Origin of the sequence: Burkholderia sp. HAN2018 (assembly GCF_024704855.1) — a bacterium.
GTDB classification, from domain to species: domain Bacteria; phylum Pseudomonadota; class Gammaproteobacteria; order Burkholderiales; family Burkholderiaceae; genus Burkholderia; species Burkholderia cepacia.
Genome location: NZ_QOBB01000042.1, coordinates 1 through 42,201, shown reverse-complemented (window position 1 = coordinate 42,201; position 42,201 = coordinate 1). Strand labels below are relative to the sequence as shown.

The following is a 42,201-nucleotide window of genomic DNA, read 5'->3' as shown; positions in this document are numbered from 1 at the left end:
GCATGCGCCGCCGGGCGTGCAGGACGCTGCCGACGACGCATAGACGGCGGCCGGCGCGATGCCGCCCCGGCACGCGTGGCGGCGTCGCAGGGCGCCGCCACGCCGCTCACACCGTCAGCAAACCCTTCTTCTCGATGAACGCGATCACGTCCGCGACGCCTTCGAGCGCCTTCAGGTTCGTCATCACGTAGGGCCGCTCGCCGCGCATCTTCTTCGTGTCGGACGCCATCACGTCGAGGTTCGCGCCGACCAGCGGCGCGAGGTCCGTCTTGTTGATCACGAGCAGGTCGGACTTCGTGATGCCGGGGCCGCCCTTGCGTGGAATCTTCTCGCCGCCCGCGACGTCGATCACGTAGATCGTCAGGTCCGACAGCTCGGGGCTGAAGGTCGCCGCGAGATTGTCGCCGCCCGATTCGATGAACACGATGTCGGCGTCGGGAAAGCGCGACAGCATCCGGTCGACGGCCTCGAGGTTGATCGACGCATCCTCGCGGATCGCCGTGTGCGGGCAGCCGCCCGTCTCGACGCCCATGATGCGCTCCTCGGGCAGCGCGCCGGCAACCGTCAGCAGCCGCTGGTCTTCCTTCGTATAGATGTCGTTGGTGATCGCGACGAGGTCGTAGCGCTCGCGCATCGCCTTGCACAGCATTTCGAGCAGCGTGGTCTTGCCGGAGCCGACGGGGCCGCCGATGCCGACGCGCAGCGGCGGCAGTTTCTTCGTGCGGCGGGCGGGGGACGGAGCGGGTGCGTTCATGGCGTGTGTCGTGTTCAGGAGCGGAACAACCGCGAATACTGGGTTTCGTGCCGTGCGGACAGGATGCCGAGCTGCGGCGCGAACGTGTTGACGGCGTCGGGCGGCGTCGCGAGCGCGCGGCGTACGGCCGCGTCGATCGCACCGCGCAGCGCGACGATGATGCGTTGCCCGGCGAGCTGGCCGAGCGGCACGGCCTTCAGCGCGGCGGACGTCTGGTTCTCGACCCAGCCGAATGCGTACGCGGCGAGCACGGCGTCGGCGCTCGCGTCGTGCGCGGCGGCCGCGTAGGCGAATGCGGTCGGCAGCGCGATCGGCGACATCGCCGCGAGCGTTGCGCGGCGCGCGGCATCGCCCCATTCGAGCGACGCGCACAGTTGCGCGAGCGACCAGCCCATCTGTTCGGTTTCGCGGCGCAGTTCGGCCGATTCCCGGCTCGCGACGAACCACGCATTTTCGGCGACGAGCGCGTGCGTGTCGTGCGCGTGCCAGCGTGCGAGCTGGTGCGCGAGGAACGGCAGCTCGCCGTGCGCGAGCACGTCGGTCAGGCCGCTGGCGATCCAGTCGCGCGCGGAATCGGCGTCGTGGATCAGGTTCGCGTCGAGCGCGGCTTCGAGGCCCTGCGAATAGCTGTACGCGCCGATCGGCAGCGCCGGCGACGCGAGATGCAGCAGCGCGACGAGTTCAGTGGTGGTCATGGCCGTGGCCGTGCGTGCATCCGGGACCATGCTGATGATCGTGATCGTGCGAGTGCGAGTGCGAGTGGCCGTGATGCTCGCCGAACACCTGCTGCGCAAGCGCGTAATCCTCGGCGAACGTCGCATCGTGCCCGTGCTTGTGTCCGCCGCCGTACGCGCCGGCTTCCGGCTGGAACGGCGCTTGCGTTTCCTCGACCTGCGTGCCGAGCCGGCGCAGCATGTCAGCGAGCACCGGGTCGGCCTCGAGCTTCAGGTAGCCGTCGCCGATCTCGACCGGCGTATGACGGTTGCCGAGGTGATACGCGGCACGCATCAGCGTGAGCGGATCGGCCGCGCGCACGCGCAGCACGGTTTCGGCGGCCGCGGCGATGCGCACGAGCGCGCCGTCGTCGGCGACGAGCACGTCGCCGTCGCGCAGGATCGTGCCGCGCGGCAGCAGCACGGCGACGTCTTCGCCGGTGTCGAGCGTCGCCGCGAGGCGGCTCTTGCAGCGGGCGTCATAGGCGAGCGTGAGCGTCGGCGCGCGCGCGACGAGCGACGCGGCGAGTTTCACGTTCGGGGCAATACGTTTGTCGAGGGTGCGCATGAAACAGGAACCGGAAACCGGCAATCAGAACAGGAAATAACGCTGCGCCATCGGCAGCACCGTGGCCGGCTCGCAGGTGAGCAACTGGCCGTCGGCGATCACGTCGTAGGTTTCGGGATCGACGCTGATCGACGGGCGCCATGCGTTGTGGATCATGTCGGCCTTCGTCACGTTGCGGCAGTTGAGCACGGGCACGATCCGCTTCGCGAGGCCGTAGCGTTCCGCGATACCGGCATCGGCCGCCATCTGCGACACGAAGGTCAGCGACGTGCGTGCGAGCGCACCGCCGCGCGTCGCGAACATCTCGCGATAGTGGACCGGCTGCGGCGTCGGGATCGACGCGTTCGGGTCGCCCATCTGCGCCATGGCGATCATCCCGCCCTTCAGGATCATCGACGGCTTGATCCCGAAGAACGCCGGCTCCCACAGCACGAGGTCGGCCCACTTGCCGGGTTCGATCGAACCGACTTCGTGCGCGATGCCGTGCGTGAGCGCCGGGTTGATCGTGTACTTCGCGACGTAGCGCTTCGCGCGGAAGTTGTCGTTGCGTGTGCCGTCTTCCGGCAGCGCGCCGCGCTGCACCTTCATCTTGTGCGCGGTCTGCCAGGTGCGGATGATCACTTCGCCGACGCGGCCCATCGCCTGCGAGTCGGACGACAGCATCGACAGCGCGCCGAGATCGTGCAGGATGTCCTCGGCCGCGATCGTCTCGCGGCGGATCCGCGATTCGGCGAACGCGAGATCCTCGGCGATCGACGGATCGAGGTGATGGCACACCATCAGCATGTCGAGATGCTCGTCGAGCGTGTTGATCGTGTACGGGCGCGTCGGGTTGGTCGACGACGGCAGCACGTTCGCCTCGCCGCACACCTTCAGGATGTCGGGCGCATGGCCGCCGCCCGCGCCTTCGGTGTGGTACGTGTGGATCGTGCGGCCCTTGAACGCGGCGACCGTCGATTCGACGAAGCCGCCTTCGTTCAGCGTGTCGGTGTGGATCGCGACCTGCGTGTCGGTGTCGTCGGCGACCGACAGGCAGTTGTCGATCGCGGCGGGTGTCGTGCCCCAGTCCTCGTGCAGCTTCAGCCCGATCGCGCCGGCCGCGATCTGCTCGACGAGCGGCTGCGGCAGGCTCGCGTTGCCCTTGCCGAGGAAGCCGAGGTTGATCGGCCAGCCGTCGGCGGCCTGCAGCATCCGCTCCATGTGCCACGGGCCCGGCGTGCAGGTCGTCGCGTTGGTGCCGGTGGCCGGCCCCGTGCCGCCGCCGAGCATCGTCGTGACGCCCGACGCGAGCGCCTCGTCGATCTGCTGCGGGCTGATGAAGTGGATGTGCGTGTCGATGCCGCCGGCCGTCACGATCAGCCCTTCGCCGGCGATCACTTCGGTCGCGGCGCCGATCGCGATCGTCACGCCCGGCTGGATGTCCGGATTGCCGGCCTTGCCGATCGCGGCGATGCGGCCGTGCTTGATCGCGATGTCGGCCTTCACGATGCCCCAGTGATCGAGGATCACCGCGTTCGTGATGATCGTGTCGGGCACGTCGGCGGCCACGCGCTGCGACTGGCCCATGCCGTCGCGGATCACCTTCCCGCCGCCGAATTTCACTTCCTCGCCGTAGGTCGTGTAATCGCGTTCGACCTCGATCAGCAGTTCGGTATCGGCGAGCCGGACGCGGTCGCCCGTCGTCGGCCCGAACATTTCCGCGTACGCGCGGCGGCTCAAGCGTAATGTCATGTGCTGTTCCTGAAGAGCGGGGCGCGGCTTACAGCGGCCCCATCACCTTGCCCTGAAAACCGTAGACGGCACGATCGCCCGCGAGTGCGACCAGCTCGACGGTGCGCGTCTGGCCCGGCTCGAAGCGCACGGCGGTGCCGGCCGCGATGTTCAGGCGGAAGCCGCGCGCGGCCGCGCGATCGAACGACAGCGCGTCGTTGACTTCGAAGAAGTGGTAGTGCGAGCCGACCTGCACCGGGCGGTCGCCGGTGTTCGCGACGACGAGCGCGAGCGTCGCGCGGCCTGCGTTCAGTTCGTGTTCGCCGTCGTCGGTGAGGATTTCGCCGGGGATCATGCGGGGCCTCACGGAATCGGGTGATGGACGGTCACGAGCTTCGTGCCGTCGGGGAAGGTCGCCTCGACCTGGATGTCGGGAATCATCTCCGGCACGCCGTCCATCACGTCGTCGCGCGTGAGCAGCGTCGTGCCGTAATGCATCACCTCGGCGACCGTCCTGCCGTCGCGCGCGGCTTCCATCAGCGCGGCGGTGATGAAGGCGACTGCCTCCGGATAGTTGAGCTTCAGGCCGCGTGCGCGACGGCGCTCGGCCAGCAGCGCCGCCGTGAAGATCAGCAGCTTGTCCTTCTCTCGGGGAGTCAGTTTCATGAAGGCAAACGTTCAGTAAAACGTAATTTTTATCGGTGCGTGGGCAACGGGGCGAACGCGCGGGTCATCGTAGCACCGCGCCGTTTTGCGTGCGTCGTGTATCGGTTATGTAAGCAGCAAGGCGCGTGCCATGTGCATGGAACGCGGCGCGATGCGCGCTTCTGGTGCGCGATGCATGGGCAACGTGCGGCGCGGGCCGCGGCGCTGCATCGAAACGGTGCGTGGCGCGACCGTGCTCAGGTTTGCCAGAGGCGCAGCGGCCGTGCGTCGACGCCGTGCACGATCGGCCGCAGATGCAGCCAGCAGTCGGTGAAGTGGCGTTGCAGCGCTTCCATCGACGTCGACAGCGCGCGCACCAGCACGACGCCGGGCGTCACGCAGGTCGCGCTCGCGCGCAGCGTGGCATCGAACGGCATCCGCGCGGCGAGCGATTCGGCGAGCGCGGCGTCGCATGCGGCGCCGGCGGCCCACAACGTGCCGTATACCGGAAAGCCGGCGAGGCCCTGCAGCGCACCGCGCAGCGGATCGTGCGCGTCGAGCAGCGCGCGTTCGGTCCACAGCGGCCGACCGTCGGCATCGACGAGCGCCGCGCTCGACACGATGCGGCCGGCCGACCAGGTTTCGCCGGCTGCTTGCCGGCCGAGCTGCGTCGCGTCCCAGCCGATCGCGCTTGCGCCCGTGCCGAGCTTCACCGTGAAAGCGAGCGACGCATGCGCCGCGTCGAAGAACAGGTTGTTCTGCGGCAGCCAGTCGAGTTTCGCGTGGTCGCCGACCGTGATGCCGATGCGCTGCGTCGCGTCGAGGCCGTTCGACTTGTACCACTTGGTCGCGCCGGGCGTCGTCAGCACCGCGTGCGTGCCGCTGCCGAGCGCGATGTCGATGTCGAGCCGGTCGCCGCCGGCGACGCCGCCCGGCGGGTGGACGATCACCGCATGGCAGATCGCGTCGCCTTCCGGATACAGCGGCCGCTGCACGCGCAACGGGCCGTCGTGCAGCCGGTGGGCGAGCGTCGTGCGTGTGCCGTGCCGCTCGAAGCCGAGTTCGAGGCGGCCGCGCCAGGACTTGGCGACGGCGGGGCGGGACAGCGGGGCGTGGGAATCGGGGGCAGACATCGGCGGGAAGCAGGGGACGGGCGCTGGGATCGAGGATGCTACCGCAACACTATACGCCTGGGTGTTCCGGTTGCCGAACGCGGTGAAGCGGAGAGGCGATGACGCCGGCGATCGCATGACGTGCATCGATCGCCGGCACCGCGCAGCGGCGCAATCGTGCGCCGCGTGCGTCGCTACACGGCGATCAGCTCGCGCACGCCGTTCGCTTCCATGTCCCGCGCGTCGCCGCCCGCGACGATCTCGCCGCGGCTCATCACCCAGTAGCGGTCGGCGATCGACTGGGCGAAGTCGTAATACTGCTCGACGAGCAGCACGGTCATCTTCGCTTCGTCGACGAGCTGGCGCAGCGTGCGGCCGATATCCTGGATGATCGACGGCTGGATGCCTTCGGTCGGCTCGTCGAGGATCAGCAGCTGCGGCTCGCTCATCAGCGCGCGGCCGATCGCGAGCTGCTGCTGCTGGCCGCCCGACAGGTCGCCGCCGCGTCGCGTGCGCATGTCCTTCAGCACCGGGAACAGGTCGTAGATGCGGTCGGGCACCTTCGACGGTGCTTTCCGGCTCGCCGCGCCGACGAGCAGGTTCTCCTCGACGGTGAGCCGCGGAAAGATGTCGCGGCCCTGCGGCACGTACGCGAGCCCGGCCGCGACGCGCGCATACGGCGGCATCGCACTGAGCGCGGTGCCGCGCCACGAAACGCTGCCGCTTTTCGCGGCGACGACGCCCATCAGGCAGCGCAGCAGCGTGCTCTTGCCGACGCCGTTGCGGCCGAGCAGCACGGTGAGCTTGCCGTCGTCGGCGGCGAGGCTCACGTTGCGCAGGATATGGCTGCCGCCGTAGTACTGGTTCAGTGCTTCGATCTTCAGCATTGCATCAACGTCCGAGATAAGACTCGATCACCGCGTCGTCGCGCTTGACCTGGTCGAGGGTGCCTTGCGCGAGGACCGCGCCTTCGGCCATCACCGTCACGCGGCCCGTGTCGCCGGCGAGCGCCGCGACGAATTCCATGTCGTGCTCGACGACCATCATCGAGCAGGTGCCGCGCAGCGTGTTCAGCAGCTCGGCGAGCTCCATCGTCTCGTGGTCGGTCATCCCGGCCGCCGGTTCGTCGAGCAGCAACAGCGCAGGGCGCTGCATCAGCAGCATGCCGATCTCGAGCCGCTGCTTCTGCCCGTGCGACAGCTCGCCCGCCGCGCGATACGCGTCGCTTTCGAGGCCGATCAGCGCGAGCGTCTCCTCGATCTTCGCCTGCGCGGTGCGGTCGAGCCGCGCGCGCAGCGACGTGAGCCAGCCCTTGTCGGTCTGCATCGCGAGTTCGAGGTTTTCCCACACCGGATGCTGCTCGAACACGGTCGGCTTCTGGAACTTGCGGCCGATGCCCGCGCGCGCGATCTCCGGCTCGTTCATTCGCGCGAGGTCGATGGTCTGGCCGAGAAACACCTTGCCCGCATCGGGGCGCGTCTTGCCGGTGATCACGTCCATCATCGTCGTCTTGCCCGCACCGTTCGGGCCGATCACGCAGCGCAGCTCGCCCGCGTCGATCGCGAGCGACAGCTTCTTCAGCGCGCGGAAGCCGTCGAAGCTCACCTCGATGTCCTCGAGGTAGAGGATCGTGCCGTGCGACGTGTCGATGCCCGGCGGCACCACGCGCCCCATCGATGCGGTGCCGCTGACGGCGAGCAGCTCGTCCTCAGGCGGCGGCGTGAACTGGTAGAGGGCCGTTCCGTTCATGCGCGTTTCCCCTTCGCGAGCACGGTTTCGACGAGGCCCATGATCCCGCGCGGCAGCAGCAGCGGCACGAGCACGAAGATCAGGCCGAGGAAGAACAGCCAGTATTCGGCGAAGTAGGCGGTAAACAGGCTCTTCGCGCCGTTCACCGCGAACGCGCCGACGATCGGCCCGATCAACGTGCCGCGGCCGCCCACCGCGACCCAGATCGCCATCTCGATCGAGTTGCCGGGCGACATCTCGCCGGGATTGATGATGCCGACCTGCGGCACGTACAGCGCACCCGCGATGCCGCACAGCACGGCCGACACGGTCCACACGAACAGCTTGTACGCGAGCGGGCTGTAGCCGAGGAACATCAGCCGCGTCTCGCCGTCGCGCACCGCGGTGACCACGCGCCCGAGCTTGCTGGTGACGATCGCGCGCGCGGCGATGAACGCGAGCACGAGCGTCGCGAACGTCAGCAGCAACAGCACCGTGCGCGTACCGGGCGACGTGATCGCGAAGCCCGCGATGCGCTTGAAGTCGGTGAAGCCGTTGTTGCCGCCGAAGCCCGTCTCGTTGCGAAAGAACAGCAGCATCGCGGCGAACGTCAGCGCCTGCGTGATGATCGACAGGTACACGCCTTTCACGCGCGAGCGGAACGTGAAGAAGCCGAACACCCAGGCGAGCACGGCCGGCACGAGCACGACGAGCGCGAGCGCCCAGGCCAGATGCTGCGTGCCGCTCCAGTACCAGGGCAACTGATGCCAGTCGAGGAACACCATGAAGTCGGGCAGGTCGCTGCCGTACTTGCCGTCGCGGCCGATCTCGCGCATCAGGTACATGCCGATCGCATAACCGCCGAGCGCGAAGAAGAGGCCGTGGCCGAGGCTCAGGATGCCGCAGTAGCCCCACACGAGATCGAGCGCGAGCGCGGCGATCGCGTAGCACATCAGCTTGCCGGCGAGCGTCATCGCATACGCGGACAGATGGAACGCGCTCGACTCGGGCGCGACCAGCGCGGCGAGCGGCACGCCGATGCCGATCGCGATGCACAGCGCGATCAGCGCGAGCCACGCGCGGCGCGACAGCAGCGCGGGGCGGGGCGGCAGGCCGAGCGCGAAACCGTTCTCCGCACGCGCGGCGGCAGCGGGCTTCGGCGCGTCGGCGAGCGGCTTCGACAACGAATCGGTGATTGAAGTCATGTCACGCCTCCGCGCTGCGGCCCTTCGGGGCGAACATGCCCTGCGGACGCTTCTGGATGAACAGCACGATCATCACGAGCACCGCGATCTTCGCGAGCACGGCGCCCCAGAACGGCTCGATCGCCTTGCTGACGAGGCCGAGCCCGAAACCGCCGAGCACGGTGCCGGCGATCTGCCCGACGCCGCCGAGCACGACGGCCATGAACGAATCGATGATGTAGTTCTGGCCGAGATCCGGGCCGACATTGCCGATCTGCGACAGCGCGCAGCCGCCGAGGCCCGCGATGCCGGCGCCGAACGCGAATGCGTACGCATCGACGCGTGCGGTCTTCACGCCGACGCACGCAGCCATCCGGCGGTTCTGCGTGACCGCGCGCACGAACAGGCCAAGGCGCGTCTTCGTCAGCACGGCCCACGCGACGAACACCACGGCGAGCGCGAACGCGAGGATCACGAGGCGGTTGTACGGCAGGATCAGGTTCTGCATCACCGTCACGCCGCCGCTCATCCACGACGGGTTCACGACCTGCACGTTCTGCGCGCCGAACAGCATCCGCGTCGCCTGGATCAGGATCAGGCTCACGCCGAAGGTGGCGAGCAGGGTCTCGAGCGGGCGGCCGTACAGGTGCCGCAGCACGAGCCGTTCGAGCACGATGCCGACCAACGCGGCCGTCACGAACGACACCGGCACGGCGACGAGCGGATACCAGTCGAACGCGCCGGGTGCGTAGCGCTGGATCAGCGTCTGCACGACATAGGTTGCGTACGCACCGATCATCAGGAATTCGCCGTGCGCCATGTTGATCACGCCGATCAGCCCGTACGTGATCGCGAGGCCGAGCGCGGCGAGCAGCAGCACGCTGCCGAGCGACAGCCCCGCGAACAGCGTGCCCGCGATCTCGCCGCGGCGCTGCAGCGAGTGCAATGCGTCGAGCCCTTGCTGGGCGGCGTCGCGCACACGCGCGTCGGGCTCCGCGTAGCTGCCGTCGGCATTCTTCGCGACGAGCGGGCGCAACTGCTCGATCATGTCGAGATCGCGGCGCGCGGCCACGACCTGCACGGCTTCGAGGCGCTTCGCCGGATCGGCGTCGTGCAGCGCGGCGATCGCCCACAATGCATCGAGGCGGCGCTTCAGCGTGGGATCCGTTTCCTTTGCGCGCGCTCGGTCGATCATCGGCTTGAGTGCCGGGTCGGGCGACTTCAGCAGCGCATCGATCGCGTCGCGGCGCGCGGCAACGTCGGGCGACGCGAGCGCGAGCCCCGACAGCGCGCCCGCGATTTTCGTGCGCAGCAGGTTGTTCAGCATCACGGGCTGCGCGTCGCCGGCCGGCGTCGCGGCCTGCGAGAGCGCGTCGTGTGCGGTGTCGCCGGACTGGATCAGCAGGCGGCCGTCGCCGGTCGCGAGCGCGTCGCCGTTCGACAGCGCGTTGAGCAACGCGACGGCGCGCGGATCGGGATCGGCGGCGAGCCGTTCGACCGCGGCCGTCTTCGCGTCGAAGTCGTCGCCGGCGAGCGCGGCGGTATCGGCAGCCGTCAGCGCGAACGCGGCGCGCGGCAGTCCGCCCGCGAGGGCGGCGCACGCGACGATCGCGACGGCGGCTCGGCGAAAGCGTGTAGGCATCGGGAAATCCTGTCGGACGTGGAAGGCGGATGCAGGCGGCGATGCGCGGGCGCTTGTGGTGCGTCGGCAAGCGCGCCCGGTACGGCGGCGCCTGCAAGCGGGCGGAGCATCGCGCCGGTGCGCGACGCCCCGCGTCGCGTCAGGCGAGCGCCGTGCGCTGCCGGCGCAGGAACGCCGGGATCGACGTGACGATGTCCGGCTTGCCCTGGTTACCCGCGATGTACGGGCTCCACGGTTGCGCGCGCACGGCCGTCTTCGTCTTCCACACGACGTTGAACTGCCCGTCGCCGCGGATCTCGCCGATCATCACCGGCTTGTGCAGGTGATGGTTGCCGTCCATCGCGAGCGTGAAGCCCGACGGCGCGGCGACCGTCTGGCCGATCATCGCGACGCGCACCTTGTCGACGTCGGTGCTCTTCGCCTTCTCGACGGCCTGCTTCCACATGTGGATGCCCACATAGGTCGCCTCCATCGGATCGTTGGTCACGCGCTTCGCGCCGCCCGGCAGGTTGTTCGCCTTCACCCATGCTGCGAACTGGTCCTTGAACTTCGTGTTGGTCGGGTTCTTCACCGACATGAAGTAATTCCATGCGGCGAGGTGGCCGACGAGCGGCTTCGTGTCGATCCCGCGCAGTTCCTCCTCGCCGACCGAGAACGCGACGACCGGCACGTCGGTCGCCTTGATCCCCTGGTTGCCGAGCTCCTTGTAGAACGGCACGTTCGAGTCGCCGTTGATCGTCGAGATCACGGTCGTCTTGCCGCCCTGCGAGAAGTTCTTGATGTTCGCGACGATGGTCTGGTAATCGCTGTGGCCGAACGGCGTGTAGACCTCCTGAATGTCGGCGTCCTTCACGCCCTTCGATTTCAGGAACGCGCGCAGGATCTTGTTGGTCGTGCGCGGATACACGTAGTCGGTGCCGAGCAGGAAGAAGCGCTTCGCGCTGCCGCCTTCCGCGCTCATCAGGTACTCGACGGCCGGGATCGCCTGCTGGTTCGGCGCCGCACCCGTATAGAACACGTTGCGGGACATTTCCTCGCCTTCGTACTGCACCGGGTAGTAGAGCAGCCCGTTCAGTTCCTCGAACACCGGCAGCACCGACTTGCGCGACACCGACGTCCAGCAGCCGAACACGCACGCGACCTTGTCCTGCGTGAGCAGCTGGCGCGCCTTCTCGGCGAACAGCGGCCAGTTCGACGCGGGATCGACCACCACGGGCTCGAGCTTGCGGCCCATCACGCCGCCGCTCTTGTTGATGTCGGCGATCGTCATCAGCGCGGTGTCCTTCAGCGACGTCTCCGAGATCGCCATCGTGCCCGACAGCGAGTGCAGGATGCCGACCTTGATCGGGCCGGTGCCCGCGTCGGCCGCGTGCGCGAACGGGCTCTTGCCCGCGAGCGCAAGCGCGCCGGCCATCGAACCGAACTTCAACAGACTGCGACGTTTCATCGGGTTCCCCTTGACGTGTTGGATATGCGTGCGCCTTGACGGCGTCGGCCAACGGATAACGCAAGGCATGTGCCAGTCGTGCGGATGCACGCCCGGCGTGCCTGCGCGGGGCAGGGCGGGGCGTCGCGGCGGGGCGCATGACGCGTCGTGCAGCATGCGCGGTCCGTCGCGGTGCAGGGGCGCGGGCGGAAATGGTGCACGGTCGGGGTTCCCCGTTCCGGTGCCCGCGCGCGGTGCGAGAACGGTCGTGCACCATGACTTCGCGGCAAGCGGGGTGGGGCGGTGCCGTCGCAGGTCGGATGACGCCGAGACGAACCGGCGCGGGAATGAAAAACGGGCGCGCCATGCGCGCCCGTTCAGCGGGTCGGTATGACCGGCGGCGATGTGCCGGCCGGTGCGGCGGCGCGCGATGCGCCACCGGCGGGATCAGTAGCGCGGTACGGACGGATCGACGTCGCGCGACCACGCGTCGATTCCGCCTTGCAGGTTGTACAGCTTCGTGAAGCCGCGCGACTCGAGGAACATCGCGACCTGCGCGCTGCGCATCCCGTGATGGCACACGCAGACGATTTCCGCTTCGTCGTCGAGTTCTTCGCTGCGCACGGGAATCTGCTGCATCGGGATCGACACGCTGCCGGCGATGTGCGCGGTCGCGATTTCCCACGGTTCGCGCACGTCGAGCACGACCGGCGCGGGGCGCGCCTTGTCGCCGAGCCATTCCGCGAGCATCGCGGCGGTCAGGATCTGCATGGAGGCTCCGCCGCTCAGAACTTGAAGCGCGACGGCTCGATCGCGTTGACGAGGTGGTCGATGTAGGTTTCGAACACGTCGGCGACGCGGTACTGCTTGTCGTCGATGCGCGTGATGATCTGCGCCTTCATCACCGGACGGCCGCCGACGAATGCCGACAGGCGGCCGCCGACCTTCAGTTGCTCGAGCATCTCCTGCGGCACGACGGGCAGGCCGCCCGCGACGCAGATCACGTCGTACGGCGCCTTGCCGGCCCAGCCGCGCGAACCGTCGCCGAGGACGACTTCCGCGTTGGTCACGCCGTCGTTGCGCAGGTTGTCTTCCGCGAATTTCGCGATGGCCGGATCGATCTCGACGGCCGTCACGTGCCGGGCGCGATGCGCGAACAGCGCGGCCAGGTAGCCCGAACCGGCGCCGATCACGAGCACGTTCTCGTGCTTCTTGACGGCCAGCTCCTGCAGCACGCGCGCTTCGACGCGCGGGAACAGCATCTTGCTGGTGCCGCCCGGCAGCGGCAGTTCGAGGTCGGCGAACGCGAGATCGCGGTATTCGGCCGGAACGTAGTTTTCACGCTTGACGATCGACAGCAGGCCCAGGACGTCGAGATCCAGCACGTCCCACGGCCGGATCTGTTGTTCGATCATGTTGAAACGCGCGTTTTCGATATTCATGGTGTGGTCACGCAGCCTGGTCGGCCATCAGCGGGGATAGAGAAACTTCGTGATTGTACCAAACGGGGCGGCTGCAAAGCCTTCAGGCGGCCTGCAACAGACCTTTACCCCTTGCTCTTCCTGATCTGCGCCTCGAATGCGAGGTCGAGCTTGCTCGCCTTGCGCGGTTTTTTGGGGCCGAATTCGTCGACGAACTTGACGAACTCGTCGGGCGGCAGCGGCTCGCAGCGCTTCTCGGCGGTGCCGCCCGAGCGGTCGACGAGATAGAACAGGCCGCCCGCCATCGCGACGGCCGCGAAATGCGGGTTGCCGGAGCGGGTCTTCAGGCGTTCGACCGCGTGGGTCGCTTTGGTGGTGCGCATCGTGCGGATTCTGGCGGGGCGTAAGCCCCACACTGTATCAAACCGGCCGTCCGCATGCGCCCGGCCGACCCTAGACCGTGCGTGAATACCGCTGCTGCTGCGTTTGCCCGAGATACGCGTCGAACGCCATCGCGATGTTGCGCACGACCATCCGGCCGGCCGGATGGATCGTCAGGCGGTCGCCCGCGATCGTCAGCAGCCCGTCGCGCTCGAACGGGCGCAGCGCGTCGAGCTCGCGCGCGAAATGATCGGCGAAGCGGATGCCGTGTGCGGCCTCGACATGCGAGAACGGCAGTTCGAGGTTGCACATCAGCTGCGTGATCACGTCGCGGCGCAGCCGGTCGTCGGGCGTGAGCCGCACGCCGCGCGCGATCGGCAGCCGGCCCGCGTCGAGCGCGGCGCCGTAGGCGGGCAGGTCCTTCGCGTTCTGCGCGTAGACGTCGCCGACCTTGCCGATCGACGACACGCCGAAACCGACGAGGTCGGTATCCGCGCGCGTGCTGTAGCCCTGGAAGTTGCGTTGCAGCGTGCCGTTGCGCTGCGCGCGCACGAGCTCGTCGGACGGCCGCGCGAAGTGATCCATCCCGATGTACACGTAGCCGGCCGACGTCAGCATGTCGATCGCGAGGCCGAGCAGCGCGATGCGCGTTTCCGGCGGCGGCAGCGTCGCATCGTCGATCTGCCGCTGCATCTTGAACAGGTGCGGCATGTGCGCGTAGCCGAACACCGACAGCCGGTCGGGCGCGAGTTCGATGATCGTTTCCAGCGTGCGCGCGAAGACGGCAACGGTCTGGTGCGGCAGCCCGTAGATCAGGTCGACGCTCACCGAATGAAACCCCGTCGTGCGCGCGGCGGAGAGCAGGTCGGCCGTCATCGCGCGCGGCTGGACACGGTTGATCGCCTGTTGCACCGCCGGGTCGAAATCCTGCACGCCGAGGCTCAGCCGGTTGAAGCCGATATTGCGCAGGTGGACGAGCGTGGCGGGCGTGACCGTGCGCGGATCGATCTCGATCGAGAATTCGGCGTCGGCATCCGGCGCGAGCGCGAAGTGCTCGCGCGTGGCCGCCATCAGCTCGGCCGTTTCGTCGTCGGACAGGAAGGTGGGCGTGCCGCCGCCCCAGTGCAGCTGCGTGACCGGGCGCGCGGGATCGAACAGCGCGGCCTGCAGCGCCATCTCGCGCTTGAGCTGCTCGAGATACGGGCGCGCGCGGCGGCGGTTGTTGGTCGCGATCTTGTTGCAGCCACAGTAGAAGCACGCGGTGTTGCAGAACGGGATGTGGAAGTACAGCGACAGCTCGCTCGACGAGGCGCCGGGGTCGCTTGCCGCGCGCAGGTAGTCGGCCGGGTCGAAATCGTCGCGGAACTGCAGCGCGGTGGGGTACGACGTATAGCGCGGCCCGTTCGCGCCGTATTTCGCGAGCAAATCGGGACGGAACATTGAGTCGGCAGAACCGGAACGCATGATGGTCTCGCGCTTTTTAGATGCTTTCGAGTATATAAACGCACGATTGGGCTGCATTGTGTAATAACGTCGCAGCCGGCGATGGCACAATGCGGGGTGCGGCTGCCGGCACCGCGTCCGGTTGCCGCACCGTTTTTTGTTGTTCGTTCGAGAGAGCCGAGTGTCCGTCGAAATGCCTGTCCGCCCGGCGCCTGCCGATGTCCCTCCGCCGCATGCGTGCCGCGAGGGCTGCGGCGCGTGCTGCATCGCGCCGTCGATTTCCAGCCCGATTCCGGGCATGCCCGACGGCAAGCCGGCCGGTGTGCGCTGCGTGCAGCTCGGCGACGACCTGCGCTGCCGGATCTTCGGCCGCCCCGAGCGGCCCGCGTGCTGTTCCGGGCTGCAGCCGGCCGCGGACATGTGCGGTGCGTCGCGCGACGACGCGCTCGCGTGGCTCACGCGTCTCGAGGCCGCGACGCGGCCGTCGCAACCAGGAGAGTGTTCAGCATGACCGCACCTTGCGCGCCCGGCCGGCGCCGTTTCCTCGCCGCAACCGTCGGCGCCGTCGGCGTGACGCTGTCGCTCGCCGCGTGCGCGTCGACCTTCCCGTTCATCCCCGATCACTACACGTTCTCGCGCGGCGACGTGCAGAAGGCTGTCGCCCGCAAGTTCCCGTACCAGAAGACGGTCGCGCAGGTCGTCGACGTGTCGCTCGCGAACCCGGCCGTCAACCTGCTGCCCGACCAGAACCGCGTCGCCGTGCAGCTCGACGCGCATTTCGCGAGCCCGTTCCTGCGCGCGCCCGTCAGCGGCAAGTTCACCGTGTCGGGCCAGCTTGCTTACGATGCACCGAGCCGTTCGGTGGTGCTGAAGTCGCCGGCCGTCGACAGCCTCGCGCTCGACGGCGACGCGCAGATGTACGCGCAACAGGTCGGCGCGGCCGCGGGCCTGCTCGCGACGCAGTTGCTGACCAACTATCCGATCTACACGTTCAAGCCCGAACAGCTGCAATTTGCCGGGGTGAACTACGAACCCGGTACAATTACGATTCTTACAAACGGCATACGCGTGGCGATCGTCGAAAAGTGACGACGAACCGCGCCCGGCCGGAGGGGGGCCGCGCGCGGAAGAGTGGCCCATTCATTCGACCATTTCGGAGTTGGGCCACGGATGGACTGGATCCTGATCTGCAAGGCTTTGATCCTCGGCGTCGTCGAGGGGCTGACGGAATTCCTGCCGGTGTCGAGCACCGGTCACCTGATCGTCGCGGGCAGCTTCCTGAATTTCAACGATTCGCACGCGAAGACCTTCGACGTCGTGATCCAGTTCGGGGCGATTCTCGCGGTCTGCTGGGAATACCGGCAACGGATCGTGTCCATCGTATCCGGGCTGCCCAGCCGGCCCGATGCGCGGCGCTTCACGCTGAACGTCGTGATCGCGACGATTCCCGCGATCGCACTCGGCCTCCTGCTCGAGAAGAAGATCAAGGCCGTGCTGTTCTCGCCGGTACCCGTCGCGTTCGCGCTCGTCGTGGGCGGGGCGATCATCCTGTGGGCCGAGGCGCGGCAGCGTGAACGCAGCGAGCCGCCGCGCGTGGTGTCGGTCGACGCGCTGACCCCGCTCGATGCGCTCAAGGTCGGCATCGCGCAGTGCTTCGCGCTGATTCCCGGCATGTCGCGCTCGGGCTCGACGATCATCGGCGGGATGCTGTTCGGTCTCGACCGGCGCGTCGCCACCGAATTCTCGTTTTTCCTCGCGATTCCGATCATCTTCGGCGCGACGCTCTATGAAACCGTCAAGGACTGGCAGGCGTTCACCGTCGATTCGCTCGGCCTGTTCGCGCTTGGCCTCGTCGCCGCGTTCGTCAGCGCGTTCGTGTGCGTGCGCTGGCTGCTGCGCTACGTCGCGACGCACGATTTCACGGTGTTCGCGTGGTACCGGATCGCGTTCGGGCTGTTCGTGCTGCTGGTCGGGTACAGCGGCTGGCTGAACTGGGCGTGACGCGGACACGGAGGCGGGCGCGCCTCCAATGAGAAAAGCCCGATCGGCAGATAACCGATCGGGCTTTTTTTATCCGGATCCGGGCGGCATGCGCCGCCGCAGCGGGAGGGCTCAGCCTGCGCGCTTGCGGAATACCAGGTCCCACACGCCGTGGCCGAGGCGCAGCCCGCGCCGTTCGAACTTCGTGACCGGGCGGTAATCGGGGCGCGGCGCGTAGTCGGCGGCGGTGTTTTCGAGCGTCGGTTCCGCGCCGAGCACTTCCAGCATCTGTTCGGCGTAGTTCTGCCAGTCGGTCGCGCAATGAATGTACGCGCCGGGCTTCAGGCGCGACGCGAGATGCGCGACGAGCGGCGGCTGGATCAGCCGGCGCTTGTGATGGCGCGCCTTGTGCCACGGGTCAGGGAAGAAGATGTGCACGCCGTCGAGACTTTCCGGCGCAAGCATGTGCTCGAGCACCTCGACCGCGTCGTGCTGGATGATGCGGATGTTCGGCAGATCCTGCTCGCCGATCAGCTTCAGCAGCGCGCCGACGCCCGGCTCGTGCACTTCGACGCCGAGGAAGTCGTCGCCGGGGCGGTTCGCGGCGATTTCCGCGGTCGATGCGCCCATCCCGAAGCCGATCTCGAGGATGCGCGGCGCGCTGCGGCCGAACACCGCATTCCAGTCGGGCAGCTCCGGCGCATACGGCACCACGAAGCGCGGGCCGAGTTCGTCGAGCGCGCGGCGCTGGCCGGTCGACACGCGGCCGGCGCGCGTCACGAAGCTGCGGATGCGGCGGTGGTGCAGCGGATTGACGGCGTCGGCGCCTTCGGCGGCTTCGTCGGGAATGGCGTCGTCGTGCGGCGGCAGGCCGGCTTCGTTCGGATCGTCGTGCATCATCGGTACAGAGAAAGGCTCGGTTGCGGGCGAGGGCCCGTTGCGCGCAGCAGTGCGCCGGGTGAACCGGCACATGGTACAAAAAAGCCGCCTTCGACGAGGCGGCTTTTGCGCAGGCTGCGATGCAGCCGGAAAGTGGAGCGGGCGATGGGAATCGAACCCACGTCATCAGCTTGGGAAGCTGAGGTAATGGCCATTATACGACGCCCGCAGAACGCGCAATTCTACAGGGGTTCGGGTCGGGATGGCAAGCGGGTGATTTGGCGCAGGACAACTGACAGGGCTCGATGCCGGACCGGCGGCGTCGCGCGCAGTGGCGGGGTGAGCCCGCGCTATCCACGGGATCTACCGTCCAGGCTGAAGGCATATCCCTTCGGCGCGCTGTAGCATCGGAGCCGAATTTCAACGGCCCGATGGATGTGCCGCATAGCCGATGGCGGCAAACAATCGACGGACGAACAGGTTCAATGATGTTGAATATTTTGACCATGACCCCCGAGCAGGAACAGGATGCGCGAGCAAGGGCGTTTCATCTGCTCAAGAAATGGACGAGTGTCACGTTCCTGGAATACGCCGTTGGACTTTATCGGGACTTTCTCGGCGCGTACGCAAAACAACTGGACACACCGAGCCCAAATCAGGTCGAGCTTGAGGAAGCCTACACGCATGATTTCTCGGGGGCACTGGTGCGCATGGATCTGGGCATCGATGCATTGCGCCGAGGTCTCGACAAACGAGCCGCATACGACGCGTTGGTTAGAGGAAGCCAGCAAGGCGGCGACCTGTTGTTTGGACGGAGTGCGCTTGAAATCGGTCGTAAATACGATCCGTTTTTTCATTCACTGGGGCTGAAGGACACCAGCTTTTCGGACCCGGTGTATGCCACCGGGTTCGTGGAGGGGGTATGGATCGAGAGATTGATTTGCTACGCGCTCAAGTGCACGGTCGGATTCGGTTATACCGGGATGCTCGCATACGGAACACGTGCGGATGGCGGGACCCGCGTATTTGAGCACTGGACCTATGAATCCATGTTCGAAAATGCGCCGCTTCCTGCTTGGCGATATTGGCCACCCGGTCGCACCTATCCTGCATCGCTTCCTCCCTGTCCGCCGAAGAACGAATCCGCAAGCGGCGAGGTTTGCAGCGACCAGGAGATTCCTGTCGAGGGGATCTGGGAGCCGTGGTTTCCGTCCGGCAAGGTGGGCTGTCCGAGCTACTTCCTCAAAGGCAGTGTTGCCCACAAGTACCTGTTGGAAGGTACGAACGACGAACATGCGGTGCGCTGGCGGCTGCTGTGGGAAGACAAGCGTTACCGGGACGGCAGCATTCCGGCGGCGGAGGAAACTTACTTCCCCAAGCCTGTCGCCTGACCGACGCTACGGGGCCTGCCAGGAGAGCCTTGTCCGCGCACCGGTTACTGCAAAGCCCGACCGCATCGTCAGGCAGCACCGCAGCGCCAACGGCGAACGAAACGCGCCGGCCGTGCGCGTGCCCGCGGGCCGGTGTCGAAAATAGACGAGTCGGTGTCGGAAGCATGCAAGTCCCGACCACGCTTTCGCACTAACGTGACAAGCCTCTTACACGAACGTTAGTCTGGAGCTGACATGTCCGATTTCATCACCGTTTTGCGCGAAACCTGCCCGACGCCGGTCCTTGACGCGACCAAGTGGAAGCGTATCGGCGGCGATCCGCACACCGTGAATCTCAACGCGTACCTCTCCAAGGACGGCAGCAAGATCATGGGTACCTGGATCTGCACGCCGGGCAAGTTCGAGGTGAACTACGAAAAATGGGAGTACTGCCACTTCCTCGATGGCTACTGCATCATAACACCGGAAGGCGAGGAGTCGGTGCACCTGAAAGCTGGCGACGTGTTCGTGATCGAACCCGGCATGAAGGGGGCCTGGGAAGTGGTGGAGACGGTGCGCAAGTACTTCGTCTTTGCCTGAGCGGGCCGGTAGATTCGACCACGCGTACCGTCGTCGTCCGGATACCTTCGAGGTTCGCGCCCTCCGGGCGACTGCACGTTTTCGCGTGACAGCGTAGCCGATGCGGTGTGCGCGGTGGGCCGGGGCATTCGTATCGAGGGGCGCGGTCAAAGCGCCAGCCCCGGCGACGCGGTCGACCGCGTGCTCGTTCAAGCCGGCCACACCGGCGCATTCCGTCCAGCCGGTGCGCCGGCCGATTCGAAAAGGCGATCGCCGCGCCGGCCTGCGCGTCATCGCCCAAACCCCTATGATGCAGCGATTCGCCCACCGTTCCGGTCGCATCGCGTACCTCGTTCGCTTGCACCGGTCGCCACCCCCGGAATCCCGACCATGCGTATCACCGACATCCGCGAACGCACGATTCCCGTCTCCCGCTATGCCGACCCGGCCATTCCATCCGGCGGCCTGACGACGAGTGTCGTCGCGCTCACCACCGACGTCGCGCGTGACGGCCGCCCCGTGACGGGCTACGGCTACGCATCGGTCGGCCGCTTCGCACAGGGCGGCCTGATCCGCGAACGGTTCGCGCCGCGCCTGCTGGCCGCCGCCGACGCGCTCGCCGACGAAGCCGGCACGAACCTCGACCCGTTCCGCGCGTGGCGCGCGATGATGGCCGGCGAAAAGCCTGGCGGACACGGCGAACGCTGCGTGGCGATCGGCGCGCTCGACATGGCGATCTGGGACGCCGCCGCGAAAATCGCCGACCTGCCGCTCAATCGCTTTCTGGCCGACCGGCTTGGACGCACGGCGGCACCGCGCGTGCGTGTGTACGCGGGCGGCGGCTATCGTTATCCGCACGACGATCTCGCGCGCCTGTCGGACGAGATGCGCCGCATTGCCGATCTCGGCTACACGCACGCGAAGATCAAGATCGGTGGCGCGGACGTCGCTCAGGACAGCAGGCGCATCGAAGCGGCCGCCACGCAGTTGGCGGACAGTTCGCATCTCGCGGTCGACGCGATGAACACGTACGACGCGACGACCGTCGATATTGCCGCCGCGATGCTCGAGCCGTTCGGCCTCTGGTGGTTCGAGGACATCTGCGATCCGCTCGACCTGCCGCTCCAGGCAGGCGTCGCCGCGCGCTACGCCCCGCCGATCGCGGCCGGCGAAGCGCTGTTCTCGCTCGCGGAAGCGAAGCTGCTCGACCGCTACGGCGGCCTGCGTCCCGACCGCGACGTGCTCGTGTTCGATCCCGTGCATTGCTACGGGCTGCCGGGATACCTGCAGATCGTCGAGCACTTCGCATCGCGCGGCTGGCGGCGCGACGCGTTCTGGCCGCATGGCGGCCACCTGTTCTCGCTGCATGTCGTCGCAGCGCTCGGGCTCGGCGGTGCGGAAGTCAATCCGTTCGCGTTCGATCCGTTCAGCGGGCTCGCCGATGGCGAAACCGTCGACGCAGGTTTTGCGCGCACGCCGCAGGCGCCGGGCATCGGTTTCGAGCTGCATGCCGGCGCGCATCGCGCGTTTCGCGCGGTATCGGGCCGTTGACACCCGAAGCGCTAAAGCGCATCGATCGCGAAACGCACCGCGAAGCCGAGCATCATCGTCGCGACGAACAAATCGAGCACGCGCCACGCCAGCGTACGGGCAAACCACGCACGACACGCGCGTGCGCCATAGGCGAGCATCAGGAACCACGCGAGCGAAGCCGCCATCGCGCCGAACGCGAACGGCGCGCGTTCGGCGGGCGCGTGACTCACGATCACGGTGCCGAGCAGCAGCACGGTATCGATCCACGCATACGGATTGAGCAGCGACACCGCGGCCGTCGCGAGCAGCGTGCGCGACAGCGCGGGGGCGTGGCGCGCGTGTGAGTCGTCGACGTGCTCCGGCTGCCGCCGCCGGATCGCCGAGCGCAGCGCGAGCAGGCCATAACCGGCGAGATAGGCGATACCGGCCCACAGCGCGGCCGATACCACACCGGGATGCCGCGACAGCAGTGCCGACAACCCCTGCGCGCCGAGCACGATCAGCAGCGCGTCGCTGCCTGCGCAGACGAGGGCGATGGAGAGGAGGTGGGGGCTCGAGATCGAGCGCTTGATGACGAAGGCGTCCTTGGGGCCGACCGACGTGAACAGGCCGGCGCCAAGCAGCAGGCCTTCGATGAAGGCGGAGGTGTCGAGCACGAGCGGGCCGACAACCTCTTAAGCTGAACCGGTGATGGTTACGATGAACGAAACGTTAAGGGGCGCGCTGGGGCGGTGTCAATGCCCCCTGGCGCCCAGGCATCGACGACCGGCAGGCCACCGGTCAGTGCGTCGCCGCCTCGCCGAGGTTGAGCGCGACGAGCGCACAAACGGTCAGCGCGATGCCGGCGAGCTTCAGCGACGACACCGCTTCGTCGAAGCAGACGATGCCGATCACGGCCGTGGCCGCGGTGCTGGCGGCGGCCCAGCTCGCGTACGCGAGCCCCATTTCGAGCCGCTTCGTCGCGAGCGCCATCAGCCAGACGGCGCAGGCATAACAGACGACGGTGAGCGCGGACGGGAGCGGGCGGGAAAAGCCGGCCGAGTATTTGAGGCCGACGGAGCCGAGCACTTCGGCGAGGACACTGACGCCCAGCAGAAGCCAGGCAGACTGGAGCGGGGACACGAACGGCCTCCTTCCCCCGACGCTTATACCGAGCGGCGAGGAGGAGTGGAGGTGTCAGCGGTACCCAGGATGAAAGGAGCTTAGTCCACACGGCGCGGCAGGGCAACGCATGCCGCCTGCCCGTCACGCCTGCCCGGCCGCCCACTCCGGCCGCTGCCCGAGCGTGTCGAACAGCCGGACGATCTCGGCTTTCACCTTCTGCACCGCGTTGCTGACGAGCGCCGTATCGTGCCAGCACAGCGACAGGTCGCGCGCGAACAGCCGGTGCGCGACCGTCGACAGCTTGAGCTTGCGTTCCTCGATCTCGACGTGCGCGGCCGTCCACGGCAGGATCGTCACGCCGAGCTGCGCCATCACGGCCGCGAACAGCAGCCCGGTCGAGCTTGCCTCGAAGCCGATCTCGTACGACAGCCCGGCCTCGCGCATCGCCCATTCGACACGGTTGCGGATCGTGTTCGGCGCGCTCGGCAGGACGAGCGGCATCCGCGCGATCGCGTCGAGCGGCACGGGATCGTCCGGCACCGGGAATTCGGGCCACGTGATCAGGTACAGCGTTTCCGTCAGCAGCCGGTGGATCGCGATGCCGCGCGTCTCGACCGCGTCGACGACGATCGCGAGATCGAGCCGCGCGCGTTCGAGCAGCGTGTCGAGATCGGCGCTCGGCGCCTCGATCAGTTCCAGCATGATGCCCGGGTAGCGGTCGCGCACCGCGCGGGCGAGCGGAATGGCCAGCACGCGCGCGGTGCTCGACGGCATCCCGACCGTCACGCGGCCCTGCGGCGTGTCGGCGTCGCGGCGCAGCAGCTCGCGCGTGCCGTCGGCCTGGCGCAGCAGTTCGAGCGCATGCTGGTACAGCGTGCGGCCGGCGGCGGTCGGCGCGACGCCGCGCACGCTGCGTTCGAGCAGCTGCATCCCGAGATCCTGTTCGAGATTGCGCATCTGCTGGCTCACCGCCGGCTGCGCGACATGCAGCGCCTCGCTCGCATGCGTGACGTTGCCGCATTCGACGACCTTCACGAAATAGCGCAACTGCCTCAAGTCCATCGCCGCCGCCTCCCGATTCAAGCCATAAGCCAATCCGATCGAGCAAGATGAATATCATATTTTTCCCCGATCGATGGGGTTTCTATACTCGTCTCACACAAGAGCCAGCCTGCCGGCCATCCCGGACCGGACGCGGCAAAAGTGCCGGCCCCGCCGGCAAGGAGACGAAGATGTTCAAGGCGATCGACGCGCCGGCGGCCGGCGCGAAGCCGCGGCGCACGCCGCTCACGCGCGAGCAGGTCAAGGGCTTCTGGGCCGTGTATGCGGGCTGGGTGCTCGACGGCGTGGATTCGGTGATCTACGCGCTCGTGCTGATTCCCGCGCTGACCGAGCTGCTGCCGGCATCCGGCATCGCGGCGACGCCCGCGAATCTCGGGATGTACGGCTCGATCCTGTTCGCGCTGTTCCTGATCGGCTGGGGGCTGTCGTTCATCTGGGGGCCGCTCGCCGACCGCTTCGGCCGCGTGCGCACGCTCGCCGCGAGCATCCTGATCTACTCGGTGTTCACCGGCGCGGCCGCGTTCGTGCACGACGTGTGGGCACTGGCCGCGTGCCGTTTGATCGCCGGGATCGGCGTCGGCGGCGAATGGGCGCTCGCGGGCACCTACGTGGCCGAGAGCTGGCCGGAGGATCGCCGCAAGATGGGCGCCGGCTACCTGCAGACGGGTTACTACTTCGGCTTCTTCATCGCGGCGTGCCTGAACTACACGATCGGCGCGACCTACGGGTGGCGCGCGATGTTCCTGTGCGGGCTCGCGCCCGCGCTGCTCGCGGTGTTCACCGTGATGCGCGTGAAGGAGCCCGGCCAGTGGCGCCGGCACGACGCGCGCGACGGCGACGTGGCCGACGCGCGGCGCGCGCATCCGCTGCGCGAGATCTTCGCGCCGGCCTTCCTGCGCCGCACGCTGACGAGCGCGAGCCTGGTCGGCGTCGCGATCGTCGGGCTGTGGGCCGGCTCCGTGTACGAGGCGAGCGCGGTCACGACGCTGGCGGCGCGTGCGGGCATCGATCACATCGGCGCGCTGCGGCTCGCGTCGATCGGCGCGGCGATCCTGTCGTGCGCGACGATCGCCGGCTGCCTGGTTGCGCCGTGGCTCTCCGAACGGCTTGGCCGGCGCACGGCGCTCGGTGTGTATTTCACGGGCATGGCCGGTTCGATCGTGTTCGCGTTCGGCTGGGCGTTCTACCAGCCGAACGGGCTCGCGGCATTCATGGTGTCGCTCGCGTTCCTCGGTTTCTTCGGCGGCAATTTCGCGATCTTCTCGTTGTGGCTGCCCGAGCAGTACCCGACACGCGTGCGTGCCACCGCGTTCGCGTTCAACGCGTCGGTCGGCCGCTTCATCGGCGCAGGCGTGAACTTCCTGCTCGGCGCCGCGATTCACGGTTACGGATCGCTCGGCGTGCCGGTCGCATGGACCGCGGCCGCGTTCGGGCTCGGCATCCTGATCCTGCCGTTCGCGGTCGAAACGCGCCATCAGACGCTGCCCGAATGAGCGGTGCGCCGCGATCGTTCGGAAACAAGCTACACCCAGTCATCAATATCAGGAGTCCGGAATGCAGGCATTACAAGGAATCAGGGTCGTCGATCTGAGCCGCGCGCTGTCGGGGCCGTTCTGCTCGATGGTGCTCGCCGATCTCGGCGCCGACGTGATCAAGGTCGAGTCGGGGCCGCACGGCGACATGAGCCGCGCGTGGGGGCCGTTCGATCGCGGCGTGAGCACGTACTACCTGTCCTGCAACCGCAACAAGCGCGGCATCTGCGTGGATTTCCGGCAGCCGGCCGGCCTCGACGTCGTGCGCCGGCTGATCACGCAGGCCGACGTCGTGATCGAGAATTTCAAGGCCGGCACGATGGACGCGATGGGGCTCGGTTACGCCGCGCTGAGCGCGCGCGATCCGCGGCTCGTGATGGGCAGCGTCACCGCGTTCGGCCCGCGCGGCCCGTTGCGCGACTGGCCGGGCTTCGACCAGATCGCGCAGGGCTACGCGGGGCTGATGAGCCTCACCGGTTTTCCCGACGGCGAGCCGACCCGCACGGGCACCGCGATCGGCGATCTCAGCTCGGGGATGTGGGTCGCGACCGGCGTGATGGCGGCGCTGTTCGAGCGCGAGCGCACGGGGCGCGGGCAGCATGTCGGCACGTCGCTGCTCGAAAGCCTCGTGTCGCTGCTGAGCGTGCACGGGCAACGCTACCTGAGCCTCGGCGACGTGCCGCGCCGCACCGGCAATGCGCATGCGGTGATCGCGCCGTACGGCGTGTTCGAGACGGCCGACGGGCCGCTCAACCTTGCGCCGATCACGACCGACATGTGGCTGCGGCTGTGCCAGTTGCTGGATCTGCCCGAACTGCCGGACGATCCGCGCTTCGCGACCAACGATGCGCGTGTCGCGCACCGTGACGAACTGAAAGCGCTGCTTGAAGGCCGGTTGCGCACGCGCGGCAAGCGCGAATGGACCCAACGCTTCGTCGACGCCGGGCTGCCGGCGGGGCCGATCAACACGCTCGACGAAGTGTTCGACGATCCGCAGCTCGCGCATTGCGGGCTGGTCGAACCGGTCGCGCATCCGACGCTCGGCACGCTGCGCCAGGTCGTCACGCCGCTCGGCGGGATGGGGGACGCGGTGCCGGCGCCGCGCACGCGCCATGCGCCGCCGCTGCTCGGCGAGCATACGGTCGACGTGCTGCGCGAAGCGGGCTTCGACGACGACGCGATCGACACGCTGCTGGCCGGGCGCGCGATCTTCCAGGCGGAAGCGGTGGCGGAGGCCGTGCAATGAGCGACACGACGAAACACGATGGCGCGTCGCGCGTGACGGTCGACATGGTCGGCGAACGGATCGCGCGCGTGCGGTTCGCGAATCCGGCGCGCCGGCATGCGCTCGACGCGCCGTTGCTCGATGCGCTCGTCGCGCGCCTCGATGCGCTGGCCGAACACCGTCCTCCGCCCGTCGTGATCCTGTCGAACGACGGCAGCGGCGACGTGTGGAGCGCGGGGCACGATCTGCGCGAGCTGGCCGACGATCGCGATCCGCTCGCGTACGGCAAGCCGCTCGAACGGGCGCTGCGGCGCGTGCGGACTTATCCGGGCGCGGTGATCGCGGCGGTGTCGGGGTCGGCGTGGGGCGGGGCGGTCGATCTCGTGATGAGCTGCGACCTGGTGGTCGCGGCGCGCGATGCGCGTTTTGCGATGACGCCCGCGAACATCGGCCTGCCGTATTCGACGAGCGGCCTGCTGCGCTTCCACGACAACCTGCCGATCCACGTGCTGAAGGAGATGTTCTTCTGCGCGCAGCCGCTCGATGCGGAACGCGCCGCGCATCACGGGCTCGTGAACCGGCTGGCGGAAGCAGGCGGTGTCGACGAGGCGGCGCTCGACGTCGCGCGCACGATCGCCGCGAAGGCGCCGCTCGCGGTGCACGCGGTGAAGGAGCAGTTGCGCGTGCTGCAGGACGCGCGGCCGTTGCCGGCCGACGCGTTCGAACGGATCGCCGAGTTGCGCCGGCACGCGTGCGAAGGCGAGGACTTCGACGAAGGGCTGCGCGCGTTTGCGGAGCGGCGCGCGCCGGTGTTTCGCGGCGGGTAGGACCGGCGCAGGCCCGCCATTGGCGTGAACAGGCCTCTGCGTTCACGCGCCCGAGCGGTTCCGCGGTGCAAGGCGGCGTGCGCTACGCGCCGCCGATCGCGTGCACGCCGACGAGCAGCAGCGCGCCGATGGCGATCAACAACAGCGCATGGACGCGCGTATACATCACGCACAGCGTCGACGCGACCGCGATCGCGCGCGCGGCCCAGCCGCCGTCGAGCGCCTGCAGCAGCACCCACACCGACGCGAGGATCATGCCGGCCGCGACCGGGCGCAGGCCGGCCTCGAGCGCGATCTGCCAGCGCGCGCCCTGGTGCCGCCGCCACAGATGCGCGACGCCGTAGATCAGGAACGCCGTCGGGCCGAACAGCGCGAGCGTCGCGATCACCGCGCCCCAGAAACCGGCCACCTGCCAGCCGATCAGCGTCGCCAGCAGCGAGCCGGGGCCCGGCGCCATTCGCGCGATCGCGAAATCGTTCACGAATTGCGTGGCGGTCATCCAGTGATGCACGTCGACCACCTGCCGCTGGATGTCGGCGATGATCGCCTGCCCGCCGCCGATCGTCGCGATCGACAGCGGCGCGAACACGCCGAACAGCGCAGCGTAGCGTTGCGATGCGGTCATCGTGTGTCGCGCCCGGCCGGTGTGGCGGCCGCGCGGCGGTATTCGAGCGCGACGCTCAGCGTGCCGCCGACCAGCACGGTCCACACCAGCGGCCAGTGCAGCACCGCAACCGACACGAAGGTGAGCGCCGTCACCGCGAACGGCAGCGCGCGGCGCGGCAACCGACGCACGGCGGTGATCGCCATCGAGATCGACAGCCCGATCGCCGCGGCCGCCGCGCCGGCGAGCGCGACGTGCGTGAGCGGGAAGCGCGTGAGGGTCGAGAACGCGATGCCGAACAATACGATCAGCACGGCCGGCGGCGCGATGATGCCGGTGAAGCCGGCCACGGCGCCGCGCCATCCGGCGAGCCGGTAGCCGATCCAGATCGCGAGGTTCTTCACGTTGACGCCCGGCAGCGCCTGCGACAGCGCGAGGCCGTTGAGGAACGCCTCCTCGTCGAGCCAGCGGCGTTCGTACACGAAGTCGCGCATCATCCGGCCGCTGAGCCCGCCGCCGAAGCTGGTCAGGCCGATCTGCGAGAACGCAATGAACAGTGCGAGGACGCCGGGCGGCGGCGCATTGCCTGCGGGCGGCGCCGATGAAGAGGTGGCGGAGGGCGGTGGCATCGGGCGTGCGGTGCATGGCGATTGGGCGGGCGCCCATGTTAGCAAGCGGACGCTGTCAGCACGCTGACATCGGCGAGGGGTTGGCGCGATGAAAGCACGCTGGTGATACGACGGACATATCCGGCCCATCCGGCACGGCCACAACCGACGCTACGCGCGCACGACCGTCACGCCCGCCGCTTCGATCGGCTTCGTCAACGCGGCGTCGGTTTCCTTTTCGACCACCACGGTGTGCGCCAGCGTGAGCTCGCCGATCACGAACTGCGACGCCGCGCGCAGCTTCGACTGCGACGCGAGCACGACGGTCTCGGCCGCGCGTTCGGCCAGTGCGCGCTTGATCGCCGCTTCCTCGAAATCGCCGGTGCTGAGCCCCGCAACCGGGTGCACGCCCGTCACGCCCATGAAGTAAAGATCCGCGTGGATGCGCGCAATGCCTTCCATGGCCGCCGCGCCGACGGCGACGATCGAATGCTTGTAGAGCCGCCCGCCGATCAGGATCACCTCGATCGACGGATGCGCGGCGAGCGCCACCGCGACACTCGGGCTGTGCGTGACGATCGTCGCGCGCAGGTCGGCCGGCAATTGGCTGACGAGCAGCGCCGAGGTGGTGCCGCCATCGACGATCGCCACCTGCCCGGGCGCGATCATCTCCGCGGCGCGGCGCGCGATGCGCCGCTTTTCCGCCGTCTCGATCGTTTCGCGCTGCGCGAACGGCGCAACGGCCGGCGACGCCGGCAGCGCACCGCCATGCACGCGCTGCAGCAGGCCCTCGGCCGCGAGCTCGCGCAGGTCGCGGCGGACGGTGTCTTCGGATACGCCGAATTGCGCGCTCAGCTCGACCGCCAGCACCTGGCCGTCGCGCGCGAGTGCGTCGAGGATCGCTTTCTTGCGTTGTGTCGTCAGCATCGGGTTTGCACGAATTTTCTTGAAATTGCACGAATCTGCACGTTACCATGGGCGCCGTCTTTTGTCGAACCGGAGGCTGCGATGGCTGCAACGCGGGACCGTGTCCGCATCGTCGATACGACGGTGCTGTCCGATGACTGGTATGTGCTGAAGAAGGTGACGTTCGATTTCCTGCGCCGCGACGGAACGTGGCAGCGCCTGAGCCGCGAGACCTACGACCGCGGCAATGGCGCGACCATCCTGCTGCGCAATGCCGATACCGGCGACGTGCTGCTGACGCGGCAGTTCCGGATGCCGGCGTTCGTCGGCGGACACGACGGCATGCTGCTCGAGGCCGCCGCCGGCCTGCTCGACGATGCGACGCCCGAAGCGCGCATCCGCGCGGAGGCCGAGGAGGAGACCGGTTACCGCGTGCGCGGCGTGCGCAAGGTGTTCGAGGCGTTCATGAGCCCGGGCTCGGTGACGGAGAAGCTGCATTTCTTCGTCGGTGAATACGATGCGTCGCTGCGCACCGGCGACGGCGGCGGCGTCGCGGAGGAGGGCGAGGATCTCGAGGTCGTCGAGATGCCGCTGCAGGCGGCGCTGGATGCGGTCGAGCGCGGTGAGATCGTCGATGCGAAGACGATCATGCTGCTCCAGTACGTCGCGCTGCGGGAAACCGCCGGCGCGCGCACGGCATGACGCCGCTGCTCGTGCTGGTCGCCGGCCCTTACCGCAGCGGCACGGACGGCGACCCCGCGCGCATCGCCGCGAACCTGCACCGGCTGGAGGAGGCGGCGCTCGCCGTGTATCGCCGCGGGCATGTGCCGATGATCGGCGAGTGGGTGTCGCTGCCGCTCGCCGTCGCGGCCGGGTCGCGACAGGTCGGCGATGCAGTCAGCGAGGCGTTCCTGTATCCGGCCGCGCACCGGCTGCTGCGCCGCTGCGATGCGGTATGCCGGATCGACGGCGCGTCGCGCGGCGCCGACGCGGATGTCGCCCTCGCGCGGCAGCTCGGCAAGGCCGTCTACTTCTCGGTCGACGACATACCGGTCGTGCAGGACGGTCCGGATCGCTGAACAGGCGGGGAGGCGCCCGGCCATGGCGATGCAGGCGGCTCCGCGGATCGCTTGCCCGCACCGCCCGCGGCCGGGCGAGCGTCGCGTCATGCCGTTGCATCGTGCATGTCATGCATGCCGCGCCGCGCGCGAACCGGCGTATGATCGCGACGCCACCCGCGCACCGTCCGACGCCACCGACGCCCCGTCATGCCGCTCTCCGATTCCGCCGATTTCACTGCCGCGACTGCCGCCGCGCAACTGCCCGCCGATCTCGTCGCTTCCGCCGTTGCCGCGCTCACGCGCGCCGACGCATTGCTCGTGACGGCCGGCGCCGGTATCGGCGTCGATTCCGGGTTGCCCGATTTTCGCGGCACGGACGGGTTCTGGCGCGCGTATCCGGCGCTGCGCCACGAGCGCTTCGAATTCCACGAGATCGCATCGCCGCACGCGTTCCGTGCGCGTGCGCCGCTCGCATGGGGCTTCTACGGGCACCGCCTCGCGCTCTACCGTGCGACGGTGCCGCATGCGGGCTTCGCGATCCTGCGCCGCTGGATCGACGCGATGCCGAACGGCGGCTTCGTCCTGACGAGCAACGTCGACGGCCAGTTCCAGAAAGCCGGCTTCGATCCGGCGCGGATCGTCGAGATCCACGGTTCGATCCACGCCATGCAGTGCCTGCGCCCCTGCTCGGACGACACGTGGGATGCGGCGCCGTTCGTGCCGGACGTCGACGAAATCACCTGCCGCCTCGTCGGCGAAATGCCGCGCTGCCCGCGCTGCGGCGGCCTCGCGCGGCCGAACATCCTGATGTTCGGCGACACCGGCTGGCTCGGTGCGCGCTACGACGCGCAGGAACGCGCGCTGGAAGACTGGATCGCGCGGGCCGGGCGTGTCGCCGTGGTCGAGATCGGCGCAGGCACCGCGATCCCGACCGTGCGCCTGCTGAGCGAACGGCTCGGCGCCGACGTGATCCGCATCAACGCGCGCGAAGCGCATGCGCGCCGGGCGGATGTGATCGGCCTGAAGGGCGGCGCGCTGGCGACGCTGGGCGCGCTCGACGCCGCCTGGCAACGCGCGTGACCGTGTGTGAACGGGCGGGCATCCCGGCGGCGGCGGCCGTTGCAGGCGCGACGCGAATCCGCATACAGTTCAGCCGGTGCCGCCCGCGTGCGGCCCGGACATCATCCCGGGCGACCGGGGCCGGCGGCTGAATCCAGCCGCTTCATCGAACGGGAGCGCCCTTGTTCTATTCGATCGTCGCGATCTTCGTCGGCGCCGGGCTCGGCGCATTGCTGCGCTGGTTCCTGAGCCTCGCGCTCAACGAATTCTTTCCCGCCGTGCCGCTGGGCACGCTCGCCGCGAACCTGATCGGTGGCTACGTGATCGGCATCGCCGCCGTCGTGTTCACGACCCGCGTCGGGTTGCCGCCCGAGTGGCGGCTGTTCGTGATCACGGGCTTTCTCGGCGGCCTCACGACGTTCTCGACCTATTCGGTCGAAGTGATGACGCATGCGTTGCAGGGCGAATTCGGATGGGCGTTTGCGGTGGCTGCCCTACACTTGACTGGATCGTTCGCGCTGACGGCGCTCGGCATGTGGACCGCGCGCGCATGGCTCGCGGCGGCCTGAGCGTGCCGCCATCGGAGGGAGCGATGGACAGGATCTTCTTGCGCTTCTACGTGCACGAGCAGCACCGGCTGCACTGGAAGCCGCTGTGGGAATGGCTGCTGGAGGAGGCGAACCGGATGGGCGTCGCGGGCGGTTCCGCGTTTCGCGCGATGGCCGGCTTCGGCCAGCATCGCGTGCTGCACGAGGACCGCTTCTTCGAACTGCAGGGGTCGCTCGCGATCGAGGTCGAATTCATCGTCACCGAGGACGAGGCGCAGCGCTTGCTTGCGAGGCTGTCGCAGGAAAAGGTGCGCGTGTGCTACGCGATGATACCGGCGCAATTCGGCGTGATCGACACGCTCGGCGCACCGCCGGCGCGGGGGCCGGCGGTGTAGGGTGCGACGGCGTCAGATGCCGAACATCGTCAGCGACACGGCGGCGCGCGTGACGATCATCAGCAGCACCTGCACGATCACGAACAGCAGGATCGGCGACAGGTCGATGCCGCCGAGATTCGGGATCACGCGGCGCAGCGGGTTCAGGAACGGCGCGGTGAGCTGGTAGAGGATCGGCATGGCCGGCGAGCGCGGGTTGAGCCACGACAGCAGCGCCATCAGGATCGTCATCCAGATCACGAGATTGAGCGCCCACTTCACGACGGTGAGCAGCGCGACCACGACGAGCGTCGCGATCACCGCAGCCGGGTCGAAGCCGGCCATCACGACCATCAGCACGACATAGACGAGCGCGGTGAGGAGGGCGGCGACGACGCTGGCCCAGTCGATGCCGCGCACGCCCGCGATGACGCGGCGCAGCGGCAGCACGAGCCAGTTGGTCGCCTGCAGCACGGCCTGCGTGACGGGGTTGTACGGCGGCACGCGGACGGCCTGCATCCAGACGCGCAGGATCAGCGCGGCGCCGAACAGCGTGAAGATGGTATTGAGCAGAAAACGGGCGATCTCGCCGAACATCGTTGGCATCCTTTTTATACGGTCAGTAGCGTGCGGCCGCCAACGCCGGATGGCGGCGCATCGGCCGACACCTTATCACGCCTCGTCTCGCGACGGGGAGGGGTGCGCGGCGGTGCGCGCGAGCGACGTTTCGACGGCTTCGGCGAGTGCCGGCAGCGACGCCGGCGGCGCCGCGCGCTGCGCCGCGAGCGCGACCGCGCGGCGCGTCAGCAACGCGTACAGCGTCGCGTGATCGCCGCCGAGCGTTTCAAGCAGTGCCAACTGGCGTTCGACGATGCCCGTATCGCCGCGCGACACGGGGCCCGAGAGCGCGTTCGCGAGCCCCTTGTCGCGTGCGGTCTCGATCGTACCGGCCAGCATCGGCAGCAGCGCGCGCAACGCGGCTTCCTCGTCGAAACCGAGGCCGCGCCACAGCTCGACCGCTTCCGCCAGCCCGCACAGCGCGAAGCTCGCCGCGTAGTGCGCGGCCGCGTGATAAAGCATCCGGCCGCCGGCCGGAATCGACAGCGGATGGCAGCCGAGTGCGGCGGCAAGTCGCATCAGCGTCGCATGCAGCGCGCCGTCGGCTTCGATCGTGACCGAGCAGCCGTCGATGCGGGCGAGGTCGGCGTCGGTGCCGCCGAACAGGTAGAGCGGATGGAAGCCGCCGGTGGCCGTGCCCTGCTGCTTCGCCGGATCGAGCAGCGTGACGGCCGACGCGCCGCTGCAGTGAACGACGGCCTGCCGCGCGGCGCGCGATGCGTCGAAGCGCAGCGCCGCGGCGGCGGACGCGAGATGGTCGTCGGGCACCGTCAGGAAGATCAGGTCGGCGGCGTCGGCGACCTGCTGCGGCGTGTCGACCGCCTGGCAGCCGTCGATGCGCGCGGCGAGGGCCGCGGCCGACGCGGGCGTGCGGCTCGCGATCGCGACGACCGGAAAGCCGGCCTGTGCGAAGCGCTGCGCGACACAGCGTGCGAGACGGCCGGCGCCGATGAAGCCGAGGCGGGGTGTGTCGGGGACGGACATGGCAGCGAACGTAAGCGAAAACGAAGCAACCGCCAGTATCGCAGGAATGACGGCGGGGCCGCGAAAGGGCAATTTCCGTGCGGACACGTGCGTGGCCGGCCGCTACGCGGCGCGAACGACGCATTTATCGATGCGTGTATCGGCGCCCGGCGCCACGGTCGATTCACGATCGTGGAATCCGACCCCGAAACATATCGCACCCGCGTCCGGCTTGAAACGTCGGCATCTTGTCTCAAATTTGTAATCGTTCATTACGATCGCGTGCCCGCCGCACGCGCCGTATCCGGTAAGACTGACCGGCCATGATGTTGCGACCCGACTCGTCGGACGGAACCGCGCGGCCCGCAAGGGTCGCCGAAGGTGCTGCGAGCCGCGCCGCACGGCGGTTCCGGCCGCGTGCGATTGCAATTTGCAACAAATGCCCGATACGTGAGGGACGGGTTTTCGCTACATTGCTTCCATGCGACGTGCATGCCCGCCGTTGCCGACAGGGGCGCATAAAATACCGCTCCAGCAGGAGAATCGAAGTGAAAAAGCTCATTCCGTTCATCGCCGCCGCCGCGCTGGGCCTGGGTGCCGCAAGCGCTGCGCAGGCTCACGTGTCGATCGGGGTCGGCATCGGTATCCCGGTCGCACCCGCGTATCCCGTCTATGCACCGCCGCCGCCCGTGTACTACGCGCCGCCGCCTCCGCCCGTCTATTACGCACCGGCGCCGGCCTACTATGCACCGCCGCCCGCCGTGGTCGTCGGCGGCTATGGTGGCTACTACGGTCGCCCATACTGGCGCCATGGTTACGGCGGCTGGGGCCATCACGGCTGGCGTCGCTGATTCGTCCCGCGCGGCCTGACCGCGCGTGGCAAAACGGCGCAGCGTCCCGAGCGGGGCGCTGCGCCGTTTTTCTTTTCGGGCTGCCGCCCGGCCTCGGTGCGCGGCCCGTGCAGGCCGGCTGCGATTACACCGCGTTCACGATCAGGTCGCGGTAGCCGCCGACGATCACGCTATACGAGAAATACGCGAACAGCAGCGCCGACGCGATGTGGCACGCGCGCATCAGCCCCGCGCCCGCGCGCTTGCGGCCCTGGCTCGCGAGCGTGCACATGAAGAGCGTCCATGCGAGGCCGCCGAGGAAAAAGCCCGACAGGAACACCGACGCGGTGGCCGGCGTGGTCGCGCCGGCTTTCGCGATCAGTGCGCCGCCGACCGCCGCGAACCACAGGATCGCGCTCGGCGACGACATCGCGAGCAGCATGCCGCGCAGGAAGCTGCGCCGCGCGCTCGCGCGCGGCTGCGGCGTCTCCTCGGCATCGTCGCCCGCCGCCTTGGCCGGTGCCAGCGCTTCCCGCGCCATCTTCCACGTGAGGAACAGCAGCACCGCGCCGCCGCCGATCCACACGATCCAGCGCACCGGCTCGAACTGCAGCAGCACGGCCATCCCGGCGAGCGCGAGCGCCGCATAGACGAGATCGCCGACGCACGATCCGATGCCGAGCCAGAAGCCCGGCCGGAAGCCGTGTGACAGCGTCAGCGACAGCATCGCGACGTTCACGAGGCCGATGTCGAGACAGAGCGACAGCGACAGAAAGAAGCCGTCGGACAGCATGGAGGTGGGCGGAAAGGTCATCTTCGTTGTTCTTGTTGCAATGGCAATCCACGGGCCGGCGGGCGCCGGCCGCGTGGCGTCAGAGTCCGATCTCCTGCCAGAGCCGATCGACGCGCGTCTTCACGGCGGCATCCATCTCGATCGGGCGGCCCCATTCGCGGCTGGTCTCGCCCGGCCACTTGTTGGTCGCGTCGAGCCCCATCTTCGAACCGAGGCCGGCCACTGGCGATGCGAAGTCGAGATAATCGATCGGCGTGCTGTCGACCATCACGGTGTCGCGCACGGGGTCGACGCGCGTCGTGATCGCCCAGATCACCTCCTTCCAGTCGCGGATGTTCACGTCCTCGTCGACGACCACGATGAACTTCGTGTACATGAACTGCCGCAGGAAGCTCCACACGCCGAACATCACGCGCTTCGCGTGGCCCGCGTAGCTCTTCTTCATCTGGACGATGGCCATCCGGTAGCTGCAGCCTTCGGGCGGCAGGTAGAAGTCGGTGATCTCCGTGAACTGCTTCTGCAGCAGCGGCACGAACACCTCGTTGAGCGCGACGCCGAGCACCGCGGGCTCGTCGGGCGGCTTGCCCGTGTAGGTCGAGTGGTAGATCGCGTCGCGGCGCATCGTGATGCGCTCGACGGTGAACACGGGGAACCACTCCTGCTCGTTGTAATAGCCGGTGTGGTCGCCGTACGGCCCTTCGAGCGCGTGTTCGTACGCGGCCGACGCGTTGCCGGCCGGGCGCGGCGGCGCGCCGGCCGGAGCAGGGGCGGGGGTGCCTTCCTGCGGATAAATGAAGCCTTCGAGCACGATCTCCGCGCGCGCGGGCACCTGCAGCGTGTCGACGCCGGGCGTCAGGCACTTCGCGAGCTCCGTGCGGCTGCCGCGCAGCAGGCCGGCGAACTGGTACTCGGACAGCGAATCGGGCACGGGCGTCACCGCGCCGAGCGTCGTGGCCGGATCGGCGCCGAGCACGACCGCGACCGGATACGGCTTGCCGGGGTTGCGCAGCGCGAATTCGCGGAAGTCGAGCGCGCCGCCGCGATGCGCGAGCCAGCGCATGATCAGCTTGTTGCGGCCGATCAGCTGCTGCCGGTAGATCCCGAGGTTCTGCCGCGACTTGTTCGGCCCGCGCGTGACCGTCAGGCCCCACGTGACGAGCGGCCCCGCGTCGCCGGGCCAGCAGGTCTGGATCGGCAGCCTGTTCAGGTCGACGTCGGCGCCCTCCCAGACGATCTCCTGGCAGGGCGGCGACGACACCGACTTCGGCGCCATGTCCCACACGGCCTTCGCGAGCGACAGCAGCTTGCCGGCATCCTTCAGGCTCTTCGGCGGATCGGGTTCCTTCAGCGCGGAGAGCAGGCGCCCGAGATCGCGCAGCGAATCGAGCGCGGCGTCGTCGCCCGCGTCGACGCCCATCCCGAGCGCGACGCGGCGCGGCGTGCCGAACAGGTTGCCGAGCACCGGGAAATCGTAGCCGGTCGGTGCGTTGAACAGCAGCGCAGGGCCGCCGGCGCGCAGCACGCGGTCGCACAGCTCGGTCATTTCCAGCACGGGCGACACGGGCTGCGTGACGCGCCGCAGTTCGCCGAGCGCCTCGAGGCGCTGGATGAAATCGCGTAAGTCTTTGTATTTCATGAAGATGGTCCGGGCCACCCGCGTGGCGGGCAGCGATGGGCGGGCGCAGCGGCCGGCTGCGGCCCCGAATCGACCGACGATTTTACCCGCGCCGCCGCATGCCCGCCCGGCGGAGAAAAAAGTCGACCGCGCGCAAACCCCCTACGGCACGGGGCTCGCGATCTGAAGAGTGTCCGTAAATTACTTTTTGTTATAATTTCAAGGTTTTATAGTGTTGACGATCTATAAAACCCTGCTAGAATCCGCTCACATTGGCTGCAGGGTAAAAGGCTTCGAGCCGCCAATCACCGATCTTTGACGCAGCGCGTCACCGTCCGCCGATACCTGCACGGCGTATCCGACGGCCTTAGTCGTAGTCTCAGCCAGCGCCACCAGACGCTGGTTTTTTGCGTGGGTGCCACCGCGTATGCCCGCCTCGCCCAGTGTGCGAAGGTGCCGGCCCTCTTACACCGTGGCCTCGAACGGTACTTATACCGTTTCCCCGATGTCTGCACGTCCCAACCAAGGCGTGCGGCGTCGTGATTCCGCGGCGCGTTACCTGTCTCGCCATCGAGCTGAGCGAGCCGCACGAGTCATGTTCATGGGAGATGATCTGAATGAACGCTTGGTTATCGTGGCGTCCTAGTGAGCAGCATGCGCAATTCGTGCGCAGCATGCTGCGTCGCGGGACGCGTGTCAGTCACCATCTATTCAGCGTTGTCGGCTGTCTCGCGGTCGCGGTTGCACTCGCACTGTGGCTGCTGCCAACCGTGCGCGGCACGCTCGCCGCGAAGCTGATGCCGGTCGTATCCGCGGCCGTGCAAGCCGGCCCGGCCCGTCTGCTGACCGGCCATCCGCTGCCGAACTTCGCGCCCGCCGGCGCGCAGCCGCAGCAGGAAGACAGCCCTGAAACGGACGCGCTTGCGGTCGGCCTCGACGTCGCACCGGAAGCCAACGCGCAGGGCGATGCATCCGATCCGGCCCGCAACGGCCCGTCGCCCGTCGCGCTGGCGAAGCTGATCCCGACCCAGCGCGTGGCGGCCGATGCGCGTGACGACCGTGCGCTCGCGTCGAATCGCGAGCAGGCGCTGGTCGCGACCTACCTGTCGCGCCGTTACCGCGTCGCGCAGGAGCCGCTCGGCCAGCTCGTCAAGGCTGCGTTCCAGACCGGCCGTGACGTCGGCCTCGATCCGCTGCTGCTGCTGTCCGTGATGGCGATCGAATCGGGCTTCAACCCGTACGCAGAAAGCGGCGTCGGCGCGAAGGGCCTGATGCAGGTCATGTCGAAGGTTCATTCCGACAAGTTCGAGTATTTCGGCGGCACCGATACCGCACTGCAGCCGCTCGCGAACCTCCAGGTCGGTGCGCTCGTGCTGAAGGACTGCATTGCACGTGGCGGTTCGCTCGCGAACGGCCTGCGCCTGTACAACGGCTCGACGAACCCGGACGACACCGCATACGGCGCGAAGGTGATGGCCGAGCGCGGTCGCCTGCGCGACGTGTCGCACGGCCGCAGCGTGCCGGTCAACGCGCCGCAGGCGCCGGCGAAGCCGATCGTCACGGCCGCCGCCGTGACGGCGGCAGCGGGCGGCGCGAAGCGCGTGCATGCGACGCTCGAAACCACGACGTCGGCGAAGTCGACGGCATCGAAGGAAGCCGCGCCGCAGGACGACGCGAGCGTCGATACCGCGAAGTCGCACGGCGACCATTCGGAGCTCGGCGCGTAACGCACGACGGTAGCGCAGCACTGCACGGCTTCGGCCGGCAGGACATGAAAAAGGCACCCGATCAGGGTGCCTTTTGCTTTTTGCGGCGCGAGAAGCCGCCGGCGTGCCGGCCGAGGCTCAGTCGTGGCTCAGTGCTGCCCGAACAACGTCGCGAGCCGTTCGACCGCTTCCTCGAGCCGCGAGTAGGCCGTCGCATAGGACAGGCGGATATAGTCGCGCGGCGCATGGACACCGAAGTCCATGCCGGGCACCAGCACGACGCCCGCGTCGTGCAGCATCGCCGTCGTGAGCGCGGCGCTGTCGCCGGCCGCCGGGTGGGCGACGCCGCCGCAGTGCGCATACACATAGAACGCGCCGTCCGGCATCACGGGCACCGTGAAGCCGAGCCGTTCGAGCGCCGGTGCGATGAAATCGCGGCGGCGCTTGAATTCGAGCCGGCGCGCTTCGTAGATGTCGAGCGCGGCGGGCTCGAAGCAGGCGAGCGCCGCGTGCTGCGCGAGTGCGGACGGGCAGATGAACAGGTTCTGCGCCAGCTTCTCGAACGTGCCGACCAGCGCGGGCGGCACGACCAGCCAGCCGAGCCGCCAGCCCGTCATGCTGAAATACTTGGAGAAGCTGTTCACGGTGACGACGTCGTCGCCGAATGAAAGCGCCGACACGGGTGCCGCGTCGTAGCTGAGCCCCTGGTAGATCTCGTCGACGATCGTGAAACCGCCGCGTGCGCGCACGGCTTCGACGATCCGTTTCAGTTCGTCCGGTTCGAGCGACGTGCCGGTCGGGTTCGACGGCGATGCGAGCAGCACACCGCGAGTGCGGTCGCCCCAGCGCGTGCGGACGTCGTCCTCGGTGAGCTGGAAGCGCGCGTCCGGGCCGCTCGGCACGAGCACCGCGCGGCCTTCGGCCGCCGCGACGAAGTGCCGGTTGCACGGATACGACGGGTCGGGCATCAGCACCTCGTCGTCACGCCCGACGAGCGCGAGGCACGCGAGCAGCAGCGCAGCCGACGCGCCGGCCGTCACGACGATCCGCTCCGGGCTGATCGTGAGGCCGTAGGCGCGCGCGTAGTGCGCGGCGATCGCCTCGCGCAGCGGTGCAATGCCGAGCGCGCTCGTATATTGCGTGACGCCGCGGCGCAGCGCGGCCGCAGCCGCTTCGACGACCGGCTCCGGCGCGGTGAAATCCGGCTCGCCGATGCCCATGTGGATAACATCGCGCCCGGAGGACTCGAGACGCTGTGCCTCCTTCATCAGTTCCATCACGTAGAAGGGCTGGATCGCGTCGACGCGTGCGGCGAGCTTGACGAGCGAATCGGTGGCGGTATTCATCGGGCGGGCAGGGGGAGGGGGCGTGACGAAAGAAAAAACGGGCGCATGCGCGCCCGTTCCGGACCAAACGGTATCAGCCGTTGCGGCGCGCCTGCGTTTCGGCGGGGCGCAGCTTCGCGGCGAGTTTGTCGAGCACGCCGTTCACGTACTTGTAGCCGTCGGAGCCACCGAATGTCTTCGCGAGTTCGACGGCTTCGTTGATGATCACGCGGTACGGCGTTTCAACGTGGTGCGTGAGCTCGAACGTCGCGATGAGCAGCACGGCGCGTTCGACCGGCGACAACTGGTCGATCGGGCGGTCGAGCGACGGCGTCAGCGCTTCGACGAGCGTGGTGTGCTCGCGGATCACGCCGTGCAGGATCGCGTCGAGCAGCTCCTTGTCAGCCTTGTCGTAACCGAGCGCGCCGCGCAGTTGCGCGTCGATCTCGCCGGAGGACGCGTTCGACAGCAGCCACTGGTACAGCCCCTGCGTCGCCAGCTCGCGCGATTGTCGGCGGGCGCTCTTCTTCATGCGCGCTCCTCTTCGTCGTCTTCGTCTTCCTCTTCGTCCTCGTCGTCATCGCCGAGCTGGTCGAGGGCCATCGTCAGGTTGGCCATCTCGACGGCGACGCGTGCGGCGTCACGACCCTTTTCGGTCATGCGCGCGACGGCCTGCTCGTCGTTTTCGGTCGTCAGGACCGCGTTGGCGATCGGCAGGTTGAAGTCGAGGCCGATGCGGGTGATGCCCGCGCCGCTCTCGTTCGACACGAGTTCGAAGTGGTAGGTCTCGCCGCGAATCACCGCGCCGAGCGCGATCAGCGCGTCGAACTGGCCGCTTTCCGCGAGCTTCTGCAGCGCGAGCGGGATTTCCAGCGCGCCGGGCACCGACACGAGCAGCACGTCTTCACCGGTGACGCCGAGGCGTTCCAGTTCCTCGACGCACGCGTCGGCGAGGCCGTTGCACACCGGCTCGTTGAAGCGCGATTGCACGATGCCGATCCGCAGGCCGTCGCCTTCGAGATTCGGTTGGTATTGTCCGATTTCCATGATCTTGTCCGTGGTGTGGATGAACGGTTATAGGGCGAAAGCGCCGTGGCGGGTTACGCGTTGGACGCCGGGCAGGACTTGGCTTCGCCGCCGGGCATCGGAATGAAGCCCGTGACTTCCAGGCCGTAGCCGGACATGCTGCCCAGCTTGCGCGGATTCGACAGCACCTGCATCTTGCCGACGCCGACATCGCGCAGGATCTGCGCGCCGATGCCGAACGTCTTGAAATCGACCGGCCGGCGCTTCAGCACAGCGGCCTTTTCTTCCTCGTCGAACGCCTTGAAGACGTCGATCAGGTGTTCCTTCGTGTCACCGCAGTTGAGCAGCACGATCACGCCGAGGTCGCGCTCCGCGATCTCGCGCATCGCGGCGTCGAGCGTCCACGAGTGCGTCGACACGCCCGTTTCGAGCAGGTCGAGCACCGACAGCGGCTCGTGCACGCGCACCGGCGTATCGACGTTGGGCACGGGCGCACCGCGCACCAGCGCGATGTGCGGCGAGCCGCTCGGCTGGTCGCGGTACAGCACCGCGCGGAACGTGCCGTGCGCGGTCTGCATCGTACGCTCGGCGATCCGCTCGATGATCGATTCGGTGCGGCTGCGGTACTGGATCAGGTCGGCGATCGTGCCGATCTTCAGGTTGTGCTCCTGCGCGAATTCGATCAGGTCGGGCAGGCGCGCCATCGTGCCGTCGTCCTTGATGATCTCGCAGATCACCGCGGCCGGCGTGAGGCCGGCGAGCGCGGTGAAGTCGCAACCGGCCTCGGTGTGGCCCGCGCGCACGAGCACGCCGCCCGGCTGCGCCATGATCGGGAACACGTGGCCCGGCTGCACGATGTGCTCGGGGCGCACGTCGTGCGCGACCGCCGTGGCGATCGTGTGCGCACGGTCGGCGGCCGAGATGCCGGTCGTCACGCCTTCGGCCGCTTCGATGCTGACCGTGAACGCGGTGCCGTACTGCGTGCCGTTGCGGTAGGTCATCAGCGGCAGGTGCAGCTGCTTGCAGCGTTCCTGCGTCAGCGTCAGGCAAACCAGGCCGCGGCCGTACTTGGCCATGAAGTTGATCGCTTCCGGTGTGACGAATTCGGCGGCGATCACGAGGTCGCCCTCGTTTTCGCGGTCTTCTTCGTCGACCAGGATCACCATCCGGCCGGCTTTCAGCTCGGCGATGATGTCGAGCGTGGAGGCGAGCGTCATAAGGGGGCGAGAAAGAGGAAAGTGCGTATTTTACGCCAGCCGGGCGGCGTTTCGGCTGGCAGGGGCCGCGCGCCGCCGGCAAGCGCTCCGGAAAGCGCCGCGGCCGGCCTGCGCGGCAGGCCTGGCCGGG

At 68.3% G+C, this 42,201-nt stretch carries 48 protein-coding genes and 1 tRNA gene; 17 read left to right on the top strand and 32 right to left on the bottom strand.

The window, feature by feature from the left end; translation table 11 throughout:
* Positions 1-106 precede the first annotated feature (106 nt).
* From ureG to hemN, 16 genes are all read right to left on the bottom strand, one after another.
* Entirely contained in the window at positions 107-754 is a 648-nt protein-coding gene (ureG, locus tag DPV74_RS13955) for an urease accessory protein UreG (protein WP_027788168.1), read from the bottom strand.
* 14 nt (positions 755-768) lie between these two features.
* On the bottom strand, positions 769-1,449 hold the full coding sequence (locus DPV74_RS13950) for an urease accessory protein UreF (protein WP_042976674.1): 681 nt from the start codon (positions 1,447-1,449) through the stop codon (positions 769-771).
* A complete protein-coding gene (gene ureE, locus DPV74_RS13945; protein WP_119337405.1) occupies positions 1,436-2,035 on the bottom strand; it encodes an urease accessory protein UreE in 600 nt (199 codons plus the stop codon). The genes DPV74_RS13950 and ureE overlap by 14 nt, the downstream gene beginning before the upstream one ends.
* A 24-nt stretch (positions 2,036-2,059) precedes the next feature.
* The gene (gene ureC / locus DPV74_RS13940; RefSeq protein ID WP_119337404.1) at positions 2,060-3,766 is read right to left on the bottom strand and encodes an urease subunit alpha; all 1,707 of its coding nucleotides are present in this window, start codon (positions 3,764-3,766) and stop codon (positions 2,060-2,062) included.
* Between the two features lie 28 nt (positions 3,767-3,794).
* The gene (locus DPV74_RS13935; protein WP_021161917.1) at positions 3,795-4,100 is read right to left on the bottom strand and encodes an urease subunit beta; all 306 of its coding nucleotides are present in this window, start codon (positions 4,098-4,100) and stop codon (positions 3,795-3,797) included.
* Between the two features lie 8 nt (positions 4,101-4,108).
* Complete coding sequence (locus DPV74_RS13930; protein WP_006491064.1) at positions 4,109-4,411, bottom strand: urease subunit gamma; 303 nt, start codon at positions 4,409-4,411, stop codon at positions 4,109-4,111.
* Between the two features lie 236 nt (positions 4,412-4,647).
* Positions 4,648-5,523, bottom strand: coding sequence for an urease accessory protein UreD (locus DPV74_RS13925; protein WP_091923152.1), 876 nt, complete (start codon positions 5,521-5,523; stop codon positions 4,648-4,650).
* Positions 5,524-5,696: 173 nt separating this feature from the next.
* Positions 5,697-6,389, bottom strand: a complete 693-nt coding sequence (gene urtE / locus DPV74_RS13920; protein WP_060083985.1) for an urea ABC transporter ATP-binding subunit UrtE — start codon at positions 6,387-6,389, stop codon at positions 5,697-5,699.
* A 4-nt stretch (positions 6,390-6,393) separates the two neighbouring features.
* Positions 6,394-7,251: an urea ABC transporter ATP-binding protein UrtD gene (gene urtD, locus DPV74_RS13915; protein WP_119337403.1), complete on the bottom strand. Its 858-nt coding sequence runs from the start codon at positions 7,249-7,251 to the stop codon at positions 6,394-6,396.
* Positions 7,248-8,435 (bottom strand): urea ABC transporter permease subunit UrtC, encoded by a 1,188-nt coding sequence (gene urtC / locus DPV74_RS13910; RefSeq protein ID WP_021161913.1) that lies wholly within the window; start codon positions 8,433-8,435, stop codon positions 7,248-7,250. Before urtC ends, urtD begins: the two co-directional genes overlap by 4 nt.
* A gap of 1 nt (position 8,436) precedes the next feature.
* Positions 8,437-10,056, bottom strand: coding sequence for an urea ABC transporter permease subunit UrtB (gene urtB / locus DPV74_RS13905; RefSeq protein WP_027788160.1), 1,620 nt, complete (start codon positions 10,054-10,056; stop codon positions 8,437-8,439).
* Between the two features lie 139 nt (positions 10,057-10,195).
* Positions 10,196-11,503, bottom strand: coding sequence for an urea ABC transporter substrate-binding protein (gene urtA, locus DPV74_RS13900; RefSeq protein ID WP_059685649.1), 1,308 nt, complete (start codon positions 11,501-11,503; stop codon positions 10,196-10,198).
* Between the two features lie 426 nt (positions 11,504-11,929).
* Positions 11,930-12,253: a rhodanese-like domain-containing protein gene (locus DPV74_RS13895; RefSeq protein WP_119337402.1), complete on the bottom strand. Its 324-nt coding sequence runs from the start codon at positions 12,251-12,253 to the stop codon at positions 11,930-11,932.
* 14 nt (positions 12,254-12,267) lie between these two features.
* Positions 12,268-12,924, bottom strand: a complete 657-nt coding sequence (locus DPV74_RS13890) for a protein-L-isoaspartate O-methyltransferase (RefSeq protein WP_021157052.1) — start codon at positions 12,922-12,924, stop codon at positions 12,268-12,270.
* A gap of 104 nt (positions 12,925-13,028) precedes the next feature.
* On the bottom strand, positions 13,029-13,286 hold the full coding sequence (locus DPV74_RS13885; protein ID WP_119337401.1) for a hypothetical protein: 258 nt from the start codon (positions 13,284-13,286) through the stop codon (positions 13,029-13,031).
* Positions 13,287-13,356: 70 nt separating this feature from the next.
* On the bottom strand, positions 13,357-14,748 hold the full coding sequence (hemN, locus tag DPV74_RS13880; RefSeq protein WP_027788157.1) for an oxygen-independent coproporphyrinogen III oxidase: 1,392 nt from the start codon (positions 14,746-14,748) through the stop codon (positions 13,357-13,359).
* Between the two features lie 172 nt (positions 14,749-14,920).
* On the opposite strand from hemN, the gene DPV74_RS13875 reads away from it, so the two are divergent.
* The 3 genes from DPV74_RS13875 to DPV74_RS13865 all read left to right on the top strand — a co-directional run bounded on the left by DPV74_RS13875 (position 14,921) and on the right by DPV74_RS13865 (position 16,728).
* Positions 14,921-15,238, top strand: coding sequence for a YkgJ family cysteine cluster protein (locus DPV74_RS13875; protein WP_034195806.1), 318 nt, complete (start codon positions 14,921-14,923; stop codon positions 15,236-15,238).
* Positions 15,235-15,816, top strand: a complete 582-nt coding sequence (locus tag DPV74_RS13870) for a DUF1439 domain-containing protein (RefSeq protein ID WP_027788156.1) — start codon at positions 15,235-15,237, stop codon at positions 15,814-15,816. The genes DPV74_RS13875 and DPV74_RS13870 overlap by 4 nt, the downstream gene beginning before the upstream one ends.
* Before the next feature lie 81 nt (positions 15,817-15,897).
* Positions 15,898-16,728, top strand: coding sequence for an undecaprenyl-diphosphate phosphatase (locus DPV74_RS13865; protein WP_027788155.1), 831 nt, complete (start codon positions 15,898-15,900; stop codon positions 16,726-16,728).
* A 111-nt stretch (positions 16,729-16,839) separates the two neighbouring features.
* Here DPV74_RS13865 and trmB read toward each other — a convergent pair whose 3' ends face one another.
* Together trmB and DPV74_RS13855 are read right to left on the bottom strand one after the other, a co-directional pair.
* Positions 16,840-17,607 carry a tRNA (guanosine(46)-N7)-methyltransferase TrmB gene (trmB, locus tag DPV74_RS13860; protein WP_021157058.1) on the bottom strand — a complete coding sequence of 256 codons (768 nt, stop codon included), beginning with the start codon at positions 17,605-17,607 and terminating at the stop codon, positions 16,840-16,842.
* A 133-nt stretch (positions 17,608-17,740) separates the two neighbouring features.
* Positions 17,741-17,815, bottom strand: a tRNA-Gly gene (locus DPV74_RS13855).
* Between the two features lie 256 nt (positions 17,816-18,071).
* Between DPV74_RS13855 and DPV74_RS13850 the strand changes: the two genes are divergently transcribed.
* The 3 genes from DPV74_RS13850 (at position 18,072) to DPV74_RS13840 (ending at position 21,086) form a co-directional block, all read left to right on the top strand.
* Complete coding sequence (locus tag DPV74_RS13850; protein ID WP_119337400.1) at positions 18,072-18,977, top strand: Imm72 family immunity protein; 906 nt, start codon at positions 18,072-18,074, stop codon at positions 18,975-18,977.
* A 234-nt stretch (positions 18,978-19,211) separates the two neighbouring features.
* Entirely contained in the window at positions 19,212-19,556 is a 345-nt protein-coding gene (locus DPV74_RS13845; RefSeq protein WP_059709745.1) for a cupin domain-containing protein, read from the top strand.
* A gap of 369 nt (positions 19,557-19,925) precedes the next feature.
* Positions 19,926-21,086, top strand: a complete 1,161-nt coding sequence (locus DPV74_RS13840) for an enolase C-terminal domain-like protein (protein ID WP_119337399.1) — start codon at positions 19,926-19,928, stop codon at positions 21,084-21,086.
* Between the two features lie 11 nt (positions 21,087-21,097).
* Here DPV74_RS13840 and DPV74_RS13835 read toward each other — a convergent pair whose 3' ends face one another.
* The 3 genes from DPV74_RS13835 to DPV74_RS13825 form a co-directional block, all read right to left on the bottom strand.
* The gene (locus DPV74_RS13835; RefSeq protein WP_060372262.1) at positions 21,098-21,724 is read right to left on the bottom strand and encodes a LysE/ArgO family amino acid transporter; all 627 of its coding nucleotides are present in this window, start codon (positions 21,722-21,724) and stop codon (positions 21,098-21,100) included.
* 124 nt (positions 21,725-21,848) lie between these two features.
* Positions 21,849-22,190 (bottom strand): multidrug efflux SMR transporter, encoded by a 342-nt coding sequence (locus DPV74_RS13830; RefSeq protein WP_027788149.1) that lies wholly within the window; start codon positions 22,188-22,190, stop codon positions 21,849-21,851.
* Between the two features lie 123 nt (positions 22,191-22,313).
* Positions 22,314-23,234 (bottom strand): LysR substrate-binding domain-containing protein, encoded by a 921-nt coding sequence (locus tag DPV74_RS13825; protein WP_119337398.1) that lies wholly within the window; start codon positions 23,232-23,234, stop codon positions 22,314-22,316.
* 170 nt (positions 23,235-23,404) lie between these two features.
* Here DPV74_RS13825 and DPV74_RS13820 point away from each other — a divergent pair, with 170 nt between their 5' ends.
* From DPV74_RS13820 to scpB, 3 genes are all read left to right on the top strand, one after another.
* Positions 23,405-24,727 carry an MFS transporter gene (locus DPV74_RS13820; RefSeq protein WP_119337397.1) on the top strand — a complete coding sequence of 441 codons (1,323 nt, stop codon included), beginning with the start codon at positions 23,405-23,407 and terminating at the stop codon, positions 24,725-24,727.
* Between the two features lie 61 nt (positions 24,728-24,788).
* Positions 24,789-26,012, top strand: coding sequence for a CaiB/BaiF CoA-transferase family protein (locus tag DPV74_RS13815; RefSeq protein WP_119337396.1), 1,224 nt, complete (start codon positions 24,789-24,791; stop codon positions 26,010-26,012).
* Positions 26,009-26,818 (top strand): methylmalonyl-CoA decarboxylase, encoded by an 810-nt coding sequence (gene scpB, locus DPV74_RS13810; RefSeq protein ID WP_060193881.1) that lies wholly within the window; start codon positions 26,009-26,011, stop codon positions 26,816-26,818. The genes DPV74_RS13815 and scpB overlap by 4 nt, the downstream gene beginning before the upstream one ends.
* Before the next feature lie 82 nt (positions 26,819-26,900).
* Here scpB and DPV74_RS13805 read toward each other — a convergent pair whose 3' ends face one another.
* The 3 genes from DPV74_RS13805 to DPV74_RS13795 form a co-directional block, all read right to left on the bottom strand.
* On the bottom strand, positions 26,901-27,443 hold the full coding sequence (locus DPV74_RS13805; RefSeq protein WP_027788146.1) for a chromate transporter: 543 nt from the start codon (positions 27,441-27,443) through the stop codon (positions 26,901-26,903).
* Positions 27,440-28,051 carry a chromate transporter gene (locus DPV74_RS13800; RefSeq protein WP_060357149.1) on the bottom strand — a complete coding sequence of 204 codons (612 nt, stop codon included), beginning with the start codon at positions 28,049-28,051 and terminating at the stop codon, positions 27,440-27,442. The genes DPV74_RS13805 and DPV74_RS13800 overlap by 4 nt, the downstream gene beginning before the upstream one ends.
* A 150-nt stretch (positions 28,052-28,201) precedes the next feature.
* A complete protein-coding gene (locus DPV74_RS13795) occupies positions 28,202-28,957 on the bottom strand; it encodes a DeoR/GlpR family DNA-binding transcription regulator (RefSeq protein WP_119337395.1) in 756 nt (251 codons plus the stop codon).
* Between the two features lie 81 nt (positions 28,958-29,038).
* On the opposite strand from DPV74_RS13795, the gene DPV74_RS13790 reads away from it, so the two are divergent.
* The 5 genes from DPV74_RS13790 to DPV74_RS13770 all read left to right on the top strand — a co-directional run bounded on the left by DPV74_RS13790 (position 29,039) and on the right by DPV74_RS13770 (position 31,999).
* A complete protein-coding gene (locus DPV74_RS13790; RefSeq protein WP_021157072.1) occupies positions 29,039-29,638 on the top strand; it encodes an NUDIX domain-containing protein in 600 nt (199 codons plus the stop codon).
* Positions 29,635-30,015: a DUF4406 domain-containing protein gene (locus DPV74_RS13785; RefSeq protein WP_119337394.1), complete on the top strand. Its 381-nt coding sequence runs from the start codon at positions 29,635-29,637 to the stop codon at positions 30,013-30,015. The genes DPV74_RS13790 and DPV74_RS13785 overlap by 4 nt, the downstream gene beginning before the upstream one ends.
* Before the next feature lie 189 nt (positions 30,016-30,204).
* The gene (locus DPV74_RS13780) at positions 30,205-31,077 is read left to right on the top strand and encodes a Sir2 family NAD-dependent protein deacetylase (protein WP_119337393.1); all 873 of its coding nucleotides are present in this window, start codon (positions 30,205-30,207) and stop codon (positions 31,075-31,077) included.
* A 161-nt stretch (positions 31,078-31,238) separates the two neighbouring features.
* On the top strand, positions 31,239-31,625 hold the full coding sequence (gene crcB / locus DPV74_RS13775) for a fluoride efflux transporter CrcB (protein ID WP_027788140.1): 387 nt from the start codon (positions 31,239-31,241) through the stop codon (positions 31,623-31,625).
* Positions 31,626-31,648: 23 nt separating this feature from the next.
* Positions 31,649-31,999, top strand: coding sequence for a DUF190 domain-containing protein (locus DPV74_RS13770; protein ID WP_119337392.1), 351 nt, complete (start codon positions 31,649-31,651; stop codon positions 31,997-31,999).
* A gap of 12 nt (positions 32,000-32,011) precedes the next feature.
* On the opposite strand, the gene DPV74_RS13765 is transcribed toward DPV74_RS13770, so the two are convergent.
* A complete protein-coding gene (locus DPV74_RS13765) occupies positions 32,012-32,575 on the bottom strand; it encodes a YggT family protein (protein WP_027788138.1) in 564 nt (187 codons plus the stop codon).
* A 75-nt stretch (positions 32,576-32,650) separates the two neighbouring features.
* Positions 32,651-33,580 carry a Rossmann-like and DUF2520 domain-containing protein gene (locus tag DPV74_RS13760; protein ID WP_119337391.1) on the bottom strand — a complete coding sequence of 310 codons (930 nt, stop codon included), beginning with the start codon at positions 33,578-33,580 and terminating at the stop codon, positions 32,651-32,653.
* 527 nt (positions 33,581-34,107) lie between these two features.
* Between DPV74_RS13760 and DPV74_RS13755 the strand changes: the two genes are divergently transcribed.
* A complete protein-coding gene (locus DPV74_RS13755; protein ID WP_021157078.1) occupies positions 34,108-34,410 on the top strand; it encodes a hypothetical protein in 303 nt (100 codons plus the stop codon).
* Positions 34,411-34,534: 124 nt separating this feature from the next.
* Here the strand turns inward: DPV74_RS13755 and DPV74_RS13750 are convergent, their stop codons facing one another.
* Complete coding sequence (locus tag DPV74_RS13750) at positions 34,535-35,203, bottom strand: LysE family translocator (protein ID WP_059695907.1); 669 nt, start codon at positions 35,201-35,203, stop codon at positions 34,535-34,537.
* A 58-nt stretch (positions 35,204-35,261) separates the two neighbouring features.
* A complete protein-coding gene (locus tag DPV74_RS13745; RefSeq protein ID WP_027788135.1) occupies positions 35,262-36,818 on the bottom strand; it encodes a UbiD family decarboxylase in 1,557 nt (518 codons plus the stop codon).
* Here DPV74_RS13745 and DPV74_RS13740 point away from each other — a divergent pair.
* Together DPV74_RS13740 and DPV74_RS13735 are read left to right on the top strand one after the other, a co-directional pair.
* Positions 36,790-36,984 carry a hypothetical protein gene (locus DPV74_RS13740; protein ID WP_124535574.1) on the top strand — a complete coding sequence of 65 codons (195 nt, stop codon included), beginning with the start codon at positions 36,790-36,792 and terminating at the stop codon, positions 36,982-36,984. The two genes, DPV74_RS13745 and DPV74_RS13740, sit on opposite strands and share 29 nt — an antisense overlap.
* A 430-nt stretch (positions 36,985-37,414) precedes the next feature.
* Positions 37,415-38,524 carry a lytic transglycosylase domain-containing protein gene (locus DPV74_RS13735; protein ID WP_027788134.1) on the top strand — a complete coding sequence of 370 codons (1,110 nt, stop codon included), beginning with the start codon at positions 37,415-37,417 and terminating at the stop codon, positions 38,522-38,524.
* 128 nt (positions 38,525-38,652) lie between these two features.
* On the opposite strand, the gene DPV74_RS13730 is transcribed toward DPV74_RS13735, so the two are convergent.
* From DPV74_RS13730 to ribBA, 4 genes are all read right to left on the bottom strand, one after another.
* Complete coding sequence (locus DPV74_RS13730) at positions 38,653-39,849, bottom strand: pyridoxal phosphate-dependent aminotransferase (RefSeq protein ID WP_027788133.1); 1,197 nt, start codon at positions 39,847-39,849, stop codon at positions 38,653-38,655.
* Between the two features lie 73 nt (positions 39,850-39,922).
* A complete protein-coding gene (gene nusB, locus DPV74_RS13725; protein WP_027788132.1) occupies positions 39,923-40,360 on the bottom strand; it encodes a transcription antitermination factor NusB in 438 nt (145 codons plus the stop codon).
* The gene (ribH, locus tag DPV74_RS13720) at positions 40,357-40,875 is read right to left on the bottom strand and encodes a 6,7-dimethyl-8-ribityllumazine synthase (protein ID WP_011351235.1); all 519 of its coding nucleotides are present in this window, start codon (positions 40,873-40,875) and stop codon (positions 40,357-40,359) included. The genes nusB and ribH overlap by 4 nt, the downstream gene beginning before the upstream one ends.
* Positions 40,876-40,928: 53 nt before the next feature.
* On the bottom strand, positions 40,929-42,071 hold the full coding sequence (gene ribBA / locus DPV74_RS13715; protein ID WP_119337390.1) for a bifunctional 3,4-dihydroxy-2-butanone-4-phosphate synthase/GTP cyclohydrolase II: 1,143 nt from the start codon (positions 42,069-42,071) through the stop codon (positions 40,929-40,931).
* Positions 42,072-42,201 lie beyond the last annotated feature (130 nt).

Coding starts and splice junctions, on each gene's coding strand:
- urtC (WP_021161913.1), bottom strand. CDS start 8,435: ATGACTTCAATCACCGATTCGTTGTCGAAGCCGCTCGCCGACGCGCCG.
- DPV74_RS13815 (WP_119337396.1), top strand. CDS start 24,789: ATGCAGGCATTACAAGGAATCAGGGTCGTCGATCTGAGCCGCGCGCTG.
- urtB (WP_027788160.1), bottom strand. CDS start 10,056: ATGCCTACACGCTTTCGCCGAGCCGCCGTCGCGATCGTCGCGTGCGCC.
- DPV74_RS13865 (WP_027788155.1), top strand. CDS start 15,898: ATGGACTGGATCCTGATCTGCAAGGCTTTGATCCTCGGCGTCGTCGAG.
- DPV74_RS13785 (WP_119337394.1), top strand. CDS start 29,635: ATGACGCCGCTGCTCGTGCTGGTCGCCGGCCCTTACCGCAGCGGCACG.
- nusB (WP_027788132.1), bottom strand. CDS start 40,360: ATGAAGAAGAGCGCCCGCCGACAATCGCGCGAGCTGGCGACGCAGGGG.
- ribBA (WP_119337390.1), bottom strand. CDS start 42,071: ATGACGCTCGCCTCCACGCTCGACATCATCGCCGAGCTGAAAGCCGGC.
- hemN (WP_027788157.1), bottom strand. CDS start 14,748: ATGCGTTCCGGTTCTGCCGACTCAATGTTCCGTCCCGATTTGCTCGCG.
- DPV74_RS13875 (WP_034195806.1), top strand. CDS start 14,921: ATGCCTGTCCGCCCGGCGCCTGCCGATGTCCCTCCGCCGCATGCGTGC.
- ureE (WP_119337405.1), bottom strand. CDS start 2,035: ATGCGCACCCTCGACAAACGTATTGCCCCGAACGTGAAACTCGCCGCG.
- DPV74_RS13780 (WP_119337393.1), top strand. CDS start 30,205: ATGCCGCTCTCCGATTCCGCCGATTTCACTGCCGCGACTGCCGCCGCG.
- DPV74_RS13750 (WP_059695907.1), bottom strand. CDS start 35,203: ATGACCTTTCCGCCCACCTCCATGCTGTCCGACGGCTTCTTTCTGTCG.
- ureC (WP_119337404.1), bottom strand. CDS start 3,766: ATGACATTACGCTTGAGCCGCCGCGCGTACGCGGAAATGTTCGGGCCG.
- DPV74_RS13770 (WP_119337392.1), top strand. CDS start 31,649: ATGGACAGGATCTTCTTGCGCTTCTACGTGCACGAGCAGCACCGGCTG.
- DPV74_RS13760 (WP_119337391.1), bottom strand. CDS start 33,580: ATGTCCGTCCCCGACACACCCCGCCTCGGCTTCATCGGCGCCGGCCGT.
- urtE (WP_060083985.1), bottom strand. CDS start 6,389: ATGCTGAAGATCGAAGCACTGAACCAGTACTACGGCGGCAGCCATATC.
- DPV74_RS13895 (WP_119337402.1), bottom strand. CDS start 12,253: ATGCAGATCCTGACCGCCGCGATGCTCGCGGAATGGCTCGGCGACAAG.
- urtA (WP_059685649.1), bottom strand. CDS start 11,503: ATGAAACGTCGCAGTCTGTTGAAGTTCGGTTCGATGGCCGGCGCGCTT.
- DPV74_RS13735 (WP_027788134.1), top strand. CDS start 37,415: ATGAACGCTTGGTTATCGTGGCGTCCTAGTGAGCAGCATGCGCAATTC.
- DPV74_RS13745 (WP_027788135.1), bottom strand. CDS start 36,818: ATGAAATACAAAGACTTACGCGATTTCATCCAGCGCCTCGAGGCGCTC.
- DPV74_RS13950 (WP_042976674.1), bottom strand. CDS start 1,449: ATGACCACCACTGAACTCGTCGCGCTGCTGCATCTCGCGTCGCCGGCG.
- trmB (WP_021157058.1), bottom strand. CDS start 17,607: ATGATGCACGACGATCCGAACGAAGCCGGCCTGCCGCCGCACGACGAC.
- ureG (WP_027788168.1), bottom strand. CDS start 754: ATGAACGCACCCGCTCCGTCCCCCGCCCGCCGCACGAAGAAACTGCCG.
- DPV74_RS13730 (WP_027788133.1), bottom strand. CDS start 39,849: ATGAATACCGCCACCGATTCGCTCGTCAAGCTCGCCGCACGCGTCGAC.
- ribH (WP_011351235.1), bottom strand. CDS start 40,875: ATGGAAATCGGACAATACCAACCGAATCTCGAAGGCGACGGCCTGCGG.
- DPV74_RS13870 (WP_027788156.1), top strand. CDS start 15,235: ATGACCGCACCTTGCGCGCCCGGCCGGCGCCGTTTCCTCGCCGCAACC.
- DPV74_RS13825 (WP_119337398.1), bottom strand. CDS start 23,234: ATGGACTTGAGGCAGTTGCGCTATTTCGTGAAGGTCGTCGAATGCGGC.
- DPV74_RS13850 (WP_119337400.1), top strand. CDS start 18,072: ATGATGTTGAATATTTTGACCATGACCCCCGAGCAGGAACAGGATGCG.
- DPV74_RS13890 (WP_021157052.1), bottom strand. CDS start 12,924: ATGAATATCGAAAACGCGCGTTTCAACATGATCGAACAACAGATCCGG.
- DPV74_RS13885 (WP_119337401.1), bottom strand. CDS start 13,286: ATGCGCACCACCAAAGCGACCCACGCGGTCGAACGCCTGAAGACCCGC.
- DPV74_RS13800 (WP_060357149.1), bottom strand. CDS start 28,051: ATGCCACCGCCCTCCGCCACCTCTTCATCGGCGCCGCCCGCAGGCAAT.
- DPV74_RS13795 (WP_119337395.1), bottom strand. CDS start 28,957: ATGCTGACGACACAACGCAAGAAAGCGATCCTCGACGCACTCGCGCGC.
- DPV74_RS13845 (WP_059709745.1), top strand. CDS start 19,212: ATGTCCGATTTCATCACCGTTTTGCGCGAAACCTGCCCGACGCCGGTC.
- DPV74_RS13935 (WP_021161917.1), bottom strand. CDS start 4,100: ATGATCCCCGGCGAAATCCTCACCGACGACGGCGAACACGAACTGAAC.
- DPV74_RS13765 (WP_027788138.1), bottom strand. CDS start 32,575: ATGTTCGGCGAGATCGCCCGTTTTCTGCTCAATACCATCTTCACGCTG.
- DPV74_RS13740 (WP_124535574.1), top strand. CDS start 36,790: ATGAAATCGCGTAAGTCTTTGTATTTCATGAAGATGGTCCGGGCCACC.
- DPV74_RS13790 (WP_021157072.1), top strand. CDS start 29,039: ATGGCTGCAACGCGGGACCGTGTCCGCATCGTCGATACGACGGTGCTG.
- urtD (WP_119337403.1), bottom strand. CDS start 7,251: ATGAACGGAACGGCCCTCTACCAGTTCACGCCGCCGCCTGAGGACGAG.
- DPV74_RS13805 (WP_027788146.1), bottom strand. CDS start 27,443: ATGACCGCATCGCAACGCTACGCTGCGCTGTTCGGCGTGTTCGCGCCG.
- DPV74_RS13925 (WP_091923152.1), bottom strand. CDS start 5,523: ATGTCTGCCCCCGATTCCCACGCCCCGCTGTCCCGCCCCGCCGTCGCC.
- scpB (WP_060193881.1), top strand. CDS start 26,009: ATGAGCGACACGACGAAACACGATGGCGCGTCGCGCGTGACGGTCGAC.
- DPV74_RS13820 (WP_119337397.1), top strand. CDS start 23,405: ATGTTCAAGGCGATCGACGCGCCGGCGGCCGGCGCGAAGCCGCGGCGC.
- DPV74_RS13930 (WP_006491064.1), bottom strand. CDS start 4,411: ATGAAACTGACTCCCCGAGAGAAGGACAAGCTGCTGATCTTCACGGCG.
- DPV74_RS13840 (WP_119337399.1), top strand. CDS start 19,926: ATGCGTATCACCGACATCCGCGAACGCACGATTCCCGTCTCCCGCTAT.